At 56.7% G+C, this 57,671-nt stretch carries 42 protein-coding genes and 1 pseudogene (2 of these 43 only partly in view); 30 read left to right on the top strand and 13 right to left on the bottom strand.

The window, feature by feature from the left end; genetic code table 11:
• Positions 1-2,423, bottom strand: partial view of a pre-peptidase C-terminal domain-containing protein gene (locus Pla100_RS00825; RefSeq protein WP_146575809.1) — the 5' portion only. Its footprint begins 14,485 nt before the window's first position; the window shows 2,423 of its 16,908 coding nt (coding positions 1-2,423); it begins with the start codon at positions 2,421-2,423; its stop codon lies off the left edge, out of view.
• A gap of 488 nt (positions 2,424-2,911) precedes the next feature.
• Positions 2,912-4,399: an aldehyde dehydrogenase (NADP(+)) gene (locus tag Pla100_RS00830; RefSeq protein WP_146575810.1), complete on the bottom strand. Its 1,488-nt coding sequence runs from the start codon at positions 4,397-4,399 to the stop codon at positions 2,912-2,914.
• A 282-nt stretch (positions 4,400-4,681) separates the two neighbouring features.
• Between Pla100_RS00830 and Pla100_RS00835 the strand changes: the two genes are divergently transcribed.
• Together Pla100_RS00835 and Pla100_RS00840 are read left to right on the top strand one after the other, a co-directional pair.
• The gene (locus Pla100_RS00835) at positions 4,682-6,340 is read left to right on the top strand and encodes an FAD-dependent oxidoreductase (protein ID WP_146575811.1); all 1,659 of its coding nucleotides are present in this window, start codon (positions 4,682-4,684) and stop codon (positions 6,338-6,340) included.
• A gap of 98 nt (positions 6,341-6,438) precedes the next feature.
• Complete coding sequence (locus tag Pla100_RS00840; protein WP_146575812.1) at positions 6,439-7,197, top strand: VIT1/CCC1 transporter family protein; 759 nt, start codon at positions 6,439-6,441, stop codon at positions 7,195-7,197.
• A gap of 11 nt (positions 7,198-7,208) precedes the next feature.
• Here the strand turns inward: Pla100_RS00840 and Pla100_RS00845 are convergent, their stop codons facing one another.
• Both Pla100_RS00845 and Pla100_RS00850 read right to left on the bottom strand, forming a co-directional pair.
• A complete protein-coding gene (locus tag Pla100_RS00845) occupies positions 7,209-8,696 on the bottom strand; it encodes a DUF1501 domain-containing protein (protein ID WP_146575813.1) in 1,488 nt (495 codons plus the stop codon).
• 8 nt (positions 8,697-8,704) lie between these two features.
• Positions 8,705-11,182: a DUF1549 domain-containing protein gene (locus Pla100_RS00850; protein ID WP_146575814.1), complete on the bottom strand. Its 2,478-nt coding sequence runs from the start codon at positions 11,180-11,182 to the stop codon at positions 8,705-8,707.
• Between the two features lie 264 nt (positions 11,183-11,446).
• Between Pla100_RS00850 and Pla100_RS00855 the strand changes: the two genes are divergently transcribed.
• Together Pla100_RS00855 and Pla100_RS00860 are read left to right on the top strand one after the other, a co-directional pair.
• Positions 11,447-14,575, top strand: a complete 3,129-nt coding sequence (locus Pla100_RS00855; RefSeq protein WP_146575815.1) for a PSD1 and planctomycete cytochrome C domain-containing protein — start codon at positions 11,447-11,449, stop codon at positions 14,573-14,575.
• A gap of 219 nt (positions 14,576-14,794) precedes the next feature.
• Entirely contained in the window at positions 14,795-16,237 is a 1,443-nt protein-coding gene (locus Pla100_RS00860) for a DUF1501 domain-containing protein (RefSeq protein ID WP_146575816.1), read from the top strand.
• 6 nt (positions 16,238-16,243) lie between these two features.
• Here the strand turns inward: Pla100_RS00860 and Pla100_RS00865 are convergent, their stop codons facing one another.
• The 4 genes from Pla100_RS00865 to Pla100_RS00880 all read right to left on the bottom strand — a co-directional run bounded on the left by Pla100_RS00865 (position 16,244) and on the right by Pla100_RS00880 (position 19,803).
• A complete protein-coding gene (locus Pla100_RS00865; RefSeq protein WP_146575817.1) occupies positions 16,244-17,422 on the bottom strand; it encodes an AGE family epimerase/isomerase in 1,179 nt (392 codons plus the stop codon).
• 55 nt (positions 17,423-17,477) lie between these two features.
• A complete protein-coding gene (locus Pla100_RS00870; protein ID WP_146575818.1) occupies positions 17,478-18,704 on the bottom strand; it encodes a DUF1559 domain-containing protein in 1,227 nt (408 codons plus the stop codon).
• A 57-nt stretch (positions 18,705-18,761) separates the two neighbouring features.
• The gene (locus tag Pla100_RS00875) at positions 18,762-18,965 is read right to left on the bottom strand and encodes a hypothetical protein (RefSeq protein ID WP_146575819.1); all 204 of its coding nucleotides are present in this window, start codon (positions 18,963-18,965) and stop codon (positions 18,762-18,764) included.
• A gap of 139 nt (positions 18,966-19,104) precedes the next feature.
• Entirely contained in the window at positions 19,105-19,803 is a 699-nt protein-coding gene (locus Pla100_RS00880) for a GntR family transcriptional regulator (protein ID WP_146575820.1), read from the bottom strand.
• A 347-nt stretch (positions 19,804-20,150) separates the two neighbouring features.
• On the opposite strand from Pla100_RS00880, the gene Pla100_RS00885 reads away from it, so the two are divergent.
• The 4 genes from Pla100_RS00885 to Pla100_RS00900 all read left to right on the top strand — a co-directional run bounded on the left by Pla100_RS00885 (position 20,151) and on the right by Pla100_RS00900 (position 27,482).
• A complete protein-coding gene (locus tag Pla100_RS00885; RefSeq protein WP_146575821.1) occupies positions 20,151-22,310 on the top strand; it encodes a sialidase family protein in 2,160 nt (719 codons plus the stop codon).
• A 37-nt stretch (positions 22,311-22,347) separates the two neighbouring features.
• Positions 22,348-23,298 (top strand): dihydrodipicolinate synthase family protein, encoded by a 951-nt coding sequence (locus tag Pla100_RS00890; protein ID WP_146575822.1) that lies wholly within the window; start codon positions 22,348-22,350, stop codon positions 23,296-23,298.
• Positions 23,299-23,313: 15 nt separating this feature from the next.
• Complete coding sequence (locus tag Pla100_RS00895) at positions 23,314-25,938, top strand: sodium:solute symporter family transporter (protein ID WP_315853424.1); 2,625 nt, start codon at positions 23,314-23,316, stop codon at positions 25,936-25,938.
• A 275-nt stretch (positions 25,939-26,213) separates the two neighbouring features.
• A complete protein-coding gene (locus tag Pla100_RS00900; RefSeq protein ID WP_146575823.1) occupies positions 26,214-27,482 on the top strand; it encodes an NAD(P)/FAD-dependent oxidoreductase in 1,269 nt (422 codons plus the stop codon).
• Here Pla100_RS00900 and mqnB read toward each other — a convergent pair.
• A complete protein-coding gene (gene mqnB, locus Pla100_RS00905; RefSeq protein WP_146575824.1) occupies positions 27,467-28,180 on the bottom strand; it encodes a futalosine hydrolase in 714 nt (237 codons plus the stop codon). The genes Pla100_RS00900 and mqnB overlap by 16 nt on opposite strands.
• Position 28,181: 1 nt before the next feature.
• Positions 28,182-29,471 carry a nucleoside monophosphate kinase gene (locus tag Pla100_RS00910; RefSeq protein ID WP_146575825.1) on the bottom strand — a complete coding sequence of 430 codons (1,290 nt, stop codon included), beginning with the start codon at positions 29,469-29,471 and terminating at the stop codon, positions 28,182-28,184.
• A 262-nt stretch (positions 29,472-29,733) separates the two neighbouring features.
• Between Pla100_RS00910 and Pla100_RS00915 the strand changes: the two genes are divergently transcribed.
• The 11 genes from Pla100_RS00915 to Pla100_RS00965 all read left to right on the top strand — a co-directional run bounded on the left by Pla100_RS00915 (position 29,734) and on the right by Pla100_RS00965 (position 39,596).
• Entirely contained in the window at positions 29,734-29,934 is a 201-nt protein-coding gene (locus Pla100_RS00915) for a flagellar FlbD family protein (RefSeq protein ID WP_146575826.1), read from the top strand.
• Positions 29,935-29,946: 12 nt separating this feature from the next.
• Positions 29,947-30,708, top strand: a complete 762-nt coding sequence (locus tag Pla100_RS00920; RefSeq protein ID WP_146575827.1) for a motility protein A — start codon at positions 29,947-29,949, stop codon at positions 30,706-30,708.
• Complete coding sequence (locus Pla100_RS00925) at positions 30,708-31,439, top strand: OmpA/MotB family protein (protein WP_146575828.1); 732 nt, start codon at positions 30,708-30,710, stop codon at positions 31,437-31,439. Before Pla100_RS00920 ends, Pla100_RS00925 begins: the two co-directional genes overlap by 1 nt.
• Before the next feature lie 5 nt (positions 31,440-31,444).
• A complete protein-coding gene (locus Pla100_RS00930) occupies positions 31,445-32,002 on the top strand; it encodes a dihydrolipoamide acetyltransferase (protein WP_146575829.1) in 558 nt (185 codons plus the stop codon).
• Positions 32,003-32,067: 65 nt separating this feature from the next.
• Positions 32,068-32,484, top strand: coding sequence for a flagellar motor switch protein FliN (gene fliN, locus Pla100_RS00935; RefSeq protein ID WP_146575830.1), 417 nt, complete (start codon positions 32,068-32,070; stop codon positions 32,482-32,484).
• Between the two features lie 4 nt (positions 32,485-32,488).
• The gene (locus Pla100_RS31425; RefSeq protein WP_231602521.1) at positions 32,489-33,283 is read left to right on the top strand and encodes a FliO/MopB family protein; all 795 of its coding nucleotides are present in this window, start codon (positions 32,489-32,491) and stop codon (positions 33,281-33,283) included.
• Positions 33,284-33,492: 209 nt separating this feature from the next.
• Positions 33,493-35,406: a sulfatase-like hydrolase/transferase gene (locus Pla100_RS00945; protein WP_197167616.1), complete on the top strand. Its 1,914-nt coding sequence runs from the start codon at positions 33,493-33,495 to the stop codon at positions 35,404-35,406.
• Between the two features lie 146 nt (positions 35,407-35,552).
• Complete coding sequence (gene rplU, locus Pla100_RS00950; RefSeq protein ID WP_146575831.1) at positions 35,553-35,867, top strand: 50S ribosomal protein L21; 315 nt, start codon at positions 35,553-35,555, stop codon at positions 35,865-35,867.
• A gap of 22 nt (positions 35,868-35,889) precedes the next feature.
• A complete protein-coding gene (locus Pla100_RS00955) occupies positions 35,890-37,014 on the top strand; it encodes a serine/threonine protein kinase (protein ID WP_146575832.1) in 1,125 nt (374 codons plus the stop codon).
• A gap of 211 nt (positions 37,015-37,225) precedes the next feature.
• Positions 37,226-37,888, top strand: a complete 663-nt coding sequence (locus Pla100_RS00960) for an FKBP-type peptidyl-prolyl cis-trans isomerase (RefSeq protein ID WP_146575833.1) — start codon at positions 37,226-37,228, stop codon at positions 37,886-37,888.
• 238 nt (positions 37,889-38,126) lie between these two features.
• Positions 38,127-39,596 carry a S1C family serine protease gene (locus Pla100_RS00965; protein ID WP_390620540.1) on the top strand — a complete coding sequence of 490 codons (1,470 nt, stop codon included), beginning with the start codon at positions 38,127-38,129 and terminating at the stop codon, positions 39,594-39,596.
• Here Pla100_RS00965 and Pla100_RS00970 read toward each other — a convergent pair.
• Entirely contained in the window at positions 39,559-40,752 is a 1,194-nt protein-coding gene (locus tag Pla100_RS00970; RefSeq protein WP_231602723.1) for a glycosyltransferase family 4 protein, read from the bottom strand. The genes Pla100_RS00965 and Pla100_RS00970 overlap by 38 nt on opposite strands.
• A gap of 316 nt (positions 40,753-41,068) precedes the next feature.
• Here Pla100_RS00970 and Pla100_RS00975 point away from each other — a divergent pair, with 316 nt between their 5' ends.
• The 8 genes and pseudogenes from Pla100_RS00975 to Pla100_RS01010 all read left to right on the top strand — a co-directional run.
• Complete coding sequence (locus Pla100_RS00975; protein ID WP_390620541.1) at positions 41,069-42,601, top strand: sulfatase-like hydrolase/transferase; 1,533 nt, start codon at positions 41,069-41,071, stop codon at positions 42,599-42,601.
• 206 nt (positions 42,602-42,807) lie between these two features.
• Positions 42,808-43,629: a helix-turn-helix transcriptional regulator gene (locus Pla100_RS00980; RefSeq protein ID WP_146575835.1), complete on the top strand. Its 822-nt coding sequence runs from the start codon at positions 42,808-42,810 to the stop codon at positions 43,627-43,629.
• 557 nt (positions 43,630-44,186) lie between these two features.
• Complete coding sequence (locus tag Pla100_RS00985) at positions 44,187-44,711, top strand: hypothetical protein (RefSeq protein ID WP_231602522.1); 525 nt, start codon at positions 44,187-44,189, stop codon at positions 44,709-44,711.
• 198 nt (positions 44,712-44,909) lie between these two features.
• A complete protein-coding gene (locus Pla100_RS00990) occupies positions 44,910-45,443 on the top strand; it encodes a hypothetical protein (RefSeq protein WP_231602524.1) in 534 nt (177 codons plus the stop codon).
• Positions 45,444-45,564: 121 nt separating this feature from the next.
• On the top strand, positions 45,565-47,100 hold the full coding sequence (locus Pla100_RS00995) for a type II secretion system protein GspD (protein WP_231602526.1): 1,536 nt from the start codon (positions 45,565-45,567) through the stop codon (positions 47,098-47,100).
• Positions 47,097-48,773 (top strand): COG1470 family protein, encoded by a 1,677-nt coding sequence (locus Pla100_RS01000; protein ID WP_146575836.1) that lies wholly within the window; start codon positions 47,097-47,099, stop codon positions 48,771-48,773. Before Pla100_RS00995 ends, Pla100_RS01000 begins: the two co-directional genes overlap by 4 nt.
• Before the next feature lie 71 nt (positions 48,774-48,844).
• A complete protein-coding gene (locus Pla100_RS01005) occupies positions 48,845-50,254 on the top strand; it encodes a DUF1501 domain-containing protein (RefSeq protein ID WP_146575837.1) in 1,410 nt (469 codons plus the stop codon).
• An 84-nt stretch (positions 50,255-50,338) separates the two neighbouring features.
• Positions 50,339-50,623, top strand: a pseudogene (locus Pla100_RS01010) (family 16 glycoside hydrolase); the annotation flags it as partial.
• Here Pla100_RS01010 and Pla100_RS01015 read toward each other — a convergent pair.
• Positions 50,565-51,056: a hypothetical protein gene (locus Pla100_RS01015; RefSeq protein WP_146575838.1), complete on the bottom strand. Its 492-nt coding sequence runs from the start codon at positions 51,054-51,056 to the stop codon at positions 50,565-50,567. The pseudogene Pla100_RS01010 and the gene Pla100_RS01015 sit on opposite strands and share 59 nt — an antisense overlap.
• Before the next feature lie 53 nt (positions 51,057-51,109).
• Positions 51,110-52,132: a DUF1573 domain-containing protein gene (locus Pla100_RS01020; RefSeq protein ID WP_146575839.1), complete on the bottom strand. Its 1,023-nt coding sequence runs from the start codon at positions 52,130-52,132 to the stop codon at positions 51,110-51,112.
• A 579-nt stretch (positions 52,133-52,711) separates the two neighbouring features.
• On the opposite strand from Pla100_RS01020, the gene Pla100_RS01025 reads away from it, so the two are divergent.
• From Pla100_RS01025 to Pla100_RS01035, 3 genes are all read left to right on the top strand, one after another.
• Positions 52,712-55,279, top strand: a complete 2,568-nt coding sequence (locus Pla100_RS01025) for a DUF11 domain-containing protein (RefSeq protein ID WP_146575840.1) — start codon at positions 52,712-52,714, stop codon at positions 55,277-55,279.
• 473 nt (positions 55,280-55,752) lie between these two features.
• Complete coding sequence (locus Pla100_RS01030; protein WP_146575841.1) at positions 55,753-56,952, top strand: type III PLP-dependent enzyme; 1,200 nt, start codon at positions 55,753-55,755, stop codon at positions 56,950-56,952.
• 7 nt (positions 56,953-56,959) lie between these two features.
• A protein-coding gene (locus Pla100_RS01035) for a sodium:solute symporter family protein (protein WP_231602528.1) crosses the window boundary here: on the top strand, positions 56,960-57,671 show its 5' end (the start). It continues 746 nt past the right edge of the window; only the first 712 of its 1,458 coding nucleotides appear in the window; the start codon lies at positions 56,960-56,962; its stop codon lies off the right edge, out of view.

Consider the following 57,671-nt stretch of genomic DNA (forward strand, 5'->3'; position numbering starts at 1 on the left):
CCAAGAAACGTGTCGCCCTGAAGATCTAACCCGCGAGTGGCGACCGTGATACCGCCTGCTCCGCTCTGCAAACCAACGATGGTCCCGTCGTTGGCGCCTTCCAGCGATCCGACCGCGATGCTATAGACAGGGCCAGGTGCCCCCGCAAAATCGGGGCCTGAAATGGCAGCGGCTGCGTCTTGTCCGACCTCGATGAATTGAACACCGAGGTACTCGCTGAACAACGCGGCAACCTCACGAACACGCTGACGCTGCTGTTCCGTGATTGAGCTGGTATAAACTTGGTCGAGGTCGACGGTTTGTGTGTTGAGGTCGTCCCCACGCCACTCATCGGGGAAGTTGTAGTAGATGGTTTGGATACCATCGACTTGATCACCCGCTTGATTCCAAATGCCTAGCGGCACCGCTCGTAAATCCCGAGTCGGATCATCCGGACGAATGTCGCGGACGCCTGGATAATCCGTTCCGCCAGGATACTGGAACACATTTCCCTGAGTCGCTGCGGTGTTTTCAATCCGTCCGCCTGTTAGGCGAATGCCGGTCGCTCGAGACGTATCGATTCCGTTGAACCCACCGATGACATACGGACCGGTCTGATCGCCGTCGGCGAAAATGCTATCGCCGGCTTCGTTGACCACCGCCGAGGGCGTCACGTTTTGCGGAGCCAATTGGTTTGGCAGCAAGCTGTCATTGCCGACACGCAATCGAACCGCGCCGGGCACGAACGAACCCGCATTGGTCGGATCAGGTAGACGAGCAAACGGAGATTCGAAAATCACGCGAACCGCATCGCTTCGACCAGGAATCAATTCCACCGCGATCGGTGAAACCGCCCGTCCGTCCCGGTTCGGTCCGTCATCGTTGGGCGTGACGGTGTCGCGAGTGTAGATCGCGTCATAATAGGCCGCGTTTAAGACCGACCCCGCACCACTGGTCGTGACGTCGCCGGTAAAATACACCTCGACCACATTGGGTTCGCTAATCAAGCGACCCGTGTTGTCCTTCCGCACCGGTTCGGGAACAACCGCCAACACTCGTGGGGGCGTGTTGATTTCAAACTGCACGGCGAAGTCTTCGCCACCGTTGAACGCTTCGTCGTTCGTGTTGCGAAGGGCGCGGTCACCGGTACCGTAGATCTCGATTTGGTATGTGTCTTGGGGCAACGGCTCTGCGAATCGGAAGACCACCTCGTTGGGACGATCGCCCAAACCGACGAAGCCCGGCGTGACAACGGTGTCACTCGCACCGGTAAGCGGCAACACCAATCCGGTGCTACCAGGCGTTGGAGTCAGTCGTCCACCGATTAAATCATTCGGATTGCCGCGGCGGAGTGTCGCCGTGACTAGGTTGGCGACCGTGGGATTGCTGTTGAGCGCCGTCACGAGTTGGCCGACGGTGGTTTGGAACCCCGGAGCCGAATTGAGCCGAACGTTGATCGTTTGATTGCTGATGTTGATCAACGGCGCGGTCGCGCCGCCAAAGTTTTGGGACGTCAACACGACTCGCAAATTCGTTCCGGCGGCACCAGATTGCTTCGCGGCGATCTCCAGCGAAGTGGTTTGTCCCAACTGCAAGTCGGTCACCACGCGGGCCGTATTGGCACCATCAAGGGTCAAGGCCAATCCGCCGGCGGGCAACGTGCTTAAGATCGTCGTTTGAGCATCACCGGAAATTTGGTCAACACGAATGACCTGCGATGCAGACGGCGAATTATTCACCGCCAAAGTGAGGTCGCGTACATCCGCAGGACGCGGCGACAACGTATTCAGACCGATTCGAACAACCTTGGCATCCGGATCAGCGGCCAAAATGAAGACAGGCTGAAAACGAATGACCGGATCAACCGAAGTCGGGGGCGTGTATCGCTCGATGAAAACTTGAGTGCCGTTGCCGACCACACCAGGTAGATTCGTCGCGGCGCGAAACTCGACTTCCACACGTTTGGATACCTGCGTGTTTCCGCTGGTACCCAAATCCGTGATCGCCGTTGCGGTTTCGAACGCTCCGTCGGCGCCCGCTCGCGTGATCGATAATCCCAACGGACGGATCGAATCGTCTTGTGGGGTGATTGGATTGAGCAAAGTGGCCGGGTCGATCGCCGAATGATCGTCGAACTGAAACAACAACTCGTTCGGTGCCGTTTGCAATATCCGGGTGCCGAACAAAGGTGCCGACTCGATCGATGTACCACCTTGAATCAACTGCCCATTGTTAGGCTGAATCCCGACTAACTCGGGACCGGCGAGCAACTGCCGGGCTTCAAGGGATTGTGTTTGCAAGCGTCGTTCAATGTTCGCTCGTCGCGTTTTTGCCGACGTGGAAATGCCACGCCGATCACGCTTGCGACGGCCGCCCCAGTGTTGGGAAAGCGATTCGCGAAGAGTGCGACCTGAGAGAAATTTGCCCGGTTTACCGATCGTCATCAGTGGCCTCGTCATGCCGTCGCTGCTGCAAAACCGAAGTGGTCGTGGTTTGGCGTCGGGAAGCTGTAATTCAAGGGGAGAGAAGCGTTCGAGTGCCCGCCCGTCATGCTGACCGCTGTGGACGGAAAGAAATTCGAGCCAAACACCAGTCTGGATAAGCTGCGAAGATGGCGCAGTTTGGGCCAGGTCGCAGTGAGTGAGTTTAGTTAGGGAGCCCTGCAACGCAACGAAAAACGCGTTCTACGCAGGGTTTACGCACAATCAGTCCGTTTGAAACGATTGCTCCATTGGGACGGGCGTCGGTGCGGTTGGACGTCGGCAATTTGGGAAAAGTTCCGCAAAGCCGGGATAACCGGCCATGTCGGTTGAGCTTCCCCGGGCGTCCGAAAGACCACCCGCCACCAATTAGAGGGGCAGTTTGGGTGGATTGAAGAAGGCTCGTCGCTGCCGGAATCGCAAGAGTTACGGTGCTTCACCCGGCTCGCAACTTAGTTTTGATAGCAAACCGGTCGGATGAAACGCTCCAAACTGGCATGGCCGACCGAGGTGCTGCGGCCGTCCAGGCTCGCCGGGTAGGGACCGCCGTGTTGGGTCGCCGAACCTATTTCCATGCCCGTCGGCCATCCGTTGCGAATGATCCGGCCGGCAAACCGTTCGGCGATCGGCAACCAACGCTCCACAAATGATTCGTCGCCCGCGTCGGCGTGTAATGTCGTCGTGAGCGATCCATGAAATTGACGGGCCACCTGCAGCATCTCCGCTTCGTCTAGGCAGCGAACCAGCATCGAGACCGGGCCGAACGTTTCGCTGTGCAATCGGTTCTGCTCGATCGCGATCGACGCATCCATGCCGAACCAATGAACGCCCCGGTGCCAGGGCCCCAGGTTGGCGGTGGTCGCGTCCTTTCCTTCCGATTGCGGATCCTGCGGTCGATACAAGGTCTCCAGGTTCGGGTCGTTTCGCAGCCGCTCGACGCCGTCGTCGAACGCCGCCGCCACCCCGCCGCTGAGCATCGGAAGGCGTGGTTGGTTCGAAATTTCACGCGTCACCGCCGCGATGAAACCCGGACACTGTTCCTCCAACGCCACCACGACCCCGGGTTTGGTACACATGTGCCCGTTACCGAACCGCAGCGAATTCGCAAACCCGCTGGCAATCGCATCACCTCGCCGCTCGACCGCCGAGCGGGCCAAGAACACCGGATTGGTACTGCCCAATTCCGCGAAAATTGGAATCGGGTTTTCTCGTTCCAAGATCGCCTTGGCCAACGCGCGTCCGCCGGCGGGACTGCCCGTAAACCCGACAGCGGCGATCCGAGGATGTTGGACCAGCGCGATCGAGGTTTCCGGCCTCCGGCCGTGCAACAGACTGAACGTGCCGGCCGGAAAATCGAGTCGCTCGATCACATCGGCGACAACCCGGCCGAGCAGATCACAAGTTCCTGGGTGCGAAGGGTGTGATTTGACGACAACGGGACACCCCACCGCAATCGCGGCTACGAAATCATTCCCGACGACGCTGATGGCGAGCGGAAAGTTACAAGCACCGAACACCGCGACCGGCCCGACGGGCACCATCCGCCGACGCATCTCGGGCTTTGGAAACGGCGTTCGCGCCGGATCCGCCGGTTCGAACTGCCGCACGTCCCACACCGATCGACGAGCCAGGTTCGCGAACAGATTCAATTGCCCGGTCGCGCGGACGAACTCACCCTCGACTCTCGCGGCAAGGTAACCGGTCTCGGCGACACAGCGTTCCACGATTTCGTCGTGTCGAGCTTGCATCGTCTCGGCAACGGCATCAAGAAAATCGCCGCGACGCTCGGGCGGACAGTCTCGCAAAAACTCAAAAGCTTCGTCAGCGGCGCGTACGGCTTGGTCGATCTCCGAGACGCTGGCTTCGGTGAACTCGGGTGCCAACGGTTGACCCGTCGCGGCGTTGTAGGCGTGGAAGTTGTCTGAATGATGTTTCGTCATGGGGAGGCCTGTCCGTGAACGCTCGAGTGGTTCGCCAATTCAAACCATTCTAATGTTCTACTAAGCAACGCGTGCGCCAAAGTCCGCACTGTCTCCGACTGCACATTGCGATCCCTCGCTGACGCATCGGGTTACGATTGAATCACCAGCCCGCGTTTTGGTCAGGTGCTCGATTTGCGAACGCGTCCTCAGCCAACTCCGTCAGCAAGCGCCGACAAGACACATTGACATGTCGTGACCTAACGATATAAACAGCGTGAATCCCTTTTCCCAGGAAACATCATGAAAATTGTCATCATCGGAGGCGTCGCGGGTGGCGCCTCCGCCGCCGCGCGTGCCCGTCGACTGAGCGAAGACGCCGAGATCATTTTGCTCGAACGCGGCCCCGAACCTTCGTTCGCCAACTGCGGACTGCCGTATTACGTCGGCGGATTGATCGAGTCGCGTGACAAACTCCTCGTCGCCCCCGCCGAGCGATTGAGGGCACGATATCGACTCGATGTCCGTACCGGCAATGAGGTCATTCGCATCGACCGCGACGAACAAACGGTCACGATTCGCGATCATGCCGATGGTCGTGTTTACGAGGAAACGTATGACAAGTTGATCATCGCGACCGGTGCGTCCGCATTCAAACCGCCGACGCCGGGCATCGACGGCGACCGAGTCCTGAGTTTACGGGACCTTCCCGATGCGGACCGCCTGCACGCTCGCGTGACCGCCAACGCCAAACCCGGAAAAGCTTTGAGAGTCGCCGTGATCGGGGCCGGATTCATCGGCATCGAAGTGGTCGAGAACATGGTTCACCGAAACATCGAGACCACATTGGTGGAACGGGGAGACCAGATCCTCCCGCCTTGGGATCGTGAAATGATCTCGCCGCTGATCGAGTTGCTGCATCAGCGCGGCGTTCAGGTTCGATTGAACGACTCGGTGACTAGCTTTGAAGACACCGGCGAAGAATTGGTCGTACACTTGCAATCGGGTGAAACACTTAGGGCAGACTTTGCGGTCGTTGCCATCGGCGTTCGCCCCGAGAATTCGTTGGCGATCGCGGCGGGGTTGAAGTGCGGCAAGGGTGGCGGCATTCAAACGAACGAACATATGCAAACCAATGACCCGAACGTCTACGCGGTCGGTGACGTCGCCGAAGTTCGCGATGCGGTCACAGGCGAACCAACTCAGATACCATTGGCTGGACCGGCCAACCGCCAAGGAAGGATTGCCGCCGATCATATTTTCGGTCGCGATTCAATCTACCGCGGCACTCAGGGCACCGCCATCGTTGGCGTGTTCGGACACGCCGCCGCAATGACCGGACACAGCGAAAAGGTATTGGTTCGTTCGGGGCGTGCTTACGAAAAGATATACATTCACCCGGCCGATCACGCGGGCTACTATCCGGGCGCAACGGCGATGAGTCTAAAACTGTTGTTCGATCCAAGCGATGGTAAAATCCTTGGGGCTCAAGCGGTCGGAATCAACGGCGTTGATAAACGCATCGACGTCATCGCGGTCGCGATCCAAGCGCGCATGACCGTTTACGATTTGGAAGAGGTCGAGTTGTGCTACGCGCCGCAGTATGGATCAGCGAAAGATCCGATCAACATGGCCGGATTCGTCGCCTCAAGTGTGCTGCGTGGGGATCAACCGGTTATGCACTCACACGACTTGAACATGCCATCGGATTCGAACGATCGTTTCATCTTAGACGTTCGCACGCCGACGGAATTCGATGCCGGACATATTGCTGCCGCGACGAATGTGCCGTTGGACGAACTCCGCGATCGACTCGACGAATTACCGCGCGACCGAGTGATCGCGGCGTACTGCAAAGTCGGTCAACGAGGTTACATGGCGACTCGGTTGCTTGCCCAAAAGGGGTTTGAAGTGGAGAATCTGAGCGGCGGATTTACCACTTACGAACGAGCGAAGCATTGACCGATTCCGAGATCCCCCCCCAACCGTCGCATGAATCCCTGCGCAGCGAAACGTCAGACGACGCGACAACGGCAAATACCGCCATTCCAAACTCCAGAATGGCCCCGAGTCGACAGTCGCTAGCGAAAACCCATTCTCGCGACCAGATTCGCGAACGTTTGGACCAAGGGCATCGGATCGATTACTTGCCGGATTTTATCTACGGCGCGATCGACGGGACCGTAACGACTTTTGCCGTCGTCTCCGGCGTCGCGGGGGCAGACTTGTCGTCGGGCATCGTGATCGTTTTGGGGCTCGCCAACTTGGTTGGTGACGGCTTTTCCATGGCCGCAAGCAACTATTCGGGGACCCGCGTCGAACAGCAATTACGACAACGGATGCGTTCGCGCGAAGCCTACGAGATCGAAACCTATCCCGAAGGGGAACGCGAAGAAGTTCGCCAAATCTTTGCGGGCAAGGGCTTCCAAGGCGAGGAATTGGAGACCGTTGTACGCGTCATCACGTCCGACAAAGAGCGATGGATCGACACAATGATGACCGAAGAAATGGGCATCGGTCATTCTCAACGCTCACCGATCAAAGCCGCGATCGCAACTCTGGCAGCATTCGTGGTGGTTGGATTCATACCGCTGATCTCGTTCGTTTGGCAAGCGATCTCAGCAAATGGCCTGGGCGACGCCTATCTGTCCAGCGTAATCCTCACGGCGATCGCATTCTTTTGCGTCGGTGCGGTGAAGTCGCGTTTCGTCGATCAGCATTGGTTCGTCTCAGGTATCGAGACGCTCGCCTTGGGAGGTTCGGCGGCGTCGCTCGCATACTTGGTCGGTTGGTCACTCAGTGGCTTGACCGCCGGTTAATCCGAATCTCCTCAAGCGAAAAGTGCCTCAACACTTTGTCCCTTACCGTCGGGCGTGACATAAAAAGGGCGACCCTCGATTTGGAAACCCGTGCGGGGGCTGATGCCCATCGCCGTCATGATCGTCGCGTGTAGGTCTTCGATACTGACCGGGTCTTCGATCGCGACGAGGGGTCGCTGCGGCGCGGTCGCACCGTGAACATGACCACGTTTCATTCCGCCGCCGAACATCAACACGCTCGAACCCGCCGTGAAGTGACGGTGCAATCCGTAGTGCTTCATCTCGCTGATCTCGTCGACCTTTTCGGTGGCTTGGTCGTTCGCGTTGGAACCCGGTTTGCCTTCCATCAACGCATCGCGACTGAACTCCGACGCGACGATCACCAAAGTCCGATCGAGCAACCCGCGGTCTTCTAAATCACGAATCAACCGCGCAATCGGACGATCGATTTCCGAATGCATTCGCGCCATGGTCGTATGTCCGTTGGCATGCGTATCGAAGTTCAAAAACGGAACGTACTCGGTCGTGACCTCGACAAACCGGGCACCCGATTCGACCAATCGCCGCGCGAGCAAACAACCTTGCCCGAATCGACCGGTATTGTAAACGTCATAGCTCTCCTTCGGCTCGAGCGTGATGTCAAATGCTTCGCGATCTTTGCTGCTGAGCAATCGATAGGCGGCGTCCATCGACCGCAATAGCGATTCCTGTTGATAGTCACTCATCCGGTCACGATCGGGGCTGGCATCGACAAGACGACGGAACAGCTTGTCGCGATCGGCGAACCGTTGCGACTTCATGCCTTGCGGCGGCCGGACCGAAACGGCGGCTTGATCCGGATACGGCAGATTCATCGGACCAAACTCGCTGCCGAAGAATCCCGCCGTCGTGAATGCTTTGAGTTCTTCGCTCTCGCCAACGCCTTCAAGACGTTGACCAACGTTGATAAACGCCGGCATGACTTCGTTGGGTGCCCCAAGCATCCGCGACATCCACGCACCGATGTGTGGCGCCGCGACGGTTTGCGGTGGAACGTATCCGGTGTGCCAATGATACTGGTGCCGCGAATGCAGGATGCTTCCAAGATCGGGTTGCACGTGGGAGCGGATCAAAGTGCCGCGATCCATCACCGCCGCGATGTTTTCGAGCCCCTGGCAAATTTGTAGCCCATCAACCGCCGTATCGATGGCGGGGAACGTGCTGAGCATTTCCTTGACGGGCAGCCCCTTTTCAAAGGGAAGATACCCTTTGGGATCAAACGTGTCGGGCGCAGCCATGCCACCGCCCATCCACAACAAAATGCACGCATCGGCGGTCGGTCGTGGTTGCTCGATTTCACCGAGCGAATCGGATTGCGAGGGGCTGGCGAGTAGCTGCGGCGCACCACCTGCCAATGCAGCAGCACCGGCGGCACTGAGCGCCCGCAAAAAGTCGCGGCGCACGATCGAAGCGGGGACGCCGGCTTGCAACGCGTTACTTAGGTTGTTCTCAATGTTCATAAGGTTCCTCAACGAATCAAAATAAATTCGGGCAACATGCAAACGGCCCACATCGCGTCTTGGACCGCCGTCTGATCGGGACGATCTCCCAGAACGCTGCGCAGCAATTCGAATTCCTGGTCGGTTGGTTGGCGAGTGAGCGTGCGTCGAAATAAAGATCGGACGATCGAGTCGGTGCGGCCGCCGGTTTCGTCGATCAATCGCTTAGCACCATCGGCAAACGCATCGGCGAGTGTGGATTCGTTGGCCAAATCGATCGCTTCGAGAGTCGTCAGGAGGTCCGGACGCATCGAAACGATCTGCTCACGCATCGGGCGACCGAGCGATTTCATCAGCGCTGTATTCTTCATCAACGAGGCTCGCACCATCGGCATGGCATCCGCCATCGTCGCCACTTCGGCCAACATCGGTCGGCCCTGCTGATTGATCACATTCTCCCAAACCGACAGCGCGGGCACCACACTGACGCCATGCCACGGTCCGCGAATCTGTCCCAACTTGTGCTCACCGCTCGTGGGAACATTCGGATTGAACTCCCAGCTTTCGTCGGATGGCAAACTCAACGTCGACCGGTCGCTCAGGTTCAAATGTGCTTGAAAAAAGAAACCAGCCGCGTTGGGAACATCAGCGAAATTCTTTGCGATCACAACGATCGTGTTGGCACCTTTTTTGAGTGTCCCCCGCAGTGGCACCGCCTCCGGGCGAGTCCATTCCTGACTGCCGCTGACCCATCTATTATTGACGTACATGTCGAACCCGTTGTCGCAAGTCACGATGGCCCCTCCGGAGACGACCTCGGCGGGTAGTTCGAAGGTCTTGCGGAGCACAACGGACTGACCACCCGGCGCGACACCGTTCTCCAGCGGTCCCCAAATCCACTTCGCGGTCAGTTCAGGTCCGTTACTCTCAGGGAGTCCGCTGGCTTGCGAATCGGCGTCATCCCGCGACGGGATCACGCCTCGGACCACCGGCGCATCGAAACGCTTGGGTGCCGAACCGGTGAGGTGCCAAACATTGTCGATGAACTGTTCGGCCGTCATTCGCTTGCTACGAGGACCACGGTAAACGTAATCATCGCCGAGGGCCTGTTCGCTCGCCACTTCCGTTTCCGATTGGTAAGCCGCACTCGTGGCGATCAAACGCAGCATGAACTTCAAATCGTATTGGTTCTTGACCAGTTCGACGGCCAAGAAATCGAGTAGGTCTTCGTTCCACGGTTCGCTTTGCATCGCGTCGAGCGGGTGAACGATCCCCCGGCCCATCAATTGGTACCAAAGCCGGTTGACGATTGTTCGAGCGAAACGCCCGTTTTCCGGATGGGTCATCAAGTTCGCAAGTTGTTCCAGTCGTTGCGACCGAGGCGCCGACGGATCAACTTGACCGATCTCGGGAAACAGCCAAGTTGCTTTGGCGGTTTCGCCAATCGGTTTATCACAGCGATGTAGTTCTAGAGACTCGTCGGCATAAATCGCGGCCAATCCGTAAGCGTCGTGCAGCGTCCAGCGATCGATAAAACTATCGTGGCACGAGGCGCACTTCATGTTGATACCCAGGAACGACTGGGAAATACTTTGCGAGAACTGAATCGGTAACGTCTGGCCGGCGCTGACCTCGCCACGCCACTTGATCCCGTCGATGTAGCCTTGGCTCGCTTTGCTTGGTGGTGAGATCAATTCTCGCGCCATGACGTCAAACGGCTTGTTTGCTCGCAACGACGCGTACAACCAAGTGCTTACTTGTTGACGCCCGCCGGTGATGAACCCCGTACCACTATAGTCGTTTCGCAATAAGTCATTGAAGAACGTAATCCAATGGTCCGAGTAGCCGATCTCGTCGTCCAATAACGCGTCGATCCGTTCGGATCGTTTTAATGGATTCGAGTCGGCAAGAAACGCATCAAGTTGTTCATCGGTCGGGAGCATTCCGATCAAGTCCAACGAGACACGTCGCAAGAAAGTCGCATCATCGATCGGATTCGGCCTCGCAATTGCGTTTCGAGCAAGATACTCATCCAAAATCCGGTCGATCGGGTGATCGCGTCCGTCGCGAGGCGCAGGCAGTTCGGGAGTGCGAGGCCGCAGCGGCGGTTCGTAGGACTGGATCGCAAACGTGAAATCGGCATCCCATTTCATGCCTTCCTTGATCCAACGCCGAACCAACGCGATCTCCGGTTCGCTCATCCTCGGCCGATCCGTGGGCGGCATTTGAATATCGGTGTCCGCCGAAGTGACGAGTTCCAAGAGATAGGAATCCTCGGGAGACTCCAAATCAACGTGTCCCGAATCCACAATGATCGCACGGGTATTGAGCGAAAAATCGCCTTCGGCTTCCCGTCCGCCATGACAATGAACGCAATTGCGTTGAAGCACCGGAACAATATCGTGAACGAAATCGATCGGTTCGGCTTGGACGACCTGGCCGAACCAGATGACAACTAAACCGAAGCAAACACAAAAACGAGAGGTGGGAATGGATGAACCGGCCATGAATGACGTGAAATCGTTCGGAGGGAGTTATTCAGGGAGGGGGCAAGGCTTGTTCGCTTGAGCGAACAAGCACCGCATCGTTGATTATGTTAACCTAATCTCGAACGGATTACTTGGGAATCGAATGACTCAAACGGTCAGTATGTCGGCGGTTCGACAGAAGCCCCCTGATTAACCACCCGCCGAGCGACCAAAAGAGGATCGAGAAGTGCGGGTTCATGGGATAATCAATAATGTCAGAAGCTCCAAGTCATTGAATTCAATATGCGAACGTATTTTACCGTCGCCCTTCTGGTCTGTTTCGCTTCTGCTGCCGTAGGCGAAGATTCACAGCTGTTGAATTTCAATCGTGATATCCGACCCATCTTGTCAGGAAAATGTTTTGCTTGTCATGGTCCCGACTCGCAGAATCGCGATTCCGAATACCGGCTGGATACGAGCGAGGGCGCTTTCGCGGATCTGGGCGGGTACGCTGGGATCGTTCCGGGCAACCCGGAGGCGAGTGAATTGGTGGTGCGTATCACGAGCGATGATCCCGAACTTCGGATGCCACCAGGGGAGCACAAGAATCCGCTGACTCAGCAAGAAATTGATTTGCTGACGCGTTGGGTTGCAGAGGGTGCGGCTTACTCTGGCCACTGGGCGTTTAAACCGGTCGTTCGCCCCCAACCACCACCAGCATCGGTCGCGACGGCCGGGCCGATCGATGACTTTATCGCTGCCGGGCTCGCTCAAAATCAGTTGACTTTCACAACCGCCGCGTCACCGGAAACCCTCGCCCGCCGACTGTACCTCGACCTGACCGGACTGCCACCGACGATCGCCGAGTTGGACGCGTTCCTTCAAGCTCCAGATGATCGTTTCGAAGAAACGATCGATCGGCTGATGACCAGCCCCCAGTTCGCCGAACGGTTGGCCATGGACTGGCTCGACGTCGCTCGGTTCGCCGACACCAATGGCTATTCGATCGACGACCATCGCGACATGTGGGTCTGGCGAGATTGGGTGATCGATGCATTCAAATCCAACATGCGTTATGACGAATTCGTTCGTCAACAGATCTCTGGTGATTTGATGGAAAACGCGACCGATAGCCAGCGGATTGCCACTGGCTTTTTGCGCAACAGCATGAACACACACGAGGGCGGAACCATCGCGGAAGAGTATCGAGTTGCCGCGATCCTAGATAAAGTTGACGCAGTCTCAACGGCATTCATGGGACTGACGATGCGGTGTGCCCAGTGCCACGACCACAAATACGACCCCATCTCGCAACGAGATTACTATCGGTTCTTTGCCTTTTTTAACACGACATCGGAATCGGGTAGTGGTGGTGTCAACGGGAACACGAACCCTGCCATCGCGGTAGGTCCGTTGCTTCAAGATGAATCATCGTTCCGCCAAGCGTGTCAGGCGAGAATCGCTTCGCTTGAGCATGTCAAAGCCTACCCCGAAGAATTGCTTGCCGACGCGCGCCTGAACTGGGAGCAGGAAACACTGGCCAAAGCGGAGCAAGCTTCCACCTTTGGGCATACGCTCACTGCAACCAAGGCTGGCTCGGTACCGTCATTCCCGACTCCCGGTCCGGGCAAAGTCCCCGGGCTATCTTGGATTTGGGCCAACCCGCAAGGTGCGGGCGAGTTTGCTTGGTTCCGCAAAACGTTCGAACTGACCAAAGTTCCATCCCATGCGCAGCTCTTTGTGAGCTGTGACAACGAAGCGGAAATTTGGATCAATGGTAAGCGGTTGGGATTCAACCCGGATTGGCGGACACCGAGCGTGTTCGATCTTGGGCCATTATTAGCCGAAGGCCAGAACTTGATCGCCGTGGCAGGAAAAGATTGGGAGAAAGGTGGCTCGAAGGCGGCACTGATGGCTTTAGCTGCATTCTCGGACGGCAGTTATCTCGGTACGGACGCGAGTTGGTCGGTGGCAACACAGGTGGGGGCGGATTGGAATCAGGCCGGCGAATTAAAGGGATTTGAGCCAGCCTCCGTGGTCGCTCCATTTGGCGCAGCGCCGTATGGCGATGTGTTCAACAAACTAGAAGCCGCTGATGAAACTCGCCAACACATCGCGTTAATCGCCGCTCTACGAAAACCGGACTCGCAGAGAAATCGCGAAGAACAGAACCTGGTCGCCGCCGAGTTCGCGAAAACTAATTCCGACATGTCCAAACTCCTATTGACGATCAACGGCGAGATCGATGTCTTGCAAAAGTCGATCGATTCAGGCAGGACCAGTGTGATGGTCATGAAGGACGACGCACTCCATCGGAAGACGGCGATGTTGGAGCGTGGTCAGTACGATCAACCAGGCGAGATTGTCGATGCCGGTATCCCATCGATCTTCGGCAGCCTGCCCGATTCGACTCCTCCCAACCGCATGGCCTTGGCGAATTGGTTGACCGATCCTTCCAATCCGCTGACCGCTCGTGTGGCCGTCAATCGCTATTGGCAGTTACTGTTCGGGACTGGTTTGGTGAAAACATCCGAAGACTTTGGTTCGCAAGGTGAATGGCCGTCGCATCCGGAGCTACTGGACTGGCTCGCAGCAGACTTCGTTGAATCGGGTTGGGATGTCCGGACGCTCATCAAAACGATGATGATGTCACGAACGTATCGCCAATCTTCAAACGTGAACGGGCGACTTTTAGAGCTTGATCCGTACAACCGACTCTATGCCCGGGCACCGAGGTACCGTTTGTCCGCTGAAGCGATTCGTGACAGCGAATTAGCGATTGCCGGTTTGCTCAATTGGGAGATTGGTGGCCCGAGTGTCTTCCCGCCCCAACCGCTAGGGCTTTGGAAAGAAGTCAGCCACTTCGGTTACGGAGGTTTTTTTTCGGCCCAGCATTACTTCCCCGATCGCGACGAACAGGTCTACAGACGCAGCCTCTATACGTTTTGGAAACGCACTTCCCCACCGCCCGTGATGACCACGTTCGATGCGCCGACCCGTGAGACTTGCACCGCACGTCGGTCGCTGACCAATACTCCGTTGCAAGCACTCGTGTTGATGAATGCACCGCAATTTGTGGATGCCTCTCGCGGGTTGGCGGCAAGAATGCTACGTGCCAATGAATCTATGGAAGGACAGATTTCCTACGGTTTTCGTCTCGCCACATCGCGTGAACCCTCTTCCGAGGAACTCGCAATCTTGACCACCGCGTATCAAAAACAACTGGCTTACTTTGACGCATCTGCGGATCGAACGGCGAGTTTTTTAAGCGGCCAAGTTGACGACGATAACCAACCCGGTAGCGAGGAACAAAACGCCAGCGATCGGTCCACCCTAGATCCACTGAAAAAAGCAAACGATTCGAAGTTCGCTGCGATGAGCTGCGTCGCTTCCCTGATTTTAAACCTAGATGAAACAATCACCCGCGAGTAAACGCCTAAGAACGTGTTTTAAAAAGGGGTCTGACCCTCTCCGGCGAGGCCAAAAACCCAATGAAATCGATTCGCCTCCAAAGGGTCAGACCCCTTTTTAAAACACGTTCTAACCGAATAGCGGTCTGACTCTTTGGAAGCAAGTCGGTTGACGTTACGGTTCCAGCTTCACCGACAAGGGTCGTCCCCCCTTTAAGATAGGCTTTAAAGTACAAAGAAAATGAATCCAAATCTTCTAGCCACTCGTCGCAGCTTCATCAGCCATGCCTTCGGAGGCGTTGGCGCGCTCGCGTTGGGGTCGATGCTCGATCGTAACGCGTTTGGAAGTGTCAAAGCCGTTGATTCGGGACTGCCGCACTTCCCACCGACTGCCAAACGCGTCATCTATCTGTTCATGTCAGGTGGTCCGTCCCATATTGATCTGTTCGATTACAAGCCGACGCTCATCCAGAATCACGGTGAAGAGTTGCCACCGAGCGTGCGAGGTGACCAGCGAGTCACCGGAATGACCTCGGGACAAAAAAAGTTCCTCGTTTGCGGGTCGATCGGAAAATTCGCACAGCGAGGGAAATCGGGCACTTGGGTCAGCGATCTGTTACCGTACACCAGCAATGTCGTTGATGACATCGCGGTCATCCGCTCGATGAACACCGAAGCGATCAACCACGATCCCGGCATCACTTACATCAACACGGGTTCCCAAATTCCGGGGCAACCGAGCGCCGGCGCGTGGGCGAGCTACGGACTCGGCAGCGTTAACCAGAACATGCCCGCGTACGTCGTGTTGCTCTCCCAGGGCACCGGCAAGAACCCCGGCCAACCGATTTTTTCGCGTCTCTGGGGCAGTGGTTATTTACCGTCCAATCATCAAGGTGTGATGCTTCGCAGTAGTGGCGATCCAGTTCTGTATCTGAACGATCCGCCCGGCATTACACGCGAAAACCGGCGTGAACAACTCGACGATTTAGCAGCACTGAATCGCCTCAAATTCAAAGACAGCGGCGATCCAGAAATCGAAACTCGCATCTCGCAATACGAAATGGCCTTCCGAATGCAAGCCGCTGCACCGGAGATTGCTGATTTGTCGGACGAACCCGAGAGCACGTTCGAACTGTACGGCCAAGACGCACGGCAACCAGGCTCCTATGCGTTCAACTGCCTGATGGCCCGACGGATGGCGGAACGTGATGTCCGATTCATTCAGCTCTTTCATCGCGGCTGGGACCAACACGTTAACCTGGAACGCGAACTCAAAGCTCAGTGCCGCGACACCGATCAAGCCTCCGCGGCGCTGGTTACCGATTTGAAAACCCGCGGATTGCTCGACGATACTTTGGTGATTTGGGGAGGCGAATTTGGACGCACCGCTTATAGCCAAGGCGCTCTGGGAAGTGGCCGTGACCACCACGGTCGATGCTTCAGCATGTGGATGGCCGGTGGCGGTGTTCAAGGAGGCGTGTCGCACGGTACGACCGACGAGTTTGCGTACAATATCGCGGAAAACGGGGTCCATATCCGCGACCTCAATGCAACGATGTTGCATTGCCTGGGCATCGACCACGAACGATTTACCTACCGATTTCAAGGGCTCGACCAACGACTCACCGGCGTCGAGGAAGCTCACGTCGTGAAAGACGTATTGATCAGTGTCGGGGGCCATTAGTCCCATTCACATGTCAAGCCCGTTGCCGAGCGTTCGCCAGCAGGTCAATTGCATGCGAGGTAAGTGAAATGGGCCTTTCCAGAGGTTGCCTTTCAGAGGCACGCTGATGCGGCCGTCACGGTGTAAGTATCCGTACCATTCGCCGTGCTCGGTGTCGGGAAAATGCTCGTACGACCAATCGTGCACTTGCCGGTGCCAGTCGGAGTACTTGGCGTCGCCGGTTAGTTGATACGCCATCAGCGTTGCGATGATGGTTTCATTATGCGGCCACCAAAACTTCATGTCGTGCCAGTATTCTTGAACCGGCAAACCGTTGACGTCAACGAAGTAAAGCATCCCTCCGTATTGCTGGTCCCATCCTCGACGCCACATCCAGTCGAGCATTTCGCAACCCAGCCGGATCAACGACGCGTCGCCGCGATGCCGGCCTTCGGCCATGATGAACCAGGCCCCTTCGATCGCATGGCCCGGATTGAGCGTGCGGCCGTCGAAATGGTCGATCAAACCACCGTCGAGGGCCACCGTTTCCATCACGCACTGTATGTCGGGCTTGAGATGATAGCGGCGAATGTCTTCGATCGCCCCGTCGATGATCGCGTCGGCGTCGGGAAGGTCGATTGAATCTCGCAGTTCTTGAGCGGTGTTGATCGTGATCATCGGAAAACCGATCCCGCGCGTCGGGCGAACGTCGGTGAACTTCGGCTGCACGCCTTGAGGGTTTCGATTGTGATCGAGAAAACGTCGAAAACAGGCTTCTGCTTTCCTCGCGTACTCGTCTTCGCCGGTTGCCTTGGCGAATTCACCGTAGGCGATTGCGGCGAAGCTTTCACTAAACGCGTAACGGCGTTTACGGATCGGCCGGCCATCGCGCGTCAGATGAAACCACATCCGACCGTCGGCCGGATCGAAACCGTGACGGTCGATGAAATCGATCCCGTGCCGGGCGAGCGCCAGCCATTCGTTGCGTGGCTGCACGTTGTTGTAAAGTTCACCCAGCAGCCACGTGAACCGGCACTGTTGCCAAACGCCTTTGTCGGTATCGATGACCGTTCCGTCGCGATCGAGCGACATCGTGAACCCGCCATGCTCCCGATCGACGCAGTGCCGCATCCAAAACGGCACCACGTCGTTTAGCAAGCCATCTCGATATGTCGCAATCAGCTCGCGGCGTTCAGTGGGGTTCATGTGGTTTCACTTGCTTCATCAGGTCAAACCAATGCTCAAAACAGCGGTGCGGCACTCAGAATTCTCCTTCGAGAATCTCGCTGTTCGCTTTGGTTCCGAGGGCTCCCCACAAACCAAACGGGCTCTTCAATCCAGGAGCCAGCGTTCCCCCAGTGCCGGTGTGCGAGACCATCGGGCCGCTGACGTTGCCCGATTCGATCGAGTCGGTGACGAACCGGATCGCGCCGTCGCCCATCAACACGTGGCAACCGCCTTGATGTCGACTGCTCGGCGGAAAAATGCCCCAGCGGAAGATGTCCGTGGCGGAAGTGTCGTAACAGACCGGCGCATTGGGAGGTAAAATCGTGGTGATGCCGGTAAACATCGCCAGACCGTAGGCCCATTTGTAGCCACGACGCTCCTCAACGCTTCCCGAGATCAATGTGGCAGCGGCCCAAAACCGTGGTCGTTGGGTATCGGTTCCTTGGTAGCAGCGACTCGAATTGAGATGATGGCCTGTGATCCCACGTCGAACCTGCGTCGTGATATCACGGTCTCCCAAATCGGTATTGAATTCGCCGGCCATGACCGTATTGGCCAGTCCGTCAAGGATGTCGCGGAACTTGGGTTCTAATGCCCCGTGAGCGAAGACGCCGCGTTGCGTGCGTTTGGCGTCCGCCGCAGTGCCGAGTGCTTGTCCATATTGATCGGTGATCCCTTGGTATTGGTAGTACAGTGAATCACCCAGGCAGACACCATAATTGGTTCGACCCTGCGCGGGTAAGCCGACACCAGGATCGCTTGGGCAACGATAGCTCGCGATTGACGTCAGCCAGGGTGTGTACGGCCCTTGAGTGTTGTGGTCATCGACCAGCATCCACGGACTCGGGCCCATGGCGGCGTAGCGACGACCCGCGTTCGCATGCGGCGGCTGGACCGCGAAAGGATTGCTGATTTGTTCCCACATCGCTTGCTGCTCGATGAACGGCAGCAATCCCACTAGCGCACTGAGTTGGTTCATGTTCGTGCCGCCGCCGGTCGCCGTCGGCGTGTAGGTGCTGGCCCATGACGACCCGGGATTGCGTTTGGTACCACCCGACTGCGCCGGCAATTGATTGTAGGCGGAATGGTAGTTGTGGAAACCAAGGCCGATCTGCTTAAAGTTGTTGCTACAACTCATCCGCCGCGCCGCTTCGCGGGCGGCCTGAACGGCCGGCAACAATAAACCGACCAGCACGCCAATGATGGCAATGACTACCAGCAACTCCACAAGTGTGAAGCCGCGTTTTCGAACAGGATTCATCGAAACACCTTTTGGTTATCAAGAAACAAAAAACAATGACCTGCAATCAATTAGGGTTCATTCGCCTTCGGCACCGGGAAGGGACGCAGGACCGCCGATTCCGGTCGGCTCCTGACCATTGCTCTTTGGCGCGTCGGGATTGCCCTGAAGATATTGTTCCAAATCACTTGTTTGCGGAGCGGAACTGCTAACGCCACAACCGATCGCGATAAGGCACAAGAAAAGGAACATCAAACCGATCTGAAACCGTGGCGATGACATCGAACACTCCGGGGCGTTGGACAAATAGGAAATGTGTTATAACGCGTTATCCCGCCTGCGGAGAGCTGATGGTGGGCGGGTTTTGTATCTTCGAATGCGTCCATGCATCGTGTCTTTGTCCAGGCTGACGGGGTCTCGGTCAGTTGGCGCGGCCTTTTTGGCTCAAAAAATCGAGCACCACGTGGCGACCACGTTGGATCGAATCGCTCATCAGTTTTCGAGCAAGGTCGGCGTCGCGGTCGCGAAGTGCGTCGATTAGCTGAGACTTCGATTGGCAGGTTTCTGCCGCCACCTCGTAGGTCAGCAATCCGGGATCACTCCGCTGGGCCTCGAACACGTTGACGATCGCCAAGTTATCTCGGATGACTTTGGCGAGCACCTCGTTGCGTGACGCCTCAACGAGCAGTTCGTGAAAGTCCGTCTCGTCGTCGAGCCATCGATTGAGCTGTCGTTTGGTGCTGTGGGGCTTATTGTTTTGCCGGATCTCGGCGGCAGTTTGTTTGAAACGTTCGAGTAACTCATCCAACGCGTGTAGTTCGCTGACGCTGATGTACCGAGCCGCTTCGGCGGCCGCACAACTTTCCAAGGCATCTCGCAGGACATAAAGATTGTCGAGCGATTGACGAGTCGGTTTACGGACGAACGCGCCCGCACCCGGTACGTGTTCGACCAATCCCTCGCTGGCGAGCCGATGGATGGCTTCACGCACCGGAATCACGCTGACACCGATCTTTGCGGCGAGCGATCGGTTCACCAACCGTTCTCCGGGCGTCATTTCGCCGCGAGACAATTGGTCACGAATGTATTGGTAAGATTTTTCGGCGAGACTCTGATCCATGGCAATCGGCGGGGACTTGCGTGAGGGCATTAGCGTGGCCTGACGAATCGGTGTTAAGACGGGTCAAAAAAGTGGTCGCATCGAGATAAGGTCATAGGAACGCGTTTCAATATTGACAGACCTCAATAACACCATCCGGTATACAAATTCTAAAAATCAGAAAGTCGAAAATGATGCGAAACAAGCGACCATTTTCGCGTTCCAAATCCTTACCGGCTTTACCCAGTTCCGCACCGATTCGTCAGGCCAGCATTAGCGGGGGTTGCAGGACGTTCGGCCTGTCACTACGCTTCATGTTATAACATGTTATATTTTCAGCCGCAAGCGTTTCTCCACAGGATCTCGGCATGATTGGTCACCGTTCGGGCTACGGTCCGGTTCCACGACATTGCCGCACACCGCGAACCGGATCGGCTCCCATTAACGGCCGAAAAATTTATGTGGGCGTCAGGGTTTCGTCAGTCGCTTGCCTACTATGGCTTAGTTCCGTCGGCGGAACCGGGGCGATCGCGGACGATTTCGAGGACGCACCGGCGGGGCCGTTCGAACGCATGCAGACCGACCTTGGTGTGTGGCAGGTGATCGACTCGACCGACGCCGACCGAGCGCTGATCGAGAGTGAGCATGCCAGTTGGGGTCGTCACTGTTTGCAAATCACTGGAAAGCACTTGGGGCAAGATCCCCGTGAGGGCATGACAACCGTCGAGTTGAAACTAGCCCATCGGCCCGACGCCGATTCGGAGCTTTCTTTCGTTGCCGAACGCTGGACATCGAAGCCTCCGTTTTCATTCCGGATCGACGCCTTGAACGATTCGGACTGGACCGAGATTTACAACGGTGACAGTCTCATCGAAGTCGGTCGATCCTTCCGTTCTAAAATCAAAATCTCACTCGGAGAATCGCCACCGATGCGATTGCGTTTTCGCATCAATAGTCCGCCGGCGACGGGTGTCTTGATCGATCATGTTCGGATCGCGGCACCGAAGCCGCAAGTAGTTGTCGGCGTCGAGTCCCCCGCAGTGACTTTGCCGGCTCTCATCGGTAAACCGCTTGCACCGCTCGCCAAGTTACGAATCGAAACGAACGGAACCTTGCAACCGGTCTCGATCAGGACGATCGCGATGGAACTGGATGCGACCACCGATCTCAATGATCTTGCTTCCGTGGAATTGGTCTTTGGCGGAGAAGCAAATGCATTGACCGATGGCAAGCGGGTCGATGTGACGCCGCAGTTGCGACCGGGTCGCCGTGAATTCACGGTCACGTGCCCGGAATCTTGGGGGCCGTTGGTCGAGGGTGGCAATCATGTTTGGGTCGCTTGTTCCCTTAGCAAGCATGCGGACATCAGCCATCGCGTTGGTGCCAGATTCAGTTCAATCACGTTTTCCGACGGGCGAGTGATCCCGCTCGAAGGGGCTCGAAATGCGCAGCGGATGGGCATTTCGCTGCGTGACGGCGGTGCCGATGGCGTCCACACGTATCGGATTCCGGGCTTGGCCACGACGAACGCCGGAACCTTGATCGCCGTTTATGACATAAGATATCGTGGCGGGGGTGATCTGCCGGGAGACATTGATGTCGGCATGTCCCGCTCGACCGATGGCGGTCGGACGTGGGAGCCGATGCGGGTGATCATGGATATGGGTGATGATCCTGCGTGGCGATACGATGGAATCGGCGATCCTGCGGTGCTTGTCGATCGCAACACGGGCACCATTTGGGTTGCGGGTTTGTGGAGCCACGGCAATCGTGGTTGGTGGGGCACGGGGCCGGGACTCTCGCCCGAGGAAACGGGGCAATTGGTGCTCGTTCGCAGCGACGACGACGGACGGACTTGGTCAGCCCCGATCAACATCACCGACCAAGTCAAACGTCCCGAATGGTGTTTATTGTTTCAGGGGCCGGGAATGGGCATCACGATGCGTGACGGAACGCTCGTGTTCGCCGCCCAATATCAAGACTCCGTGTCGAACAAACGTTTGCCTCGATCGACGATCATTTACTCACGCGATCACGGAATCCACTGGAGCATCGGCACCGGCGCTTTCGATGACACGACCGAAGCGCAGGTGGTGGAATCTGAACCGGGCGTGTTGATGCTGAACTGTCGTTACAATCGGGCCGGCGTTCGAGTGGTGATGACAACCCGCGACATGGGTCAAACGTGGCAAAGGCACCCGACCTCCGAGCGTTCGCTGATCGAGCCGGGGGCTTGCATGGCGAGTCTCATCGACGCGAGCGGCGTCCGAAACCGATCGAGCGATTGGCTGTTGTTTTCCAACCCCAACCATCCAAGCGTTCGAAGCCACATCACCGTGCGGGCGTCGCCCGACCGAGGATTGACGTGGCCGGCCGAGCATCAGATCTTGCTCGACGAAGGTCGCGGCGCAGGCTATTCTTGCCTGACGATGATCGACGAACACACCGTCGGGATCCTGTACGAAGGAAGCCAGGCCCACTTGACCTTCCAACGCATCCCGCTGAGTGAATGGGTCGATCACCAATGAAATCACGAATCCAACTTTTCATTTTAAAGCGTCCTTCATGACAACGCAGAAACTCTCCGGCCTGATCGCGGCGACGTACACGCCGCTCGATGATCAAGGTCATCTCAACTTGTCGATGATCGGACCGATGGTCGAACATCTCTTCCGCGTTGGAATCGACGGCGTTTACGTTTGCGGAAGCACCGGCGAAGGCATGTCGTTATCGAGCGAGGAACGCCGGACGGTCGCCGAAGCTTATGTTCAAGAGATCGACAAACGCGTCCCAGTGATTATCCAAGTCGGACACAACAGCAGCCGCGAGGCCCGGCAGCTCGCCGCCCACGCCCAACAAATCGGCGCGGATGTCATTTCAGCGACCTGCCCATCCTATTACGGGATCAACGAACTATCGGACTTGATCGATTGCATGGCGGAGATTGCTGCGGGGGCTCCGGATTTGCCGTTTTATTACTACCACATTCCGGCACTCACGGGTTCCCGAATCGACGTGGTCGAGTTTCTCAAACGCGGTTGCGAAGAGATCCCCAACCTCGTCGGACTGAAATACACTGATACGAAACTGCACGAGTTTCAGATGTGCATGGAAACCGATCAACAGCGATTCGATGTCGTATGGGGATGCGACGAGATGTTACTCGGGGCACTCGCGACGGGCGCTCAGGCCGCCATCGGAAGCACTTACAATGTCGCTGCCCCGTTGTACCGACGTATCATCGATGCGATGAACGCCGGTGATCAAGTCGAGGCGAGAAGATTGCAACTCTGTTCGATCACGATGGTGCGTGTGATGTCCAAGTATCCGTTTCATACGGCAATGAAGGCCGTGCTGGGGATGCTTGGATTGCCAATGGGGCCGTGCCGACCGCCGCAAGGCCGTTTGGCACTTGCGGAGGTCGAACAGTTGCGTGCCGAACTGACTCAAATTGGTTTCTTTGATTGGTGCGGAACCAAAACGCTGGAGTCCGTTCCCCATACCGCAGAGACCTAGCGTGTGAACATCACGTTGAAAACAACGAGTCGGATGGTGGGGTGTCGACTGTTCGGGATCGCAGCGATGATCGTAGTAGCGATCACGTTGACCGGCCCCGCCATCGCGACGGACACCGACGCCTCCAGGCGGCACGAATGGGACGAGTTGCCACCGATTCCGGTCCCTCTCGGGTTATCCGGTGCCTTCGCGGGCGTGCATGGCAACGCCTTGATCGTTGCCGGTGGCACGAACTTCGCCAAACCTTTGTGGGAAAACGATAAGGTATGGCACGACCGGATCTTCGTGTTGACCCACGACGACGACGGCTATCAATGGCACGACGGAGGCCGCTTGCCCCGGCCGTTGGCTTACGGTGGTTCGGTCTCGACCGAATCGGGCTTGTTGTGTATCGGCGGCAACGACGAGACGGACACTTACCCCGACGTGTTCATGTTGAGTTGGGACGCAGAATCCAAGCAGGTGACGGTGTCGGTGAAAAACTATCCGTCGCTACCTGAACCGTGCGCGTTCGGCGCCGCGGCCCTCATCGGCAAGCAAGTGTTTCTGGCCGGTGGACAAACCGGCGCGTCGTTGGAATCGGCGACCTCGAATCTTTGGTCGTTGGATCTGTCGCAGACGGAATCGGGGCAGCCGGTGTCCAATCCAACGCAGTGGCAAGCATTGCCTTCGTTACCCGCACCGGGGCGAGCGTTGAACCTAACGGTCCATCAACATAACGGGTATCACGATTGTGTTTATGTGATCAGCGGTCGTCGCCAGAACGGCGCATCGATCGAGCTGCTGCGTGACGTTTGGGAGTTCACACCCGCCAAGGGTCAGTGGCGACAACGAGCTGATCTGCCCCGTTGTGTGATGGCGGGGACAGCCGCCCCAGTCGGACAAAGCCATCTGTTTGTTTTGGGCGGTGACGACGGAACCAACTTCTTTCGCACCGAGGAGTTGAAAGAAAACCATCCGGGGTTCATCAAGCAGTCGCTCGCCTACCACACGATCACCGACACGTGGATCGAAGCTGGGGCCATTCCGATGAACCTCGTGACGACGACGGCGGTTCGTTGGGGAAACGACATCATCATCCCCGGCGGTGAGGTTCGACCGCGGGAACGATCTCCACGTGTCTTTCGGGTGAGCCCGGTCGCCGCCACACCTGACTTTGGTGCGGTTAACTACATGGTCTTGATCGGTTACCTACTCGCGATGGTCGGCGTCGGATTTTATTTCACGAAGGGTAATCACAACACGAACGATTTTTTTCGCGGGGGCAAACATATTCCGTGGTGGGCGGCGGGGTGCAGTATCTTCGCCACGATGCTCAGCTCGCTGACGTACACCGGGATCCCATCCAAAGCGTTCACTCAGGATTGGGTTTATGCGGTGGGAAATCTGACGATTCCGTTGGTCGCACCGCTGGCGGTATTTGTGGCTCTGCCGTTTTACCGTCGCATCGATGCGACGAGTGCTTATGAGTACTTAGAGAAACGATTCAGTTGCGGCGTGCGTTTGTTTGGCAGTGCCAGCTTCACGCTGTTTCATTTGTTTCGCATGGCCGTGGTGATGTCTCTGACCGGATTGGCGTTGGCCGTTGCTACACCACTGACACCGACACAGTCGGTTTTGTTGATGGGCGGTTTGAGCATCATCTACTGCACGCTCGGTGGAATCGAAGCGGTGATTTGGACCGACACGATTCAGACAGTGGTGCTGTTAGGCGGTGCGGTGTTGGCGATCGTGGTGTTGATGATCGGGATCGAAGGCAGCGATCGCAATCTATTTTCGCCCGCCGTGGATGCCGGAAAGTTTCGAATCGCGAATCTTCATTGGGATGCGACGTCGACGCAGATCGCCTTGTGGGTGATTGTCCTCGGCGCGGTCGGGCAGAACGTGTCGTCCTACACCGCCGATCAAGCCGTCGTTCAACGGTACATGACGACGTCCGATGCGGCGCGGGCGGCGAAGTCGATTTGGGTCAACGCGATCTTGACGATTCCGTCGACCATCTTATTTTTCACGATCGGGACGTTGCTGTTTGTGTTTTATCAAGCACATCCCGAGAAGCTCGAAACCACCATCACGGCGGACCAAGTCTTCCCGATGTTCATCGCTCGCGAAATGCCCATCGGGATCGCGGGTTTGATGGTTGCCGGAATTTTTGCGGCCGCCCAATCGACCGTTTCGACAAGCATGAACTCCACATCAACAACCATCGTGACGGATTTCATGCGACGGTTTGACTGGTGCGAGTCGGAAAAAGCCTACTTGAATGCGGCGAGGTTTTGGACGCTGGTCGTCGGCCTGATCGGAACGGGCTTGGGGCTTCTGTTCGTCAATCCAGACATCAAATCACTTTTCGACACCTTCGTGATGGTGATCGGTTTGTTCATGGGCGTCTTAGGCGGGCTGTTCATCCTTGGGGTGTTTTCGACGACGGCGAATGCCACAGGCGCTTTGGTGGGAGCGTTGGTCGGTTCGTCGGTCATGTTTTCGGTCTGGGCGGGAACGTCGATCAACGGTTACCTCTACACGACGATCGGAATCGTCACATGTGTCGTGGTAGGATGGTTGTCGAGCCACGTGGTGGGAACCGCCCCGAAAGCGTTGCAAGGGCTGACGATTCATACCCCTAAGTTTGAATCTTGACAAATGACTGGCCCGGATGATTCATAACCCGACGCGTAGCGGCGTGTTGATTTAGTGCGTGTTTGGGCGTTTTCGTTTAACGGCAAGCCGCAGGCGCCTGCGTTTTCAAACTCTATCGCCTGCGGCTTGCCGTTAAACGATTCAATCAAAAGACCGGTAAGCAATGGATGCAGGGGAATGACGGTTGCCGATCTCCTGCCAGTTGCCGTTGCGGCTATAATGCCGGGTAAATCATCGCGGACTCGCGTTGTTTCCCTTTCCAAACAAATCTAAACATGAAAAATTCGTACGATTGTGTGGTAATCGGTGGTGGACCGGCCGGAGGCACTGCGGCGGCTGTGGTGGCTCAGGCGGGGCATTCGACGTTGTTGATCGAACGTGAAGCGATGCCTCGGTTTCACGTCGGCGAGTCGTTAATGCCGGAAACGTACTGGCCGCTGCAGCGACTCGGTTTGGTCGACAAGATGAAATCGTCCGGCTGGCAACCCAAGAAAAGCGTTCAGTTCGTCACCCACACGGGGAAGGAATCCGAACCGTTTTTCTTCCGCGAGCACGACGAGCGGGAATGTGCGACGACGTGGCAAGTCGAACGCAGTGAATTCGATCAAATGTTGTTCGACCGTGCGTCCGAACTGGGGGCGGATTGCTACGATCAAACCCGATTGATCGACGTCTGTTTTGATGAATCGGTGGCCACCGACGGAATTCCCAAAGCCACCGGAGTGGTGATTCGCGACGCCGAGGGTGTGCAGCGCCAGATCGATTGTCGCGTCGTCATCGACGCGACCGGGCAACAAAGTTTTATCGCCGGGAAGTTGGGCCTCAAGGAGATCAACCCAGATTTGAAAAAAGCCGCCGTTTGGACTTACTTCAAAGACGCCACTCGAGGGGACGGCGACAACGAGGGGGCGACGATCATCCTCAATACCGAGAATAAGAATGCGTGGTTTTGGTTCATCCCCCAATCACGCGGGATCACCAGCATCGGATGCGTCGGTGACAACGATTACTTGTTGAAGGGCCGCGGAACTCCCGAAGAAATTTTCAACGAAGAGCTCAGTCGGTGCCCTGGGCTGATGCCTCGACTTCAAAACGCTACCCGGGTTGGCAAGTTCTCCACCGCCAAGGAGTTTTCTTACATGACCAAGACGCACGCCGGTGAAGGCTGGGTCTTGGTCGGCGATGCGTTCGGATTCATCGACCCGGTTTATTCGTCCGGCGTTTACTTTGCCCTGGAAATGGGTGTGAGAGCGGGCGACGCCGTGATCGAAGGCTTGGAAATGGGTGACGTCAGCGGGCAGCAACTCGGAAAGTGGGCAACTGATTTCAAAGCCGGTGCGGACCGGGTTCGCAAGCTGGTTCATGCTTTCTACGACAAGGACTTCAGTATCGGCCGGTTCATGAAAGAGTACCCTCAATATCGCAGCAATTTGACGGACCTCTTGATCGGACGAATTTTTCACGAAGACGCCGGACGGATGTTCCCCGACATGCAACGAAGCATCGAACGCACCCGCCAAGAAATGGCTCAAACCGTCGTTTGAAACGGCGGGAGGTCTCGGGCGAGCCGTTCGGCAATGCGATCGATCGCGAGGTCGATTTCCCAGCGACGATGGTCTCGGTCGCCGGCAATGTTGCTGATTCCTCGGATGATTGACAGAGGGACGTTCGCCAATCGACACGCCGTCGCCACGGCGAACCCTTCCATGTCCTCGGCCACGAGATCCGCCGTGGCCTGATCGCGAGCCCGTTCACGCCGACAAGCTGCCATCGCGGGACTCGCCGACGCCGCGCAGACGGTTAAGAGTGAAGACGCTCGTTCGAGTGGCGAGGAATCCGGTGTAACGGTTGTCGGCAGCATCAATGGCAGTCGATCAGAGATCTCGATCGGGTTACCATCTTCTGCACCTGGGAGATTCACTTGAGACCAACCCAATTCCGATGCCGAAATAAACGGGTCCCCGAATTCCCCTCCCACGCCGATTCCGTCGCACAACACTTCGGAAAACCATACCGCCGAACCGACGGCGATGTCCGGATGAAGCGTTCCGGCGATTCCGGCCAAAACGACATGATCGGGCCGATGCCGGATCAGATGACGCGTCGTCAGTGCGGCGGCGGCGATGACTCCGAAGCCGCACAACTCAATTTGCCATTGGCCGACGCCGCCCCGATGAGCGAAGGCGGCGATCAAACGCTCCCGTTCCATCGCCGTGGGAACCAGCAGCAGCGGGCGGGACACGTTAGCCACCACCGCGACGAATCTCGCTGCCTTCGAAACGAACCTGGAACCGGAAGATCTTCTTTGTCTTGCAGGTGATTTTGCCGGTCTTCAAGTCGAAGTGATCGGGGGTTTCGGCCAGGTTGATGTTCGCGACCCCGCGAAAGCCACGTTCGGCAAAGATATCGATCACCATGGCGAGGACCAACGGGTTGTCGAACAACGGGTCTTCGCTGTTGATGATGGACAGTCCGGCGATCGCGTGGCGTTGCACGATCGGCATGAACTTGTTGTGGATCTCGTGGATGACCCGGTGGAACAGTTCCCGGTGTTCGAGTTGGTAGCTATCCAATCGCCGGACGAGTTCTTGACGAGCGTGGACGGTCAGTTCGGACGCCAGGGGCAGTCCGCGGACCGCGTCGTAGGTTTCCGGATCCAATTCGAGCGACGATTGATAGTCCAGTTCTTTGCGGATTTTGCGTTCGACGTCCGCGATGTCGCCGTCGGCGTCAATGAAGTGGTAATGGTAAATTTGTTTGAGCGACTGAAGCGCGTCCCACGTTTTTTCTTTGAATACGCGATAGCGGCTTTTTGCCGCGACGGGGTCGAGGTCGGTCGCCCGCAGTTCGATGATCCGTCCGTCGCCTTCCCGCCGAACCCGCTCGTTGTGTTCGGCGATTTTGCGACCGCGGAGCAACTGTCGCTCGATACTGGTCTTTTCATCGATAAACAGCACAACCGCATGCACCGTCGGTTTGCGAAAGTTGATCGCCAACGGGGTGGTGTGATACTCGCGGTAGAGCTGATTCATTTTCTGAATCAGCAGGTGCAAACATTCGACTTGGACGCGAGTACGAGGAAATCCGTCCAAGATGCAACCGTCGCGGTAGTCTTCTTCGAGCAACTTGCGAAACAGGATGCCGACGACCTCGGTATCGCCGACCATCCCTCCGGCTTCTTTGATCCGTTCGGCTTCGGGGGTGTTTAGCAGATCACTGACGATGATCGGCGGGCAGGTTAGCCCCCGGACTTTGGCGATGAAGTTGCTGTTGGTCCCCTTACCGCTGCCCGGTGCTCCGCCGAGCAGGATCAGTTCTTTGGCGAAGCGGAGATTCTCGTGTCCGATGTTTTGTTCGAGGTCATTCCAAACGGTGTTGAAGATAACGTGCGCGTCTTTGACTTCGAGGTCTTCGACACCGGTGCGGCCGGCGGCACGAACAGCTTGATCGGTGACCAATTGATTCGCTTGGCTTTCGACGGCTTCCGTAGTGGAAGCGGGCATTTCGGGCATGTGGTCGAAATCGGGGGACATGAGGTCGGGCCGAGCGGTGTGATGAATGGGCTGGACATGAGCCGCCCATCATAATCGACGCCGCGAAACCACGAACCCCCGGCACGGTCAAGTTAAGCCCGATCGGTTTGTAACGATCGGATGGGATAAACGGATCCGGCAAGGGGGGCGTGCGGCGGGGTTGACGCCGATCGCGGCATTGATTCGGGCTGTGTCACGTTTCGTGTTCTATCCTTTGGCGAACAACAACTCGCACTCATAAGTAGCCGGGGGGCCACTCGCGATGATCAAGCTAACGCGTCTGGACGGCGAAGCCTTTGTGCTCAACGCCGAACTCATCCGCTACGTCGAGCGCCGCGGCGATACGTTCGTCACGCTCAGCACAAGCGAACGCATCGTGGTGCGTGAGACGCTCGACGAAGTCGTCGACAAGGCGATCGCTTACCAACAACAAAAACATTTCATTCCACCACCGCCCAAGTAAGGTTACGTTTCCATGGATATCGCCAGCGTCATCGGCCTGATCTTAGCGATCGGTCTGATTTTAGTGTCGATCATGCTCGGTGCGGCCCCGTTCTCCGCGTTCATCGATATTCCTTCATTGCTCGTCGTTGTCGGCGGTGCGATCGCGGCCGCGCTGATTTGCTTTCCGCTCAAGAGCATGCTCGCCAGCCCGATCATTGCGCTCAAGGTGATTCTGAATAAAAGCGAAGACCGGATGACATTAATCAAGTCGATCGTCGAGCTCGCCGAAATTGCTCGCCGTGATGGATTGCTCGCTTTGGAAACCAAGATCCCCGAGATTCAGAACTCGCTCGTCAAGACAGGTTTGCAAATGGCGGTCGACGGCACCGCACCGGAAATCGTCGAGGAAGTCCTGCGGACCGAGGTAATGGGCATGGCGATGCGACACAAAGAAGGCAAAAGCATCATGGACCAACTCGGCCGATTCGCGCCGGCGTACGGGATGATTGGGACGTTGATGGGTCTGATCATGATGCTTCAAGACATGTCCGATCCGTCGGGCATCGGTGCCGGGATGGCGGTCGCGTTGATCACGACGCTGTACGGGGCGATCGTGGCAAACGTTTTCTTTAGTCCGTTTGCCGAAAAGCTTGGTCTGATGAGCCGCAACGAACAGCTCAGTATGGAGATCGCGATTCGTGGCGTGATGGCAATTCAGTCGGGTGAAAGTCCTCGAGCGATCGATCAGAAATTACAAACCTATTTACCTGCCAAGCAACGTGAGACGGCCTGATGGACGACGGAGATGATGTCATTGGCATTCCCGAATGGGTCGTCACGTTTGGTGACATGATGAGCTTGCTGCTCACGTTCTTCATCATGTTGGTCTCGCTCAGCGAAATCAAAGAGGAGGAAACCTATCAAGCCCTCGTGGACTCGATGCAGCAACAGTTCGGTTACCAGAAAACAATCGACGCGCTCACGCCGGGCAAGTCCAAACCACGCCAAACCGAATACAACGTTCTGTCGACGACCGGACGGGCGAAGAAGAAGGATACCGCCAAAGGTGGCGTTCCGGAGAAGGCCCCCGTTGGGGAAGAGCAACACGTGCGAATCATCCGCCCGGGGCAGATCACCGCCGTCGGCAGCGTCGTGTTCTTTGAAATCGGCAGTGATCAGCTCAGCGACGAGGCCAAGAACATCCTGCGGGAGACCGCCAAAGAACTACGAGGTAAACCGCAACGCATCGAAGTCCGCGGACACGTGTCCGCCGAATTCGCGTCACGGACCGGAGGAACCGATGAAGCGATGCTGCTAGCGATCCGACGATCGGCCACTGTGAAGCGATTCTTAACCGAAGTCGAAGGTCTATCGAACGAACGTTTTCGGGTCTCATCATCCGAAGCGACCGAACCGATCTCACGCAACAAACAAGGCGGCAAGTTCAGCAACGACTCGCGAGTCGAAGTGTTCTTGCTCGACGAAACACTAGAAGACCCTCGCGGGTTTACGGAGAAGGATTAAACCTCATGGCTGACGATACGACCTCCAAAACTGATGAAGAATCCAGCGACCTTCCGATCCGCCCCCGTAGCAATACGCCCATGGTGATTGCGTTTGTGGGGCTGATCGTCGTGATCGAAACGGCAATGTTCTTTTTCCTCGTTCCCAGCGCCGAACAAGTCAGCGCGTTGGCCGAGGCTCAACTGATCGAGTCGGTTCAGGACGGAGCCGAAGAAGCCGAAAAAGAAGCGTCCGACGAAAACCGCGTCGAAGAATTCGAACTCGGAACGTTCGGCGAAACGTTCAGCCCGATCGACTCGGACCGTTCGTTTCGCGTCGAACTGCGACTCTATGGGTTGATCCGGGCCAAGAACCGCAGTGCCATGACGAAGGAATTCGAAACTAAAAACGGTCGTCTTCGCCATGAAATCCGACGAAAAATCCGTAATAGTGAGCTTTCGGAACTGCAAGACAATCAATTGGGCTTGCTCGAAAGACGAATTTTGACGACATGTAACCACTTGTTGGATGAAGACATGCTATTGGGCGTCGGGTTTCACGACTACCAATTGATCGAAGACTGAGCCCGATCGGCGAACCACAGAACTCGACGAATCGATCGGGCTAACGCCATTGCAAGGATGCGGGCATGAGCAGCACGGACAGCGGGGCTTCCCCCAAAGAACATCTCAATACCGATGACATCGAAGCGCTTCTGAACGAAGCGTCTCAGTCGCTCGCGTCGGCGAACGACTCGGCTGCACCGGACCGTGACACCGCCCGCCCTTTCGCACTGGGAGATCTCTCGCCCGGTGGTGATGACGACATTGCCAACGATGTCGATCTACTCGACGAAGTCGAAATGGACCTCCGCGTCGAATTGGGGCGAACCCAAATGCGGCTCGAGGAAGTCTTGCGCCTCCGCAAGGGAAGTGTCGTGGCGCTGGATAAACTCGCCGGCGATCCGGTCGACATATTTGCCAACGGTCGATTGATCGCGCGCGGCGAAGTCTTGGTCATGAACGACAATTTTTGCGTCCGCGTGACCGAATTGGTGGGAGGCTGAAGTGATGCGTTGGATCGTCTTGATTGCATGTGTGGGATGGTTCGGTTCAATCGGATGGGGCCAATCGACGTTATCGACCGGTGGTACGACAGAAACATCGAACCGTGCGGGCGGTCGTCCGATCGTTCTCTCGCACGGTGGAAGCAGTCACGAAAAAACGTCGGTCGGTTTTCCTTCGCTTCAACCGCCATCCCAACTGCGCAATCAAGGGCGTGAAGGAGGTTCGGTCGATTCTTCGTACCAGCTTGCTGATTCGGTAGCGCGGGACTCGTCGCATGCCGGTGCATCAGTCGAATCAAATTCGGCCGACAGCGGCCTGCCGCTCGATAGCAATCCGGAGTCATCGCGATCAAAGATGACCGGGCCGCTCGTGACGGTTTGTTCCAGCCTTGCGATCGTGCTTGCGCTGTTTAGTGCATTGGTTTGGGCGGGAAGACGTTTCGGTGGCGGCGCGGCGGTTTCGAAACCGTTGCCCGCGTCGGCGCTCTCGCCGCTTGGTCACGTCATGTTGGACCCTCGTACCAAATTGCTGCTCGTCAAATGCGGACGCCGGATTTTGATTCTCTCGCAAACGGCCTCGGGAGTGACGCCGATCTCTGAGATCACCCACCCGGACGAAGTCCGTGAATTGATCGCGAGTTGTTCGGCCGAAGCACGTGCGGTGTTTGAAAAAACGCTCCGCGAAATCGAACTCGAACCCGCCCGAGGTTTCACCGGACCCGCCGATGATCCGGTTCCACGCCCGCACGGCGGCCATCCAAGTGGCCGCTCAAGTGGGCGATTATTCGCGACGGCCTAGCCATCGCCCAATCAACCGGCGGGGCATTCTCAACGTGGCATCGAAACCCGACGCGTAAGCGAGGGATATTTAAAAAAGAATTGATGGCGTTGGATCCCTCGCTTACGCGTCGGGTTACTATATCAACAGGCCGCGATATCAACAGGCCGCGAGGTGGATTGCCACCCAACAATGAGAATGATGCCAGCCCGCTTAGTTGGACCTAAACCATGATAAAATATGTCACGCCGCTTCTGATGTTGGTTGCATTTGCCTTTGCCGGGCGCGGCGGTGCGGATGATGTTGCCCGGCCGGCGAAAACCAATGTCGTCTACATCATGGCCGATGAGCTGGGTTACTTTGAACCATCTTACATGGGCAACCCCAATATCCAGACGCCCAACCTGGATCGCATGGCTGCCGAAGGCATCCGGTTCACCCAAGGGATGGCCGGTTCGTCGGTGTGTGCGCCGACGCGATGTTGTTTCCTAACCGGCAAGCACAGCGGTCACACTTCCGTGCGATCCAATGGTGGCGGAACACCCCTGAGGGCGGACGAAGAAACCGTCGCATCGATCCTCAAGCCGCTCGGCTATGCGACAGGCGGCTTCGGCAAATGGGGCAACGGAGGACGCGGTTCGACCGGGGTGCCCGAGAAACATGGGTTTGATGTGTTCGTCGGATATTACGATCAAGTCCACGCCCATTCGTATTACCCGCCTTACATCCTGCGAAACAGCGAAGAGATGCCATTGGCGGGGAACCATGGAAACAGTGACGGCGAAACTTATTCTCACTATGTCATCATGAACGAAGCGATGAAGTTCATCCGAGAGAACAAGGATAAGCCGTTCTTCGCTTACCTTCCCGTCACACCGCCACACGGGATCTTTGACATCCCCGACGAAGATCCGGCATGGGCGATCTATCGAGACAAGCCGTGGGACGAGCCCGCCAAACGGTATGCCGCGATGGTCACGATGTTGGACCGGCAAGTCGGCGAAGTCTTGGCGTTGCTCGACGAACTCGGACTCGAAGACAACACTCTGGTTCTGTTTAGTGGCGACAACGGTGGTGCGGACTATTTTTCGTCAAAGGATCATCCGCGAGGTGTGCATGGTGCGAACAAGCATCCCGAAACAGGTGCCGAGTTTCGTGGCAAGAAAGGTCAGCTTTACGAAGGCGGCTTGCGGATTCCATTCCTCGCGCGTTGGCCAGGAAAGATTCAACCGGGCCGCACCAGCGATCTATTGTTTTACTTCCCAGACCTATTGCCCACGATTGCCGAAGTGACCGGTGCGAAAGCTCCAGCGGATGTTGATGGCATCAGCATCTTGCCGGAACTAATCGGCGAAGAGGCCGCCGGGCATCCGCAAGCTCAGCATGAATACTTGTACTGGGAAATCAACGGCCAGACCGCCGTCCGCATGGGGAACTGGAAAGCGATCCAGCCTCGGGCTAATGCGGCGTGGGAACTCTACGACTTGGCGACTGATATCAGCGAGTCGAACGATCTCGCAACGACTCACCCGGAGGTGTTGGCCAAACTACAGGCATACGCCACGCAGGCCCACATTCCGGTGATGGAGGGAACGTTCGATTCGACCGACCTGCACGAACGTGACCGAGCCGCAAAATTCGGCGGCAAGTCACCGGCCCCCAAGAAGAATAAGCGTGGGGTGAAGAAAGCAGTCGGGATGCCGACCAAGGGAATGCTTGACAACAAGGATTGGAAGATCGTTCGGGCGAGCAGTGAAAACGTCGCGAATCAAAAGTACGCGCGCAACGCCATCGACGGGGACGAATCCACGCTTTGGCATACTAGATTCGGTGCCAACGCGGCCGAACCTCCTCACGAACTGGTGATCGATCTCGGGGCAACCCGCCGCATTGAAGGCTTCGTGTATCTTGGCCGCCAAGATGGCGGTTGGAATGGTGCCGTTAAGGATGTCGAATTCTACGTCTCCGAAGATCCCGACAAGTTTGGGACGCCGCTTGTTTCAATCACGCTGGCAAAAACGAAAGAACCTCAGCGGATCGAGTGCGAAATGAAGCAAGCCCGTTACCTACTGATGCGGACCACGACCGAGTACAGCGGCGGCGAATTTGCCACCGTCGCCGAGTTGGGCGTGATCGGAGATTGAACCGGATCGACACGCCAGGGCGTGTCGGGTTTACCGACATTTTACGGTCACAGACCACTAGCCATTCCACCCGATTGTCGCTATGCTCTCGCCTCGATCGACGATCAGTCCCCTTCAAAAATTCACATTAAGCCCCTGTTTTCACCATGTATGCCATCTTTGTTGACGGTGGACGTCAGTACCGCGTTGAGCCTGGAATGGAAATCGACGTTGATTTTCGCGATATTGCGGCCGGCGAGAATCTGCAATTCGGTACCGTTTTGGCTGTCGGCGGCGACGACGGGTTGAAGTTGGGTGCCCCGACTTTGGACGGCGTCAGCGTGACCGCGTCGGTTTTGGGGACGAAGATGGACAAGAAAATCTACGTTCAAAAGTTTCGCCGTCGCAAGCACAGCAAGAAGCGAACCGGGCACCGACAAAGCAACACCCGTGTTCGAATCGAAGAAATCGCTGGCGTCTGATCCCCACGAGTGACCACCGCCGATGCCTCATCTGGAACTTGCCGATTTTGAACTTGGGGCGGTTCTGGGCGTGGGGACGGTTGGTACGATCTACGATGCCAAGGTCCGCAGCGACATCGAAGTCGCGCCCGCCGCTTGGGCGCTGGCGGGTGAGGATCTTGCGGTTAAAAAACTGCACCCTGCCGTCAGCCGCGACGAACTGATTCAGGCTCGGTTTCGCCGTGAAATGCTGATCCTCGAACGGCTTCAGCACCCCAACATCATCGGATACTTCGGCGGCGGGACCGACGAAGGCCAGCTTTTCTACGTGATGCAGCGCGTCGACGGCGGAACGATCAAAGACCTGATCGAGTCCACCGGCCCGCTTGCTTGGCCGGTTGTCGTCGATGTCGCGCGACAGGTTTGCTCGGCGTTGCAATGTGCCCACAACCACGGCGTCATCCACCGTGATCTCAAACCGGGCAATCTATTCTTGACCCGAGACGCGCAAGTGAAGCTGGGCGATTTCGGAATCGCCCGCGATCAACATTCGGCCGATTTGACGAATCAAGGTCTCACCGTGGGCACCCACGCTTACATGGCCCCCGAGCAAATTACGGGTGAATCGACGATTTCCGGCAAGGTCGACCTGTACGCGTTGGGCTGTTGCTTGTTTGAAATGCTAAGCGGACGAAAGGTTTTCTTGGGCGAAAATTTCGCACAGCTCTTCGAGCAGCACCTTCGCAGCAATCCGCCGCACGTCCGGACGCTCGTCGGTGATGTTCCCGACGAACTCGACGAGATCATCCAACAGTGCTTGGCGAAGTCGCCCGAGAACCGACCGTTCAATGCCCGTGCCGTTCAAGGTGTGATGAATGAGATCGGTGAAAAATATCACTTGGGAGTCGGCCAGGGTGAGGAAACCGTCGGATCGCTCGCCAAACGCTCCTACGGTGGCGAAGAACCGTATGATCCAAACGCGTTGCCAGATATTGCTGCCCATAACGTGACCGAAAAAGGCCGCAGGCTGCTCGAACAGCAGATCCAAGCTCGGTTAGGAGGCATTCCTCGCGACCCCATTCCGGCATGGAAACTGCTCACCCTTGTGGCGTTGGTTGTCTTGGCTGTTATCCTCGCAGTGATCTTTTCGGGTAGTCCGACGACCTAGCCGGATGTCTCATTCGTCGTCGGGTTCGGGCCATTTGTGGGGAATGCAAACCAATGACAATTTGTTATTCTCTCCGTTCAAGCTGGCTTCGTCGGATATTCGCGATTCTTTGTCAAATCGCGCCACGTCTTCAGTTCCCACCTCAGGATACGATTTGATGTCTCGCAAGCGACGCTCACTGTTCACGCTCCCCCTACTGGCAATGTTGACCATGACGACTTCCGTCACCGCCCAAGAAAACCAAGCGGATACTGAAGACGCGGTCGGCTATTTCCTTGGTTTTTCGGTCGGCCAATCGTTTGCCGGCCAAGGTTTTGAAGATGGGGATTTCACGTTCGAAGCCATGCAAAAAGGCCTGATGGACGCGCTGGCGGGCAAGGACCCGGGGCTGAATCAGGAGCAATTGGAAGCCGCCCAAGGCAAGATCCAAGCGATGCTGCAAAAACGTCAGGCCGCCGCCGAAGTTGAGCTGAAGAAGATGGCGCTGATGAACCAAGAAAAAAGCGACGTGTGGATGAAACAAAACGCGTCGGCCGAAGGTGTCAAAGAGCTGGGCAAGGGCATCCAGTACAAGGTCATCACCGAGGGCGAAGGCGGGTCACCGACCGCCGCCGACACCGTCTCGGTTCACTACACCGGCAAATTGACCAACGGGGAAGTCTTCGATAGCAGTGTCGCTCGTGGTGAGCCGGCTCAATTCCCAGTCAATCGGGTCATCCAAGGCTGGCAAATGGCACTTCAACAAATGAAAGTCGGATCGAAGTGGATGTTGTACATCCCACCTGCGATGGCATACGGCGAAGACGGGGCGCCGCCGAAAATCGGCCCGAATGAAGTCTTGGTATTCGAAGTGGAACTCCTCGATATCCTGTAGTTGCTAAGACGCTCGTCGGTCACCCGATGTTGATCACGCGTGTCGATGACGTCGATTTCTGCGGCAAAACCGTTCTTTCCGGCGGTTTCAGTTGCGATTTTGCGGGCTGTGCGGCGGGTGAGGCTTGCGTTTGTGTCATAATTTCGTGGCCGCTCTGGCCCGATCCGGTACAATCAGACGGTCTGCCTGATCCGCATTCGGATCTCGATCGCAACTGAAACCTGAAAGGATGGCTCCCATGCTCGATGACGTTCCGCCGAACCCGGACGACGCCGCCGACGCCATTGAATCTGGCACCTGCGACCGATCGTTGTCGGTTCGCCAGGAGATCAGCCGCTCGCGACAATTGGCGGCAACGCGAATCACGGTGCCAACTCCGACGAACGGACCGATGATTTCCACAGATGTGCTGCGGGACGCGACCGAACAAGACGTGGGAGTGGATGCGCCGAATGCGGATTTCGAATCCGTTGCCGTGGCATCCGATGAACCGCTCGACCCGCCGCAAGACGAATCGGTTCGCGAGGCCGCTTCGCCGCCCGTTGCCACGACGAGTCATCATCCGATCTTGCAAAGTGTGATGCTGTTGATGTCGATGCTGGTCATGCTGGCAGTGGCTCGCTACAGCGTCCCGAGTATCGTCGAAGAGATTCGTTACGCTTGGCATCGAGGCGAATTGCGGGCGGAGTACGAGAGTGGCACCGAGGGGCTTCGCAACGTGTCGCTCGATTCACTCAGTCGCGCCTACCAGATGGTGACGTCGGCGGTCGGGCCGTCGGTCGTCCATATTGATGTCCAGCGACGGGCTACCGATAAAGAGAAACAGATGCACCAAATGCTCGGCGGTGGGATGTTCTCGCTGTCCGATCAAGGTAGCGGCGTCGTCGTGGATTCCGAGGGATACGTACTCACCAATCGACACGTGATCGTCGATGGCGAAGAGATCTCCGTCACCCTTTCAGATGGTCGTCGTTTGAAGGCCCAGGTTATCGGCACGGATTCGTTGACGGATTTAGCCGTCTTGAAAATCGACGCCGATCGCTTGATGCCCATTCAGTGGGGCGATAGCGACAAGCTGCGAGTCGGTTCACCGGTGTGGGCGGTGGGCAGCCCGTTCGGTCTCGATCGTACCATCACGTTCGGCATTTTAAGCGGCAAGCACCGTATGGTTCGCGCGGGCGAACGGCATGGATCGAGCTTCCATTATCAAGATTTCATGCAGAGCGATGTGGCCGTCAATCCGGGCAACAGCGGCGGTCCGTTGGTCGATGCGAAAGGCACCCTGGTCGGCATCAACACGGCGATCGTCGGTGACACCTACCAAGGCGTTAGCTTCTCAATCCCAAGCAATTTGTCGCGTGAAATCTACCAACGCATTCGCGAGACCGGCCGTGTTCAGCGTGGTTATCTCGGTGTCAGCTTGCAAGAAGTTCCCGACGACTTGTTGATCGGAGAGAATACGAGAGTGCGGGGTGCACTGGTAACGGGTTTGGCTAACGACGGATCACCCGCCGCCTCAGCGGGTATGTTGGCCGGCGACATTGTTCGCAAGGCTAATGACGAAGACGTGATTGATGTCGGGCACTTGATGCGAATCGTCGGCAAAGCGAACGCGGGAACGCCGGTGCGATTGCAGATTCGCCGAAACGACGCCGACTTGGAATTGACCGTTACCCTTGGTGACCGTCCCGTTGAGCTCGATCCATGACGTTTCGATAAACCGAGGCCGTCTTGAACGACATCGCCGTGTCGCTGAAACACGCATCATGCCGTGTTGCAGCGGCCTCGGACATCGTTTCCCAATCATAACGTCCTGTCACAAGGGCCTCGATTTGATCCGCCAATGAAATCGCGTTACGAGGTTCGGCCAACAACCCTTCGACGCCGTGCGTGACCGCTTCGGGCGTGCCCTCAACGCGAGTGGCGATCACGGGCACCGCCGCCGCCATCGCTTCGAGTACCACCATCGGCAAGCCCTCACCGAACAGACTTGGCAATACCATCGCGTCTAAACGCGACAATTCGCCGGGTACGTCATGGGTGAAGCCGATCCAATCGATGTGCGGACCGAGGTTGAGTTCGTTGATTTGTTGATCAATTTTGGCTCGATAGGCGTCGGTTTCAAACGGTCCGATGCACCGCAATTGAACATCGAGGCCGCGTCGATGCACTTCGCTGAGTGCATCGAGTACGACTTCGAGTCCTTTGCGGTTTCGCATCAGTGCGATCATCCCGATGGTCCAACGTCCACCGACTACCGGTCGATGATCGCGGTGCGGGCGAATCGCGGGCACACCGTTATGGACGACAGAGATGTGGTCAGTCGGGAAGCCTTGTGCGATCAAGTCCTCTCGCAAGCTGTTGGACACGCAGATCAGATGCGAGCAGTTCGCCAAACTGCGTCGTTCAATCCAGGCATTGATTCGATTGCTGACCCACCGTTCGCAATCACGTGATGCGGGACTGTGAACATGATAGATCCAAGGCTTTCCGGTCCACTTCGAAGCCAATGAAGCGATCATTGCCGTTCGAGGTGTGTGGGCGTGAAGCAAGTCATAGCTTTGCGTACGAACCAAGTCCGCCAATCGCTTGGCCACTGAGAAATCGAGCCGACTCTTCATCGGCAAGCGATGTCCATGTCCCCAACGTTCGCCCGACCGCATTTCGCATCGCTCATCAAGCATGTCGGCAAAACGTCCAGGTTTGACGCTGGCGAAATCCGCGACAACGTTTTGTTCAGGCAGACATCGACCTAAGTGTGACTGGACACGTTCGGCTCCCGAAAAATGTTCCCCGTTGACGACATGCAATACACGGATGGTGCGCGAGGCGGACGTGTCCTCGGAGCGATACGTTTCCTCCATCTTCGGAGGAACCAACATCCGCACGGTACTTGGACAAGTCGGATCGGCAAGCAGCGCATTGGCCAACGGGGTGGACGAGTTCAGCGTGGGCGGGTTCAGCGTCATCAGTCGCTCGATGGGATCAGTGGGAATCAAAGAACTTTCGCTCAAATGTGGGTCACGTCGGCTGATCATGCCAACGAATTCAAACCCCCACCTAATCGTCCTCGATTGCCGCAATCGATTTGAACGAATGCAACGGTTCTAGCGATCAGTTACAATCGGTGGTTCCCCCCTCCCGCCTGCCGGACCCCACGCCGCCATGGAATCCCAACGCATGTTGACCTCTCTCCACACGATTCGTATTTGGTTTTTGATTTTTTCCGTGATGGTTGCCTCGACCGCAAGCGCGGATCTGCCCAACGGCTCTCAAAGCAAACGTCCTAATATTCTGTTCATCATTGTCGATGATCAGTCTCCACAAGATCTTCGGGTCTATAACCCGGCATCTGAGTTGCAAACACCGCAGCTCGATCGTCTCGCCGCCGAGGGCATGGTGCTCGACGGAGCCTATCACATGGGTTCATGGTCGGGAGCCGTTTGCACGCCATCGCGTCACATGGTGATGTCCGGTCGTAGCGTCTGGCACTTGCCCAACCGGCGCGGAAAGCGAGCTCAGTCCAACGGAGTTAGGCCCGAGAACGTCCCCGAATCGCTCGAAGAATTCACCATGGCGGCAGTATTCAACCGTGCCGGTTACGACACGATGCGGACATGCAAGCAGGGCAACAGTTACGACGCCGCCAACGAACAATTCACGGTGCGGCACGACAAGACCAAACGAGGCGGCACGGCAGAAACCGGCAGCGCTTGGCACGCCGAACAAGTGCTCAACTATCTCAACGAACGCGAAGCGAATGCTGACCAAGATCCGTTCTTAATCTATTTCGGCTTTTCGCACCCGCATGACACACGCGACGGTACTCCCGAATTGTTGGCCAAGTACGGGGCGACGAATCATGACGATCCCAAGTCGTTTCCTCCCGCGAGTGACGACGCGCCTGCGTTGCCGGTCAACTACCTGCCCGAACATCCCTTTCATCATGGACATCCAGGATTGCGTGATGAAGAGAACGTCAGCGGAGTTTGGAAACGCCGCGACGAGATCACCATTCGCAATGAACTCGGTCGCGAGTTCGCGTGTAGCGAAAACATCGATCATCAAATCAAGCGGGTACTTGATCGTCTTGACGCGATGGGAGAACTTGACAACACCTATATCTTCTACACCGCCGACCACGGCATGGCGATCGGGCGGCATGGGTTGCAAGGCAAACAGAATCTGTACGAACATACCTGGCGGGTTCCGTTGATCGCCAAAGGCCCCGGCATTCCGGCGGGCCAACGGGCTCAGGGCAATGTTTATCTGATGGACGTGCTCGCGACCCTTTGTGATTTCGCCGACATCACGCCTCCGGAAACCAACGAAGGTGTTAGTTTTCGTGATGTCCTGGAAGGAAAAGCATCGACCGTTCGTGAGGTGCTTTACGGGGTCTACTGTGGCGGCACCAAGCCCGGCATGCGGTCGGTTCGAAAAGGCGATTGGAAGCTGATCAAATACGACGTCTTGGAGTCAACCGTCCGTGAGACACAGTTGTTTAACTTACGTGAGAATCCCCACGAGTTCTTGATCGAGCATCATTCGCCGCGAGTGAAAGCCTTGACGGGAATCGAGCCGACCGCCGATCAGGTTGATTTGGCCGACGACCCTCGTTATGCCGACCGACTTGCCGAGTTGGAGTCGTTGTTGCACGACGAAATGAAACGTCTCGATGATCCGTACCGTCTTTGGGATCAAGACGCCGAATGATTCGACATGAATTAGGAACTTTAATCAAAGTTTGGTTGAAAACCCCTACCGTATATTCCCAACAACCCCCCCCGCTCCGTCGAGAGAAAGAGGCAAATTATTGATTAAGAAACGTGCGTTGTGGTGGGAGCGCGCATAATCAAGTGGGCACAGAAAGTTTGGGGCGAAACTAACTTCCTGGAACCTCTCTTTCTTAATTGACACTAATGGATTCACACAATCGCGACCAGGACCGGTCGTCTCTCGGAAACAATCCTGCTTCGAGTTCTCGCTATATCCCGGTCGAATCTCAACGATTCAATTCACCCGAACCTCAAATTCCTGCCGTCAAACGGATTCCTTTGGTTGTCGTGCATCCTAATAGCATTGTCCGCTATGGGATTCATCACGCCTGGTCTACCTCGCCTTTCATCCATGTCCGTGGAGTCGCTTCGAGTTGGAAACAATTGCAGCTCAACTCGGCTGCCGAACATGCCCGTGTGGGGCTTTATGGATTGCCGGTTGCTGCCGAAGCGGATTTGAAAGTCGCCTTGGCCGAGCTAAGGATGACGATCGCCGATAATCCTCAAATCAAATGGATTGTCATGGCCAATCGGCACCCCGATTCGTGTCGCCAAGAAGCGATCGAGGCGGGAGCTTATGGGTATACGGAGAGTAATTTCAGCGCTGATCGTCTGGAATCGATGGTGTTGTGGGTCGACGCAGGACGACAAGTCGGTTTTGAATCGCCGCAGCCGGCCGAACATACCGAGCCTGCATCGATGACGGATCTGGTCATTGACGATCGACATCGCAGCGACCAAATGTTGGCCCCAGCTCAACGATCACCGTCGACGCTCAGTCGCCTGTCGGAGCGTGAACGTGAAGTGCTCGAAGGACTTGCCGTCGGTAAAACGAATCAACAGATCGCCGATACGCTGTTTCTGAGCGTCAAAACGATCGAGACTTATCGTAGCCGGCTTAAGCAAAAGCTCGGACTCAAAGACCGAGCTGAGATGGTCGCGTTCTTGCGTAGCGGTCCTTCCTAGTGCTTCGTGAAAGTCTAGTTTTAGGGTTAGTGAAGTGAGCCGACGACGCTAGCGGGCTGTTGATTTAGTCCTCATCGAAACCCGAAGCGTGAGCGAGGGATACATACAAAGGACTTAATGGTGATGAATCCCTCGCTCACGCTTCGGGTTACGATTAAATCAACACGCCGCTAGTCGCGGGCACTGCTCGACGCCCGACGCTAGCGCGTTCGGCTCACCCTAAAATTAGCTTTTGACGAAGCACTAGTTTTCCGATAGCGAAACTGGCCGAGGATCTCGGCCTTCGTCTCCAATCGCCGATTGACCGGACTGCGGAGCCCAAACGGACGTGCTCAGCCTGAGCGACACATGCGAATTTCTGGTGACCTGCCTGACAGGCACTACGCCTGCGTGTCAGGTTTCTTTTGACTTATCAACAAACTTCCGCGTTGCTTGCGAAATCGAACATAGGTTTGGGTGTCGGCCTATTCAGTGTCGACCGCGACTCGGCTGCGAGTCGCGCTTTGAACCTTGAGTCGAAGCCTTGTCTCCACGTCTATTCTAGTGAGCTACGTCTGATGAATTTCAACTTCCGTTTGGCCATTGTTGCCCTTGTTTCGTGTTTTGTTGCTGTCGAAGGTTTTGCCGCGACAACTGATTCTCAAAAGTTCACGGTCACTGTGCCCGCGAACATTTCGATTGTGGCACCGATCGATGCCGCAATCACCCACGATGAATCCAATTCCAATCAACCTTTTCCGCCCCAGTCATGGCAAGTAGTTGGCAACTCGATCGCTGGTGTTTCCGTTGCGTTCTCGACCGGGTCGGCGTTCGTTCATAAAACCGATCCGACTTATAAGAAGGACGTCGTTCTCGGCCTGAGCGTTGGCACCGCGAGTGGGCCAGGCGTTTGGACCGTTAATCAACCCACCGATACGACGGATCATACCAACAGCGATAACGTCGCTACCGTGACCGCCTCCAGCAACGGCACGACCATCGCCACATTCGCATTGGCCGTTAGTTTTGTTACCGGTACCTATGGGACATTTCCTGCAGGTGATTACGAGACCACGGTCACCGGCACCGTCACGGCCAACTGATCGATGTTGCGTTGAACGGGACGTACGAGTGATTGGTTCGAGCTTCACTCCGTAAGGCGGAGTGAATTTCGAACGTTCTTGTCAGGGTTTGTCGGTATTCTTGGCGGAATTCACTTTGGGTAGCTTTTGACGTGTCATGGTTGAGGGTCTGGCAATCGTTGTGATTGCCGCCACTCGGAATCAACCAAGCTCATGTCAATGAAGTCTTCGATTTTCACGATCGCAGCTCTTTCCATTGCGATGATGTCCTTGATCGACATGCGGCCGACCCAAGCCCAGACAACAGCACGCCAACGGTTCCGAGTTGCCGTACCGTCGAACATCTCGATCGTCGCACCCGATGAGGCAGTCATCACCCACGACGAAACCAATTCCAATCAGGTCTTTCCCGCCCAGCGGTGGTCCGTTGTTGGAAACACAATGTCGGGTGTTTCGGTTTCGTTCTCCACGCCGACACCGTTCATACATGTCGATAACCCCAGTTATAAGCGGGATGCCCGCTTAGGACTGGTGATTTCTTCGTCATCGGGACCAGGCGGTTGGGTCGTGACCCAGCCTTTTGACATGACCGATTACGCCAGCAACGACAATTCTGCAACTGTGACCGCGCGAAGCAACGCAACCGGAGCGGCTTCGTTTGGTTTAAGCGTCACGTTCGTGACCGGCACCTACGGAAGTTTTCCGGCGGGGATCTACGAGACCACCGTCGTCGGCACGATCACGGCAAACTAGTGAAATGAGCATATGCCCAAGTTTCACGATCGTGTTTCCCGGTTCGTCATCCCACTGTTCAAATTGCGCGTTAACGCAATCGGCATTGGCAAGCACGAGGTTGACAGAGTATGCACACAACTTGAATCGTTTTTTCAAAAATGGTGTCTTTTGTACATTGCTCGCTATCTTGCGTTTTTATCCCATCTTGTTGATTGCATCGCTGACTGCGATGTCGCTGTGTAGTGCGTGCGTCTATCGCCCGTTGCCACACCGCACGTCGGTCGATGAGCTGATCCAAGAATCGCTCGACCGATCCAATGCGCACCAAGTCGGCGACGATCAATTGGTTCACGCCGACTTCCCCATCCTGATTGACGAAGAACTCGTCGGCGGAGGCGGAGCATGGCCGATCGACCAAGCCGTCATATCGGCGATGGGCGGCGTGGCGGTCGGACCGGCAAGAGACGATTTAATCAACGAAGATTTCTTTGAAACCGACGTCCGCGAAGTCCTCACGACGCTAACGACCGAAGCCCGATTGGACTTGGTCATGGATGACAATGTCGGGGGAATTGTCAATGCGACGTGTCGCGACCTGACGATCGACCAAGCGATTCGAAAAATCCTCTTGCCATTGGGTTTAGCCTACGCATGGAAGGGTGAGCAACTCATCGTCGCGCCGGCCGATCCGACTTCGCCACTGTTTTCGCTGGTGTCGGTCAAGCGAAACTATCGACCCTTGCACATGGAGAGCAAAGCATTGATGGAAACGGTGCCGAGTTCATGGTTGCAATACGTGACTTCGATCGAATCCGCCAAACTGCTTTTGGTTCAAGCCCCCCAATCGATCGCCGACGAAATCTTGGAGCGTTTCCAGACCGTCGACCAACCAGTTCCTCAAGTCGTCTTGGAAGCAATCATTTGTGTTGTTTCGCCCGATTCGGGTTTCCAATTCGGGCTCGATTGGCAACACGCCGTCGAACTCGAAGGGGCCAAATCACTCGCGCTCGGTGCGACCGGCCTCGCGCTCAATGGCGAAGTCAGTAAGGCCGGATTGAGTGAGGTGTTTAGCGAGTTCAGCAGTACGTCGGCATTCATCAAATTGCTCAATGAACACGGTTACTTGACCATCCGCGCGTCACCTCATGTGATGGCCAAAGACGGCGAGCAAGCCAACATTGCGATCAACCGGGAAACGTTCTTCTCAGTGCAGCCGCCTGGTAACCAAGGAGCCAACGCTGTTTTCTTTCAACAAGACATTCAGAAGGTTGACGCCGGGATCACGCTAGATATCACTCCTCACATTCGTGGTGATGTGGTCACGATTGCTATCGAGAAAGCTGAAGTCAGCGAAGACGTGCGAACGGCCAACAACGAATTATCCGTCAACCCGTTTCCGGTGATAAATCGACGCAGTGTTTCGACGACGGTCAGCGTCAAAGACGGCAAAACCATCGTAATCGGGGGTTTGGTTCAGCGAGAAACCATCGATCGCGTCAATCGCGTTCCGGGTCTGAGCCGGTTGCCCCTGGTGGGCTATCTTTTCCAAACGACCCAGCGTCAAACTCGCGACGCCGAAGTGGTGATCTTTATCTCGCCACGAATCATTCGAGCCGGTTGCACCGCTGTTTGCGAGGCGACCTACGAAACGGACAATGACCAAGATCTGCCATGATTTATCCTCGCTCCCATCGCATTCGCACAGTGCCCGTTGCGCGTCCATTCTTACATTACCTTTTGGCCAGTTTGTTGATTGCCGGCGTCTTGGGTTTGCCAGAGACGCGTACAGCGAACGCAGAAGACCCGTTGCCAGAGACGATTCAACAAGGTCGACGTGTTTCCCTTGTACAAAGTGTTGAGCCGTCGTTCCGTGTCGACCCGGTTGTGCAGCGATTGTTGGGACGTCGCGGTGAGACGCTCCCGTTCTCTTTTGAACTTGCGTCGACCGGCAAAGTCATGAATCTTGAGGTCCGGCCGGTGAACCTTCGTCAGGAAGAATCGGGAATCATCCTGCACGACGACCAAAGCGAACCAGCCGAGGGTGTTACCTTTACATCCCCGACCGAGTTCGTCTTGGGGCCAGGCGAAAAAGTCAAGATCGAGGGAACGATTAAAGTCCCACTGACTCGAACCAATTACATCTCGTTCGGCTTGTTGGTGCGAGACAGCGGGCAGCTTGATCGCGGGAACAACGACAATGTGGACGACGGAACGGTTCGCGCGGCGATCCGTTTCGTGACGCAGTATGTCTTGCGGGTTGACATCGAAACGGGTGAACAAGACGTCGGTGATATGGATCAATTGTTTTTTGATCACGCCGAACTAGTTGAAAAGAACGGACTGCCATTCGTCCGCGCCTACCTCACTAACCCGACTCCATTCGCGTTGGAATCGCAAGTTCGTGCGTCGCTGGTTGATTCATCCGGACGGGATACCGATCCGGTTCGTTTAAATATGGCTTCGCGGGCGACACTACCCGACGAGCAAAAGTATCTCGTTCGCATCATGCCTCTGAGTCGTCTGCGACTCGAAGGTCCCATCGACGGAGCAATCGCAACCGGCAATTACGGACTGGAAGTCAAACTGAGCAATGGTCGTCGCGTGATGGTCAAACGCTCGTTCCCGATTACCATCGATTCGTCCGGTTATCGTGGAATGCGAACCAAGCTCGTGACCCTTCCCGATGGCATCTCGGTGCATCCGACACAAATTGAATTGGGACGCGTCGCCGGCACCGAGCGGATGACCACTTTGCACCTGAGCAATCATGGCGAGCAACCTCGCGAGATCGAGCTGATCCCAAAAGATTATCAAGGCAACCTGATCCAAGACGTGATGCTGTCGAGCAAGAAGTTCACGCTCAAACCGGGCCGCACTCAAACAGTGCGTGCGATGTTACGAGGCGCCAACGAAACGGACTATCAATGGGGAACGATCGCCGTATCGAGCGATGACAACCAAACCGATCTGGATCTCGCGTTGGTGCATGGCACACGGCCGGAAATGCGTTTAGTTCCGGGTGAAATTCAATGGGCTAATTTGCCCAGCGGTAACGCGTTTGTGATCAAGATCGAGAATCAGGGCGAAGCATTCGAACCGTTGTTCGCTGAGCTGAAAATCGCCGCGACAAGCGGTCACCCGTTGGACTTGTCCGAAGGATTCGGGCGTTGGCTTCCACCCGGCAAAACACGCGAGCTTCAATTCTATGTTCCCGACCGAACGCCACCGGGGTCTTATCAAATCATCTTGAAAGTCACCTCGCGAGACGACGCACTCGTCGCCGATCGAACACTGGTCCTGGAGCTCACCGAAGAAATGCTCCGGCCCAGCCAACTGATCTCTCGCTGATCACGACGGAATCGGGTGTGTTATACTGGATGGCCTGCGAATTCCATTCAATCGTCCACCCGAGTCGAACGATGAAACGTCCTTCACACGCCGCGTTTCCCAACTTTTGTCGATCCGATTTCAATCGCCGAACCGCGCTGTACGGAATCGGTGCGGGCTTGGGTGCGGTCGCTTTCGAATCGTTACTGCAAGCTGAAACCCAGCAACCACATCATGCCGCCAAAGCCAAGCATTGCATCTTCTTGATGATGGAAGGCGGCCCGTCGCACATCGACACGTTCGATCCCAAACCGGAACTGACCCGCCAACACCTTAAGGCTTTCACTCGCAGCGGCGAAATGGAAAGCGCGATGTCGTCCGGAAAACGCTACTTCGTCAAAAGTCCATTTGATTTCATCAAAGCGGGCCAATCGGGTGCCGACATTTCTACCCCTTGGCTTCATCTCAAGGAGATGGTCGACGACATTTGTTTTTATCGCGGTGCCCAAGTCGAATCGGTCAATCACCCCACCGCCTGCTATCAACTCAACACCGGAAATCAATTCGGCGGTGATCCAGCCGTGGGATCCTGGGTGACGTACGGACTCGGTTCGCCCAACGAGAGCTTGCCGGGCTTTGTCGTCCTGCCTCGGACGAGTTATCCGCAAGGCGGCGCAGGCAACTGGACCAATGGCTTCTTGCCGGCGAAGTTTCAAGGGACTCCATTGCGGGCCGAAGGCAGCCCGATCCTGAATCTGTCACCTCCGCCGGGTGTGTCCGCGATGCGGCAGCGTGAGAACTTGGACCTGCTCGCGGAACTGAATCAATATCATCTGAATGATCGTCCGGGGCGTGGGGACTTGATGGCTCGCATGGAGAGCTACGAACTGGCTTATTCGATGCAAGCCGAGGTGCCGGGCGTCATCGATCTGGAGGGTGAATCACAGGCGACGCTTGATGATTACGGAATCGGCAACCCGGACACCGATGCGTTCGGACGAAAGTGTTTGTTGGCTCGACGTTTGGTCGAGAAGGGCGTGCGTTTTGTTCAAGCTTATGCCGGCAACTGGGATAGTCACGACTACATCCAAAAGGCGCACGGGGCTTTGATCCAAAGCGTCGATCAACCGATCGCCGCTCTGCTTCGCGATCTCAAACAACGTGGCATGCTTCAAGACACGCTGGTCGTTTGGTGCGGTGAATTCGGACGGACGCCCGATAATGGTTTGCGAGGCGGCGACCAATCCTATGGACGCGATCACAACGCCAAGGCGATGGCGATGTGGTTCGCTGGCGGCGGAACCAAGGCGGGCCATACCGTGGGGGCCACGGACGAGATCGGCGCCGAAGCGGTCGAATGTGTCCACCATATCCGCGACGTTCATGTCACACTGTTGCACCTGCTCGGACTCGACGACAATAAGTTGACCTATTATCACGCCGGTCGCCATAAACAGCTATCGCAGTTCGGCGGCAAAGTGATTCACGAATTGTTGGCGTAGGCCGTTTCCAAGGGGCGTTCCTTGGTTTAGTCATGCTGTATTGAGTTTCCACCACGATGAGGATTTTGAGATGACGATTTCCATTTCAAAGCCGAGGTGATGACGACACCGGGCAGCAACGCGGGGATTTACTTCCATACAAAGTATCAGGACGAAGGCTGGCCGAAGCAAGGTTACGAATGCCAGGTCAATATCACGCACCACGATCCTAAGAAAACCAGTTCGTTGTATGGAGTCGTGAACGTCGACGACCCGGGACTGGTGGATAACGTCTGGTGCACGCAGGAAATCTGCGGGTCAAGAAGTTGGATCAGAACTGAACTTCCGTCACGCCACGCGCTCCGGTGGGTAACTTGCCGGTCACGGTGATTTCCGACAGTGGATATCGCCCGGGCACCCATCGTTGATTGCTTTTGGTTGCGAAGGCGGCTTGGCGTACGACAAGTTCTTCGCCGGCAAGCAATGGCTTGTCTTGGTAGAGGAAGTACTGGCCGTTGAGATTGATTGTTAGGTTCGGAATGTCAAAGTCCACTTGGCTTTGAATCACAACCACGTCATCAAGTCGCCGAGCTTGACCGTCGATCGTTGGCAACGGTCTGCGGTCGACGAGAACGCCGACGGGAAGTTCATGCTCGCTGGCCTTACCGAACACGATGGCGTAGGCGCTCAGCGTGATCAATGGAAACAAGCACACGGCCGCCAGGGCCAAAAAAAGGCCACGGGAAGAAAGCTGCGGAGCGGGGCCGATCGAGCGGGGAGGCTCAAATCGCTCGTCGTCTGGATTTGGTAATGGCTGGGTCATGCCGAAGTCGGAACGCCGACAATGATTCGGCGTCACGAGGTTTCCGATCCGCGTCAGTTGTTAACGGCAATTTGTTCGCGTTGGACTTCGGCGGTGAGAATGGCCTTCGCGGTCACCGCGTTTTCGCCCGCTGTTTTGATAACCAACGGAACACGTTGTGAACCGGTGGCGCTGCTGGGGCTCATCTTGACACTGATCACGTGAATTTTCTTTTCGGCACCGTTGTTGGCGAATTCCACGCTCCAGCCTTCGCATTCGATCGAATCGATGGCAAACGGTTCCCTTCCGGTGATCACCAGTCGCTGGATAATTTGTTGTTCCTGCTTAACGGTTCCCAACGCGATCGACTGAGGCGAGATATTCAGCGCGGTCACGACCGTGCCGGAAACTCGCAGGGGTACCCGTGGCATGCTGCGGTCGTTGGTTTGAACGATCACCTCGTCCTGAAAGAATCCCTCAGGAGCATCTTCGCGAACCTGAACACTTAGCTCGTAGGTCGCGTTGGTCGCACCACGTTCGATTTGCTTGAATGTCGGCACGAGCCACGACTGGTTTGCTCGCATGTCAATCACCTGCCAATCGCTACGTCCGGCGTAATAAAGCTTCGTCGTTCCGATCTCGCTTTCGCCTTGGTTGATCGTTCCAATCTCCACGGCTCCGGGATGAAAAACCATATCGGACCGGATATAGCCGTCCACCTTCAGATGAACTTCACTGTAGAACGGTTGATCGATCACCACCGTCAGGGTTGCTCCCTTTTTTCCCCGAAAAGTTGGCGTATTGAAACGAGCCAACAGCGTTCCTTGCGCACCGGCGGGGATGTAGTTCGTGCTCAATATCGGCGTGGTGCAGCCGCAAGAAGCACGAACGGTTTGGATGTGCATGTCCCGCCCGGTCGTGTTGTAGATCGGAAAGGCAAATTCAGTCTTCGATGCGACCGCGACGGTACCGAAGCTATGGCTCTTAATCGGGAAGACCGAATCCGTCCAATCTGCAACGGCGGTGGACGTGATGACAGTCGCCGAAGTAACCGCCAGTGCAACGAAACGGGCCGACCGGGTAAAGAATCGCAACATCACAGGTCCCCTCCGGGAGACATTTGGGAGATTTGGGGATTGATTCAGTCAATAGTACAGCTAGGACAGGATCGGGCAAGATCGAACGGGGGGGAATCACGCAAAACTCGCAGATTCTTTCTCTTTCCTGTCCTACTTCGGATACTTAATACCGTTTTCGGGGTACGAGCGGTCAACACTTCACGAAATCCTCCCAACGCCCGACCATCCCACCGGCAGCATCGCAATCATCGATCGGGTTGGGCTGACCCAACGGATCCGTCCGATTTTGGCGCAGGATGTAGGCTGGGTCGAAGCCGCTTCGGCGAAGACCCGGCAGACCAACCATCGACGATCAACTAGACCAGCTGACTTGCCGGGTGTTCGTCGCAAAGCCTCCTCCACCCAGCCTGCGTTTGGACGCCCGTGCGTTGCGGCCCCGTCGGGCGAAACCTTGGGTTTCGCTCTTGTTGCACCGCGAACGGTTTTGCTAACCCGTCTGGTGAGTGAACGAGTTGTCCGTTTTCAGCGGATCAATCGGGACAAACCCACCCATCCAACCTCCGTCACGCAAGCCAACGATTGGCCGGGAATGCAGCGATGAACGACTTCTTCAAACGACTAAGCTGGCGTCTAACCGGCGGCATCGTCACCATCGGTTTGGGAGCTTTCGCGGCCGCCCAAGCTCAGCGGCAGGAGATCGTTGATGAGACGCCCTTGCCGGCGATGCAGGCCCCGGCTTGGTCCGACTCGTTGCCGATTCCGATCCAGGCCGGGCCAGAACAAGCACAGTATGATTCCTTCGCTCAGGGTTCATCGGCTGACGATATGATGGGCCCCAGCACGATGGGTCCCAGCGTGATGCCGGCCGCTTTTAACACCGACGCTTGGAACCCTCCCGGTAGCGACACTGGTGGTGCTTTGGTGACGACGGTCAACCATGAGGCCCCCGTCGATCAAGAATCAGCCACAGCGAATCAACAGCCGTCGGAAACTCAGCCGCCATCATTCCCAGCCATGTCGATGCCCCAAGCCGTGTCGATGCCGTTGCCCGATGCATCGGCACCTCAGGTCTCGGCACCCCAGGCCTCGGGCGTTCAGGCCTCGGGCGATCAGGTCGCGGACTCAGGCCCGTCGATGATCATGCCGGCAATGGGCATGCCGAGCGGCGACGCAACGACGCAGGCCGATTCGATGCAGGAAGCCGACTCATTCGATCCGGCCGCCTTGGCACCCGCCCCCATGAGCGAGATCTCGATGAGCGAAATCCAGTTCGATCAAGGTCCCGATGTGTCATTGCAACCATCGATGGAACCCTCGAACACGCTGGGACCACCCCGACCCAGCCGATCGGAACCCGCTTACGAATCTGCTGAGTCGGCACCGGCGATGGGCCTGCCGATGAACAACTCGCTGCGCGCGGGGCCCGCTCCGCAGTACGAAGAACCCGCTCCACAATACGGCGACTCCGCTCCGCAGTACCAAGGCCAAGCCCAGCTCGATATGCCGCTGCCCTCGCTGCCTCAACCGCAAGCGATGCCCGCCCAGCAGGCTCCTTACCGAGCAGTCAATCAAGCCGTCAACGAGACCAACAACTCTTACACCGAACCAGCACGGTACCCCAATGAGGTCGGCTCGAGCTACCAAGCTAACCCGCCGGCTCGTTTGGCCGGACATCAAACGATGGGGCTTCCAGGTGGTGCCGATCCACGGGCGTCAGGCAACTCAGGCTACGACAACGCCCGGTACGCCGATCCCAACGGAGATTCGATCGCCGTTAGCATTCCAGGAGACCGCCGTCTCGAAGGTGTGCAAACGCCGAGTGTGGTGATTCACAAGCGGGCACCCTCCGAAGTGAAAGTCGGTCGTCCGGCGACTTTTGTCGTTCAAGTTCGCAACGTCGGTTCGGCCGAAGCCCTCGGCGTTCAGGTCCATGATCGCATCCCCGCCGGGATGGAATTGATCGAAGCGACGCCGGCCCCGATCCGCACCGGCGATCTGTTGACGTGGGACCTCGGCCCGATGCCGATCGGTGACGAGCGTTCGATCACGATGCAATTGATCGCCCGCGAAGAAGGCGAACTCGGCAGCGTCGCGCGCGTCACGTTCGAAGCCGCCGCTTCGGTCCGCACCCGTAGCACGCGGCCGGAACTGAAGATCGTTCAACGTGCCCCACAAAAGGTCTTGATCGGACAACAGCTCGAAATCGAACTTGAAATTTCCAACGTCGGTACCGGCGAAGCGACCGGAGTGATCTTGCAAGAAGACGTCCCCCAAGGACTCGATCACCCACGAGGTCGCCAACTCGACAACGCGCTGGGGACGCTTCGCCCCGGCGAGTCCCGGCGTGAGATCTTGCGTCTGCGAGCGGTCCAGCCTGGCATGATTCGCAACGTCGTTCACTTGGTCGCCGAGGACGCTCAAGAGGTCACCGACTCCGTCGACGTGGAAGTCGTCGCACCGTCGCTGGGCGTGCAATTGGCCGGCCCGAGCCGCCGGTTCCTCGAACGACAAGCGACCTACATGGTCAACATCGAAAATAACGGCACCGCTCCGGCGACGAATGTCGAAGTCATCGCATACCTCGATCGTGGTTTTACCTTCGTCAGCACCGAGAACAACGGTCACTACGATTCCAACCGCCACGCCGTCTTGTGGTCGATCGTGAACTTGCCGCCCGGGGACGCCGGCAGCGTTCCACTGACGTTGCTGCCGGTCGAAGAAGGCGACCAAGCGATTCGTTTGGAAGCCGTCGCCGATCTGGAAACACGGGCCCAAAGTGAAAGCACCGTATCGGTTCAGTCGCAAGCCGAACTGAGTTTCTCGATCGCGGACACGGCCGACCCGATCGAATTGGGAAGCGAAACAACCTATGAAATTCGTGTGAAGAACGCAGGTTCTCGCAACGACACGAACGTCCAAGTTCGCTTGGTCGTGCCCCCGGGGATCGAATTGTTGCAAAGCGACGCGGAGGTCCAAACCGACGGTCGTGGCGGCTTGACGTTTGCCCCGCATGGCAACCTGCCCGCCGGCGGCGACTTGGTGTACCGGGTCCGCGTGCGAGGGACTCAGCCGAACACGCATATCATCAAAGCGATCGTCACCAGTGACCAAGCCCGGGTGCCGGTCACCAAAGAAGAGAGCACGATGGTCTACGAAGACCGTTGATTTTATGGCCGTTGATTTTCAAATTTTTTCGTTTTCACTCTCGACAAGAAAAAGTGAGGACCGATATTATTCGCGGCGCGTGAGGAAAAGCCATTTTGGTGAAAAACCATCTGGCCCCGCCTCTCGTAGTTTCCCTTTGTTGAAGGTGTCTGGGTTCGGACCGGCTTGCAAGGTTGTAGCCGATGAACCCCAGTGCCTGGCAGGACGATCCAAAGCACGATCACCCAGCCGAAAGCGCACGACGTTGCCATACCTAACGCTCGAGCCAGTTTGATCCGCCCGACACTTCGGGGGCTCAAATCTCAGTGGGTCAACACGTTATTGCTGCCCGGATGCGGCCCGATAACGGCGAGGAAAAGTCGGCCTTCGTCTGTCCGGACGAGCTGTCACCTCAGCTTCTTCTGAACAGACGATCTTGGTTCCGTTTTTCTGTTTCCTTTGACTCCACTCTAGCGCAGAGGCACCCCAGCCGTATGATCGCACCGCTACCGCTGCGTAGCTTCGAAAACGAAGTCCGTGATTTCCCTGCCGAAGCTCGCCAACGTGTCGCCCAAGTCAACCTCACCTTTGAACAAGCCCAACAGCTAACCGACGAGCATGGAAGCCCGTTGCTGGTGGTGTCGAAATCGAAACTGATCGACACCTATTGGGCCATGAAAAACTCGATGCCCGGCGTTGATCTTTATTACGCCGCCAAAGCCAACCCCGATCGTCACATCCTGTCGACCCTGTGCGCCGAGAACGCCTACGTCGATGTGTGTTCGGCTGGCGAAATGCACGCCGCACTGGTAGCCGGTTTCACTCCCGATCGGATGTTGCACACGCATCCGTGCAAGACTGATTCGAACTTACTGGAATGCTATGAAGCCGGCGTTCGTTGGTTCGTCTATGACAACCCGATCGAAGCGGCCAAGATCGCTCGGTTGACACCTGATGTGAACTTGCTGTTGCGGATCGCCACGACGGGCGCGAGCAGCAAGATCAATCTGTCGGCGAAGTTCGGTACCCCGATCGAAGAAACATTGGAGATGCTGGCCGTTGCCAAGTCGATGAACTTGAACGTTCGGGGCTTCTCGTTCCACGTCGGTAGCCAGTGCCTCAACCCGGAAGACTACTGCGGCGTGTTGCGAAACATCCGCCAGGTTTGGGAGGACGCTCGCAGCGCCGGCTATCGTCTCGAAGTGCTCGACATCGGTGGCGGTTTCCCCGCTCCGTATCGTGACGACGCCCCGACGATCGAATCATTCGGCGGTGCGATCTGGACCGGTTTGCAAGAAACGTTCGGCGACTTGGACATCCGTTTGATCGCCGAGCCCGGACGCGGCTTGTGCACCGAATGCGTGACCTTGATCACCAAAGTCATCGGCAAGAGCACCCGTTGGGGTATGCCTTGGGTTTACGTCGACGATGGTCTATACGGTTCGTTTTCTGGTAAGATGTTCGACCACACCGACTTCCCCCTGTTCGTCCAAAACGACGGCAGTCGTGAAGTCGGCCCGTGTGTCGTCGCGGGGCCGACCTGCGATAGCAGTGACATCGTTTGCCGCGACCAAATGTTGCCAGAGATGGAACTCGGCGACTTGATTTTGGTCCCGTCGATGGGTGCCTACGCCGGTGCCAGCGCCTCGCCATTTAACGGATTGCCTGTCGCCCGCAGCATCAGTTTCGGATAATCCTATCGTGCTCACAATCGCCGTAATCAGCTACCTTGCGTTGACCATTGTCATCGGGTGCGTTGCCGCCCGAAGGGTTGATGGTGCGCGGGACTTCATGGTGGCGGGACGTTCGCTGCCGCTCTACATGAATTTCGCTTGCGTCTTCGCGACATGGTTCGGGGCCGAGACAGTCTTGTCCGTTTCGGCCACGTTTGCCGGCGAAGGTTTGCGAGCGATCCCTGGTGATCCGTTCGGTTTTTCGTTCTGCCTTGTCTTGGTCGCGTTGTTTTTCGCCAAGGCTTGGTACCGGATGGACTTGCTGACGATCGGTGACTTTTATCGAAAGCGATTCGGCAAGACGACGGAGGTCTTCACGTCCGTCGTCATCGCCATGTCATATCTCGGTTGGGCGGCGGCGCAGCTCACCGCCCTCGGATTGGTGATCTCCGTGCTCGGTCAAACGGCCGGATGGCCGGGGTTGACGATCAACCACGGCATCATGATCGGTGTGGTCATCGTGGCCTTTTACACGGTCATGGGCGGGATGTGGTCGGTCGCGTTGACCGATATGATTCAAACCTTCGTGATCATCGTCGGCCTAATCGTCGTCGCGACCCTGATGGCTCGCGCAGCCGGAGGTGCCGATGTGGTGCTGTCGTCGGCGTACGAGAGTGGACGTTTGCAGGTCTTTCCCGATACCGGTGCCCGTGATTGGCTCGTATACATCGCGGGCTTTC

Source organism: Neorhodopirellula pilleata (assembly GCF_007859915.1).
Taxonomy (GTDB): domain Bacteria; phylum Planctomycetota; class Planctomycetia; order Pirellulales; family Pirellulaceae; genus Rhodopirellula; species Rhodopirellula pilleata.

Excerpts from the sequence above, each read along its gene's own strand:
- Pla100_RS00850 (WP_146575814.1), bottom strand. The coding sequence starts at position 11,182 with ATGGCCGGTTCATCCATTCCCACCTCTCGTTTTTGTGTTTGCTTCGGT.
- Pla100_RS00855 (WP_146575815.1), top strand. The coding sequence starts at position 11,447 with ATGCGAACGTATTTTACCGTCGCCCTTCTGGTCTGTTTCGCTTCTGCT.
- Pla100_RS00945 (WP_197167616.1), top strand. The coding sequence starts at position 33,493 with ATGATAAAATATGTCACGCCGCTTCTGATGTTGGTTGCATTTGCCTTT.
- Pla100_RS00960 (WP_146575833.1), top strand. The coding sequence starts at position 37,226 with ATGACGACTTCCGTCACCGCCCAAGAAAACCAAGCGGATACTGAAGAC.
- Pla100_RS00890 (WP_146575822.1), top strand. The coding sequence starts at position 22,348 with ATGACAACGCAGAAACTCTCCGGCCTGATCGCGGCGACGTACACGCCG.
- Pla100_RS00875 (WP_146575819.1), bottom strand. The coding sequence starts at position 18,965 with ATGTCATCGCCACGGTTTCAGATCGGTTTGATGTTCCTTTTCTTGTGC.
- Pla100_RS00885 (WP_146575821.1), top strand. The coding sequence starts at position 20,151 with ATGATTGGTCACCGTTCGGGCTACGGTCCGGTTCCACGACATTGCCGC.
- Pla100_RS00870 (WP_146575818.1), bottom strand. The coding sequence starts at position 18,704 with ATGAATCCTGTTCGAAAACGCGGCTTCACACTTGTGGAGTTGCTGGTA.
- Pla100_RS00915 (WP_146575826.1), top strand. The coding sequence starts at position 29,734 with ATGATCAAGCTAACGCGTCTGGACGGCGAAGCCTTTGTGCTCAACGCC.
- Pla100_RS00985 (WP_231602522.1), top strand. The coding sequence starts at position 44,187 with ATGAATTTCAACTTCCGTTTGGCCATTGTTGCCCTTGTTTCGTGTTTT.
- Pla100_RS00865 (WP_146575817.1), bottom strand. The coding sequence starts at position 17,422 with ATGAACCCCACTGAACGCCGCGAGCTGATTGCGACATATCGAGATGGC.
- Pla100_RS00970 (WP_231602723.1), bottom strand. The coding sequence starts at position 40,752 with ATGGAGGAAACGTATCGCTCCGAGGACACGTCCGCCTCGCGCACCATC.
- Pla100_RS00845 (WP_146575813.1), bottom strand. The coding sequence starts at position 8,696 with ATGAACATTGAGAACAACCTAAGTAACGCGTTGCAAGCCGGCGTCCCC.
- Pla100_RS00955 (WP_146575832.1), top strand. The coding sequence starts at position 35,890 with ATGCCTCATCTGGAACTTGCCGATTTTGAACTTGGGGCGGTTCTGGGC.
- Pla100_RS00930 (WP_146575829.1), top strand. The coding sequence starts at position 31,445 with ATGGCTGACGATACGACCTCCAAAACTGATGAAGAATCCAGCGACCTT.
- Pla100_RS00925 (WP_146575828.1), top strand. The coding sequence starts at position 30,708 with ATGGACGACGGAGATGATGTCATTGGCATTCCCGAATGGGTCGTCACG.
- Pla100_RS00830 (WP_146575810.1), bottom strand. The coding sequence starts at position 4,399 with ATGACGAAACATCATTCAGACAACTTCCACGCCTACAACGCCGCGACG.
- Pla100_RS00880 (WP_146575820.1), bottom strand. The coding sequence starts at position 19,803 with ATGGATCAGAGTCTCGCCGAAAAATCTTACCAATACATTCGTGACCAA.
- Pla100_RS00860 (WP_146575816.1), top strand. The coding sequence starts at position 14,795 with ATGAATCCAAATCTTCTAGCCACTCGTCGCAGCTTCATCAGCCATGCC.
- Pla100_RS01020 (WP_146575839.1), bottom strand. The coding sequence starts at position 52,132 with ATGTTGCGATTCTTTACCCGGTCGGCCCGTTTCGTTGCACTGGCGGTT.
- Pla100_RS00990 (WP_231602524.1), top strand. The coding sequence starts at position 44,910 with ATGAAGTCTTCGATTTTCACGATCGCAGCTCTTTCCATTGCGATGATG.
- Pla100_RS01025 (WP_146575840.1), top strand. The coding sequence starts at position 52,712 with ATGAACGACTTCTTCAAACGACTAAGCTGGCGTCTAACCGGCGGCATC.
- Pla100_RS00920 (WP_146575827.1), top strand. The coding sequence starts at position 29,947 with ATGGATATCGCCAGCGTCATCGGCCTGATCTTAGCGATCGGTCTGATT.
- Pla100_RS00835 (WP_146575811.1), top strand. The coding sequence starts at position 4,682 with ATGAAAATTGTCATCATCGGAGGCGTCGCGGGTGGCGCCTCCGCCGCC.
- Pla100_RS00965 (WP_390620540.1), top strand. The coding sequence starts at position 38,127 with ATGCTCGATGACGTTCCGCCGAACCCGGACGACGCCGCCGACGCCATT.
- Pla100_RS01030 (WP_146575841.1), top strand. The coding sequence starts at position 55,753 with ATGATCGCACCGCTACCGCTGCGTAGCTTCGAAAACGAAGTCCGTGAT.
- Pla100_RS00840 (WP_146575812.1), top strand. The coding sequence starts at position 6,439 with ATGGCCCCGAGTCGACAGTCGCTAGCGAAAACCCATTCTCGCGACCAG.
- Pla100_RS01000 (WP_146575836.1), top strand. The coding sequence starts at position 47,097 with ATGATTTATCCTCGCTCCCATCGCATTCGCACAGTGCCCGTTGCGCGT.
- Pla100_RS01005 (WP_146575837.1), top strand. The coding sequence starts at position 48,845 with ATGAAACGTCCTTCACACGCCGCGTTTCCCAACTTTTGTCGATCCGAT.
- rplU (WP_146575831.1), top strand. The coding sequence starts at position 35,553 with ATGTATGCCATCTTTGTTGACGGTGGACGTCAGTACCGCGTTGAGCCT.
- Pla100_RS00910 (WP_146575825.1), bottom strand. The coding sequence starts at position 29,471 with ATGTCCCCCGATTTCGACCACATGCCCGAAATGCCCGCTTCCACTACG.
- fliN (WP_146575830.1), top strand. The coding sequence starts at position 32,068 with ATGAGCAGCACGGACAGCGGGGCTTCCCCCAAAGAACATCTCAATACC.
- Pla100_RS00900 (WP_146575823.1), top strand. The coding sequence starts at position 26,214 with ATGAAAAATTCGTACGATTGTGTGGTAATCGGTGGTGGACCGGCCGGA.
- Pla100_RS00980 (WP_146575835.1), top strand. The coding sequence starts at position 42,808 with ATGGATTCACACAATCGCGACCAGGACCGGTCGTCTCTCGGAAACAAT.
- Pla100_RS00975 (WP_390620541.1), top strand. The coding sequence starts at position 41,069 with ATGTTGACCTCTCTCCACACGATTCGTATTTGGTTTTTGATTTTTTCC.
- Pla100_RS31425 (WP_231602521.1), top strand. The coding sequence starts at position 32,489 with ATGCGTTGGATCGTCTTGATTGCATGTGTGGGATGGTTCGGTTCAATC.
- Pla100_RS01015 (WP_146575838.1), bottom strand. The coding sequence starts at position 51,056 with ATGACCCAGCCATTACCAAATCCAGACGACGAGCGATTTGAGCCTCCC.